Source organism: Ensifer adhaerens (assembly GCF_028993555.1).
Lineage (GTDB): Bacteria > Pseudomonadota > Alphaproteobacteria > Rhizobiales > Rhizobiaceae > Ensifer > Ensifer adhaerens_I.
Genome location: NZ_CP118611.1, coordinates 2,498,524 through 2,554,866, shown reverse-complemented (window position 1 = coordinate 2,554,866; position 56,343 = coordinate 2,498,524). Strand labels below are relative to the sequence as shown.

Here is a 56,343-nt window from a genome sequence, read left to right as displayed (position 1 = left end):
AGTTCAAGGTGCTGTCGGCGTAACCGACGAACAGCCGCCGAAGGCGTCGACATGACGCCAGCAGGTAACCTGGAAAACAAACACCTCCGGAACCCATCCGGAGGTGTTTTGCGTTTCATGGCCTTGAAAAGGACGAGCGAAGCAGATTTGCGGCCCGTCAATTACGGCTTCGCAGAATAGACGCCAATCTAACCAAGAATCCCTCATTCCTGTGCTCGTGACAGAAACCCAGCCGGACCAAGTCCTTGGGCCGAAAAAGTCCTTTGACCCGACGGACGCCGGGTCGCTGGATCCCCCGCCACAAGGGCGAGGATGGGGGCGATGGGGTCGGCTTTTCTCGGAAAATCGAAACCGTCCGGGTCGAGCGGCGGTCGTCTCCGATGATGTTGCGCCGCCAGCAACCGGCGGCCGCGGCCTCAGATCGTAATCCCGCCGTCGATATTGATCGCCTGGCCGGTGATGAAGGCTGCCTCGTCGGAGGCGAGGAAGGCGCAGATGGCTGCGACCTCCTCGACCGTACCGAAACGCCCGGCCGGTTGCCGGCTAATGAAGGAACGGTAGGCTTCGTCCCGGCTTCCGAGCTTTTCGCCGAGTTCGCCGATCCGTTCTTCCAATGAGGGTGACGCGACCGTTCCGGGGCAGACCGAATTGCAGCGAATGCCTTGGGATACATAGTCGGCGGCCACCGCCTTGGTGAGGCCTATGACGCCGCCTTTGGCCGCGCCATAGGCAGCGCGGCGCGGAAAACCCTTGATCGAGGAAGCGACCGAGCCAATGGTGATGATGCTGCCGCCAGCCGCCTTCATCTTAGGGATCGCGCCGGCAATGACGTTATATGCACTGTCGAGCGTGATGTTGACCGAACGCCGCCAGTCCTCGGGTGAGCACTCCTCGATCGTGCCCTGGTGCACGTAGCCGACCGCATGGACGAGAATGTCGACCCGCGCGAAGCCGGCAAAATAGTCCGCTACCGCTGCATGATCCGTCGCATCCAGCCGCGTCGTCGCAGCGCCGTCCAGCGTGCCAAGCAAGCCTTCATTGATATCGCTCGCGTGAACCGCAGCACCCTCCGCCATCAGCCGTTCGGCAACGGCGCGGCCGATGCCCTGGCCGGCGGCAGTGACCACGGCCACGCGTCCGGCCAGTCGTCCCGTCTTTCCACTCATGATCCGTTCCTTCCTTCCGATCGGATTAAATGGCCTGAACGACCTGGCGCTGGCGGCCGAGGCCGTCGATGCCGAGTTCCACCACGTCGCCGGGCTTCAGGTAGCGCGGCGGCTTCTTGCCCATGCCGACTCCAGGCGGCGTGCCGGTGCAGATGAGATCGCCCGGCTCGAGCACGCAGAACTCGCTCATGTAGGAGACGATGGTCGCGACATCGAAGATCATGCGCGCGGTCGTGCCCGCCTGCATGCGCTCGCCGTTGACGTCGAGCCACATCGACAGCCCCTGCGGATCCGGCACTTCGTCCTTCGTCACGAGCCAGGGGCCGGTCGGGCAGAAGTTGGGAAAACTCTTGCCCTTCACCCACTGCCCGCCGCGCTCCATCTGCCAGGCGCGCTCGGAGACATCGTTGACGACGGTGTAGCCGAACACATGCTCCATCGCGTCAGTGCGCGACACATTCAGGGCGCGCTTGCCGATGACGATGCCGAGTTCGACCTCCCAGTCGAGCTTCGACATTTTTTCGGAATGGAGAAGTGGGGCGTTTGGCCCGCAATAGGTGCCGGCCGCCTTGTTGAAGAGGATCGGTTCTGATGGCACCGGCAGTCCCGCCTCTTCGGCGTGATCCGAGTAGTTGAGCCCGACGCACCAGATTGTGCCCGGCCTTGCGACCGGCGGCAGGATGTCCGTATCGATGACGGACAACACGGGCAGGGCCGACAGATCCACACCCGACAGTGCAGCCGCGACGCCGGGCAAGGTTTCCGCGGTGAAGTCGGAAACGAGTGAAGACACGTCCCGCGCCTTCCCCTCGCCATCGAGGATGCAGGGCACGGCAGAGCCGTCGACGATGAGGCGCAGCATTTTCATTCTCTTGGCCTTTCAATTGGAAATGGCTGGGCGAGCGTCGCGCCTCAACCGATCGGAGCGGCTTCGACGGATAGCCGATAGTGGGTGACAAAGGTCTGGCCTGGCTCGAATGCGATTGCCGTCGCTATGCCCGATGCCGCAATGGGATTGCCGTCCGTGCAGACCGCCGGTCCCAAATCGAACGCGGAAGCGATCGGCTCGACGCCGAGCGCCACATGCCGTCCGTTCCAGGGATAGGCCTTGCGGCCGCGGTTGCTGTACCAGATGAGCAGACCGGGAAAATGCTCCTTTTGCCAGCTAAGCCGTGCGCGAAACCCCTCGTCGCGATAGTGAAGCGCGACGCTGCCATCGATGCCCGAAAGCTGCAGCAGATCCTCAGTATCGGCAGCGAGCGGCACCTGGGTCGCATCAACTGTGAAGCCGTCGCGCGTCTCGATTTCGTCAAGAGAAGACCATGGCCGATCGGGCGCAAACAGCGCAGCACCCGGCTCGACATCCCCCGGAAAACTCCAGACCCGATCATACCGACCGGGCTCGATGACGACTGAACCCGGCCGCAGCGACAGGCGAAAGGTCGGGTGCAGACCGATCGGCAGCCGGCACGGGCGGCGCGCCTCGACTTCCAACGTTAGGTCGATGGCCGCCGCGCCTTGGTCCGGCACGATCCGTCGACGAAGCCGCCGGATCGGATGGTGATCCGGATAATGGCATTCCATCGTGATCTGGCCGTCGTCGCAGGCGCGCCAGTCCCAATGGGTATTGGACCCGTGACCATGTGGCGCGCCGGCGCCCACGAAACTCTCGCCCGTTGCAGTCCAACCGTCGGGCAGGTTGCGCCCCGCATCGCTGCCGAAGGGGACGCAGGGCCACTCGCCGCGAAGCTCTTGAAGGATTTCCGGCAGCGCCACTCGCTCGGGATCATTGCCCCAGGGCGCGACTTGCAAGGGGCTGACCTGTCGCCCATCCGGCAGCAGGAACAACACCGGACCGAGCATGCCGCCAAGCGATTGCACCGAGAGGCACCCGTGCGCCCAGGCAAGCGCGCGCCGTGTCGTCTGCGCGCTCACCTTGTGGTCACCCCGAACCGATTTTCCGGCATGCCGGAAACGTCGACACGCGTGGCATAGAGACTGCCGGCGAGGCGCTCCGCCGGCCCGGAGCCGGCCGTGGTGATGTAGAGGGTCTTGAGGTCGGAACCGCCGAAAGTGCAGGTGGTGATGTTGGTGACCGGCATTTCCATCGCCTCGGCATGACTGCCGTCCGGTGCAATGCGAGCGATACAGCTGCCGCCATAGCGGCAGTTCCAGAGGAACCCTTCGCTGTCGATCGCTGAACCGTCGGGCGAGCCGCGTTCGAAGCCAGTGAAGAAGCTCCGTTCACCGGAGATCGCCCCCGCCTTCGCATCATAGTCGAAGGCGTAGATCTCGTTGGCCAGCGTATCGCCGAAATAGAACGTGCTTCGATCCGGGCTCCAGCAGAGCGTATTGGATATCCCGAGGCCGTGACGCCATTCGGAGACCGCGCCGTCGGGCGCGATGCGGTAGAGAATGCCCTCGCCCGGGGCAACGTCGCCGAGCTGGCCGTCGGGAAGGACGTTGTTCTTCATCGAGCCGACCCAGAAGTTTCCGGCCGGATCGGCGCGACCGTCGTTCAGTCGGACGCGCGGAGCGCCTGGCAGGAAGAAACCGTGATCCGCGCGACGGTCGGTCCCAGGCCACCACCAGATCAGCTTCGAGCCGAGCGCGACGAGCAGGCGCCCGTCGTCGCTTGTCAGCGAGATCGCCACCACCGGCTCGTCGAACAGCCAGGTCCTGACGGCCCGCGTCGCCTCGTCATAGCGATGCACGAGAAAACGGTTGATGTCGGTCCAGTAGAGCGCTGTTTCCGCAGCCGACCAGACGGCGCCTTCGCCGCAGCGGTCGCCGACCGGGGCGACGCAGACGATCTCGTGAGCCATCCCCACCTCCTATTCCGCTGCCATGCTCGTCGGGATCGACCGCGCGGGGCCGAGAGCCTCGGCATTCTGCACCAGCGCCTTCATGTAGCCGAGTGCAAAGGCCTTACCGGCGTGCCAGGAGGCACCGCAGGTCATCGCCGGCGTATGGTCGGGGATCAGCACGCCCTGATAATTCTCGTCGCGCAGGATGCGGATGATCTCGGCCATGTCGATATCACCCTCGTCGACGAAGGTCTCGACATAGCGCGGCATCTTTCCACGTACGTTGCGGAAGTGGATGTAGCCGATGCGGCCCGAACGGGCGAAGCGGCGAACATGCTCGTAGATGTCGCCACCCGGCATTTCCTGGAGCGAGCCGAGGCAAAGTTCCAGCCCGTTCGAGGGCGAGTCGATGATCGCCATCAGCCGGTCGTATTTCTCCGGCCGGTTGACCAGTCGTGCGGTGCCGCGCAGCTCTTCGGCCGGCGGATCGTCCGGGTGGGCACCGAGGACAACGCCCGCCTCTTCGGCGACCGGTACGACCTCCTTCAGGAAGCGGCCGAGACGATCCCAGAGTTCCGCCGAACTGACCGAGACGGAAGCAGCACCGGCGATACCGCGGCGGTATCGCATGTTCCAGACCATGCCATCGGGGATCGGGGCATCGGGGCTGGGTGCAATGCTGTTCTCGACACCGAAGCCGACGGATTCAGCGCCACCGCGGGCATAGGGTCCGCGCGTCCAGCCGTAGACGCCGGCGAGCGAGAAGTTGTAGCCGATGCAGGGGATGCCGGCGCGACCGGCATCGCGGATGAGCTGCTTCAGCCCCTCGATCTGCTGAGCCCGCTCCGCCCCGTCCAGGAGCACATCGTGCCAGAAACGGGGCGAGAAGTTCTCGATCGCCGCCACTTCAAGTCCGCCAGCGCGCACGTCCTTCACCAACGCCGACAGCTCCTCGTAGGACCAGAGCCGGTCGCCGGAGCAATCGCCCCAGCCGCCCTGATCGCCGCTGTCGATCTTCGGATCCTTGCCGGCGAAATAGTTGGTGAGATGCGCGACGACATGCGTCGCACCCGCCTGCAAGGCAAATTGATAGTTGTCCGGGGTGAGTTGCTCCCGGTAGAGTCCAAGGCCGATTTTCATCTGGTCGATTCCTGTTCGATTACTTGACGCCGATGCCGGCGGTGAGGCCGCCGTCGATTCGGAAATCCGAGCCCGTGACGAAAGCGGCGCGGTCGGAGGCGAGATAGGCGACGAGTTCCGCGACTTCCTCCGGCTCGCCGATGCGGCCGATCGGGTGCGCCGCCCCGAAGCGGGCGAAGGCCTCCGCTTCGCTCACGCCCTCACCGCCATAGGTGCGGGCTGCGAGCGACAAGAGCGGCGTGCGCACCGAGCCGGGGCTCACCGAGTTCACCCGGACCTTCACTGCCGCATGGTCGAGCGCCATGGCGCGGGTCAGCGCATGGATCGCCCCCTTTGAGGCGACATAGGCCGCCACATTCTGCTGGCAGGCATGGCCCTGAACCGATGAGATGTTGACGATGGCGCCGCCGCCGCGCTTCATCATTTCCGGAATGCCGAAGCGGCCGGTCAGATAGATCGAACCGACATTGACCGAAAGGCAGCGCGCAAAGGTCTCTGCACTGGTGTCTAGCACCGTGCCATAGGGGTGGACGGCCGCGGCATTGACGATGATGTCGAGACCGCCATGGCGCAGCACCGCCTCGCGCACGGCAGCTTCAACCTCGGCCTCTACGGATACGTCCGTAAGCCGCGTCGACATTGGCAGGTCGCGTTCTCCAGCGATGCGGTCGAAGATCTCGTTGGTATTGATGTCGTTGCCGCAGGCAAGCACGGTCGCACCGGATGAAGCGAGACGGATCGCCGAAGCGAGGCCTATCCCCGACGTGCCGGTGACCAGCGCGATTTTTCCGTTGAATTCAGTCATGATTGTCTCCGCGAAACTCGTAAGTTGGCGCGGGATGCCGGGCACCCCGCTCCGGTCTCAGCGCACCCGTTCCAGGACCTGGTTGAGAAGCACGGCGCCGAGGATGATCCCGCCGCGCACGACGTATTGCCAATATTCGCTGACGTTCATCAGCGTCATGCCATTGGAGATGCAGCCGAGGAAAAGGACGCCGATCAGCGTGCCCCAGATGCGGCCCTTGCCGCCGAAGAGCGAGGTGCCGCCGATGATGACGGCCGCGATCACGTCGAGCTCCATGCCGGTCGCCGTCGTCCCGGTGCCAGCACCGATCTGCGAGGCGATCAGCGTACCGGAGACGGCGGTCAGCCCGCCGGTCAGACCGAGCGTCAGTGCCTTCACTTTCCAGATGTCGATGCCGGAAAGGCGCGCTGCTTCCATGTTGCCGCCAACAGCATAAACCTCGCGGCCGAAGCTCGTGTACTTCATCAGGAAGTGCATGCCGGCGAAGGTGAGCGCGAAGATGTAGACCGGGAAGGGAATGCCGAAGAGGTAGCCGCCGCCGAGGAAGTCGAAGCCGAGCGGAAAGGACGACATCGGGAAGCCGCCGGTGATGAGGTTGGCGACGCCGCGGAGTGCTGCAAAGAGCGCGAGCGTGGTGATGAAGGTCGGCACGTTGAACCATTGGCGGAAACGGCCAGTGAGATAGCCGAGCGTAAAGCCGAGAAGCAGCGCGGCGGCAAAACCGACGGTTACCGCACCCCAGTCGCCGAAGACGTCGGTGAAGCGATCGGCGAACCAGGCGACGATGCAGCCGGCAAGCGCCGCACCGGCGCCGACCGACAGGTCGATCTCGCCGCTGATGATCACCGCCGTCATGCCGAAGGCGATGATGCCGAGCATGGAGACCGTTCTGAGCACGTTGAGCACGTTGGCCGTCGAGGCGAAGCCCGGTGCGACGAGGATCAGGAAAATCACCAGTGCCGCAAGGATGATCTCCATCGGATAGGTTTTCAGGAACTTGAGCGGCGTGTTCTGACCGCCTTCTTCCGTTGTCTGGCTCACAAGTGTCATTGTCTGGCCCCTTCCATGCACAGGCCGTAAAGTTCGGTAAGGTCGGTTTTCGTCGGGTCCACCTCGGCAACGACTGCGCCGTGGTGCATGACGAGGATGCGGTCGGCGACCTCGAGGACTTCCTCGAGTTCCGTCGAGACGAAGAGGCTGGCAAGGCCGTCGGCGGCCTGCTGCCAGATGATGTCGAAGATCTGGCGCTTGGCCTGGACATCGACGCCACGGCTCGGCTCGTCGAAGAACATCACCGACGGCTGCCGGTTCAGCCATTTGCCGATCACCACCTTCTGCTGGTTGCCGCCCGAGAGCGACGACACCGGCAACTCCGGATCGCCGCACTTGATGTGCAGGTCGGCGATCTGGCGGCGGATGAACGGCTGCTCGCGCCGGCGCGAGATGAAGCCCCTGTTTGCAATCGGGCCAAGGCTCGCCATGCAGAGATTGTCGGCGGTCGAGAGCGATTGCACGAGGCCGACTTCCTTGCGGTTTTCCGGTGTGTAGCCGAGGCCGGCCTTGCGCATGTCGCGCGGGCTGGCACCGGTCATGTCGCGACCATTGAACGTCACTGAACCGCCGTCGATCTGGTCCGCGCCAAAGATCGCCCGCATCAGCTCCGTGCGGCCAGCACCGAGCAGGCCGGCAATGCCGAGAATCTCGCCGGGATAGAGATCGAAGGAAACATCCTGGAAATGCCCGGACCGGCTGAGATTGCGCACCTCAAGGACCGGTTTGGCGCGATCGAGCATTCGCCGCGGCGGACGCGTGGCGCGGGCCGCGTCCCCAAACATCATGCCGACGATCGCCGACGGTGTCGTCTCCTTCATCGCCACCGAACCGATATAGTGGCCGTCGCGGATCACCGTGCAGGTGTCGGCGATTTCGAAGAGTTCGCTCATGCGGTGGGTGATGTAGATCATCGTCACGCCGCGAGCGCGTAGGCGTTCGATCAGCGCGAAGAGCTGTTTGACCTCGCGCGAGGCGAGCGCCGAGGTCGGCTCGTCCAGAAGCAGGATCGACGGATTGAAGGACATCGCCTTGACGATCTCGACCACCTGCTGCTGGCCGACGCTGAGTGCGGAGACCGGCTGGCGGGAATCGATCGCAAGCCCCATGTCGGCGAGCAGCTCGCCGGCGCGCTTGTGCAGGCCTGTCCAATCGACGACGCTGAAGCCGGCGCGGCGCCGGTGTGGCAAACGGCCGAGAAAGATGTTCTCGCCGACCGAGAGTTCGGGCACCAGCGAAAGCTCCTGGTGCACGGTGACGATGCCGGCCTCGAAAGCATCATGCGGCGAGGTGAAATGGCGGTCCTCGCCATTGACGCTGATCGTGCCGGATGTCGGCTCGGTGACGCCGGCAAGCAGCTTGACGAGCGTCGACTTGCCCGAGCCGTTCTTGCCCATCAGGGCATGGACCTCACCGGGCGCGAAGCTGTGGGTGAATTCGGAGAGGGCGACTGTCGGGCCGTAACGCTTGGTCACGGCCCGAAAGTCCAGCCGTCCCTGCACCCCTTGCAACGCGGCTGACCTTGGTTGCGGATTGCTCATGCGGATTTCCTGCTGTCGGCGGCGAAGGAGCGGCGGCCGATGCCCGCCGCCCGGTTCACGTCCCGGCCCTTATTTCAGGGCCTTCAGGCCTTCCTTGTAGGCCGCGACACCTTCTGCATCGGCGCGCTTCAAGGGCAGCACCGGCACGTTGACCTTGGTTTCGATCTTCTTGCCGTCGAGCAGGTTCTGGGCCGCCTCGATCGCCTGCTTGCCGACCTCGAGCGGCTGCTGCGCCGTCGTTGCCTGCAGCACGTTGTCGGAATTCAAGAGCATGTTGGCGAGCTGCTCGGACCCGTCGGTTCCAAAGACGAAGACCTTGCCTTCAAGGCCCGCCTTCTTCACCGCCTGAACGGCGCCGATCGTTCCGCCTTCGTTGGCCGCGTAGATCACCTTGATATCCGGATTGGCCGTCAGCATGTCGCTGGCGACGGCGAGCGCCTTTTCCGCCAGCCAGGCGTCCTGCTGGGCGACGATGTCGACCTGATCCTTGACGACGCTCAGGAAGCCATCGACGCGGGCATTCGATTGCTCCGGCAGCAGCGCCTTGAAGGCGAGCGTGCCGATCTTGACCTTTTCGCCATTGCCGAGCGTCTTCAGGAAATCGGTCGCGGCATTGCCGGTACCGATGCCGATATCGCGGTCCGAGCTCGTCACCGTCGCCTGGGCGACGTCGCCATTGGCGGAGGTGCCGTAGGTGACGACCGTGATGCCGGCGTCACGTGCCTTTTTCAGTGCCGGTACCGAGGCATCGGCCGAGAGCGGCGCGACGACGATCGAGTTGACCCCCCGGGCGATATAGGTGTCGATCAGCTGGGCTTCCTTCTCCAGCTTGCTGTCGCTGTTGCCGGCGAGAAGCTCGTCGCCAGCGGCTTCCGCCGCCTTTTCCATGCCGATCTGGATGCCGCGGAAATACTGGTCCTGCTGAAAGACGATGCCGGCGATCGCCTTGCCGCCGGCGAAAGCCGCACCGGGTGCAAAGCTGACGGTGGCAAGTAGTGCTGCCAGCGCAAGACGTTTCATATTGCTCATGTTGGTTCTCCTCCCAAAAGCCCTGTTCATGCCGCCGGACCAACGGGCGAGTGGATCCGGCAAACGGCTGCCCGCACCGCGACCAGCGGGACGCGGTTCGAGCCAAAACTCCTATGTTTTCATCGCGTTGACTGACCGCCGGGCGCGGCATCGACGAAACGGATGCCGAACTCCAGGTGACGGCTCATCAGGTAGACATAGGCGATGCGGTCGCGGGCCCTGAGTGCCCGGATGATCTCGGCATGAGCCTCGAAGGTCGCCGCATGCACCGGGCGCTCCGCCTTGCCGAGCCGCATGACCTCCTCGATCACCGAGCGCAGCATGTGATAAGCGGCAAGCGTCGTTCGGTTACCCGAGAGTTCGACGATCGCCGAATGGAACTGGTAGTCGCACTGCGCCGCTTCCTCGACGCTCTCAGCTTCAAGGATTCGGGCGTTGATCGCGTCCAGCCGGTCAAAGTCGGCATCGCTCGCCGTCAGGATGATATGCTCGCCGACGCCGGTCTCGATGATGCGCCGGAAGCCCTGAAGATCATGGAACGAGTCCGGCGAGATGCCGTTGTGAAAGGCAAAAAGCCGGCGGATCGCCTCGCCATGGCCGCCGCTGATGACGGCACCGACCTTCGGCCGGGTCTCGACCATGCCATAGGCACGCAGCACCTGCAGCGCCTCGCGCACGGTGTTGCGGCCTGCCTGGAACTGCTCGCCGAGATCGCGCTCGGTCGGCAGCGCATCACCGATGCCAAGGCCGCGCTCGGAGATCATGTCGCGGATCTGCTCGACCAGCCGATCGACGGCCGAGGTCTTGCCGGGTTCGACGGCCTCCACGCCTGACAATGCATCTTCCCGTACAGAACTGCTCACCGCCATCCTCCCTGCGATGACTTATTTGTTGGTCCAGAACGCAGCGGCAGTCAAGCAGAAACTCCAAAATTTCGCGACCTTCCTTCACTATTCCCGAAAATGACGGTTTTTAGGCTTGAATTGTTGGACCAATCGGACATAATTGATGGGCGTGGTCCAACAATAGCCACCGGGAGCGGGTAGGAGTTCTGAATGAGACTGATGGAAGAGTGCTTTCGCTGGTATGGACCGAATGATCCGGTGCCGCTCGCCTACATCCGGCAGGCAGGCGCGACAGGAATCGTCTCGGCGCTGCATCACATCTACGACGGCTCACCGTGGCTGGACGAGGCGATCCTGGCGCAGAAGGCGCAGATCGAGGCGGCTGGCATGCGCTGGAGCGTGGTCGAGAGCATTCCGGTCCACAACTCGATCAAGCTCGCGACACCGGAGAGCGCCCGCTATATCGGCTGGTACAAGGACACGCTGCGAGCGCTGGCGCGCGTCGGCATCACCACCGTCTGCTACAACTTCATGCCGGTGGTCGACTGGACGCGCACCGAACTGATGCAGCCCCTGGCGAACGGCGGCTATGCGCTGCGTTTCGACGCGATCGATTTTGCCGCCTACGATCTCTTCGTCTTGAAGCGCCCGCGTGTCGAAGACAGCTACTCCGAACGGCAGATTTTCGCCGCCCGCCAGCGCTTCGATCAGATGGACCAGGCGAAGATCGACCGGATCGAGCGCAATCTCATTGCCGGCCTGCCGGCAACCGAGCGTCAATATGACCGGGCAAGCTTTCTCGCAGCCCTTGCCGAATATGACGGCGTAACCGCCGACGTCCTACACGCAAACCTGGCGCGCTTCCTCACGGAGATCGTTCCGGTGGCTGAGGAAGTCGGTATCCGGCTCTGCATTCATCCTGATGATCCGGCGTTTTCGCTCTATGGCCTGCCGCGCATCGTTTCCACGGCGGCCGATGCCCGACGTATCCTTTCAGCCGTCGACAGCCCGGCCAACGGCATCACCTTCTGCACCGGCTCTTACGGCACCCGCGCCGAAAACGACCTGCCGGCGATGGTTCGTGAATTCGGCCCGCGCATCCACTTCGCTCATCTGCGCAATGTCCAGCGCGAGGAGGACGGCTCCTTCTACGAAGCCGATCATCTCGGCGGATCGAGCGATATGCCGGCAGTGATTCTCGCGTTGATGCAGGAGCAGGAGCGGCGGGTGCGCGAGGGCCGCGCCGACTGGCAGATCCCGCTTCGCCCCGATCACGGACACCTGCTCGCCGACGATATCGGCAAGGAGCGGATCAACCCCGGCTATTCGCTGATCGGCCGGCTGAAGGGCCTCGCGGAAATCCGTGGCGCGATGCAGGGCATCGCAACGGCCTTTGCGCACAAGGCTTAGAGGAAGAGACATGACGCATTTTGAGAGCGATACCGAACTGTTTGCCGCCATGCGCAGCCGGCTGTTCACTGCCGTGGTCGGCGACATTCTCGACACCATGGGCCTGCAGCACCAGTTCCTGCCGCCACAGATCAAGGCTCTTCGCGACGACATGGTCGCCGTCGGGCGGGCGATGCCGGTACTCGAGGCCGACTACTTCGCGACCGCCGAGGCCAGCGGCCATTCAGAGTTCAGCGCCAAGCCCTTCGGTCTGATGTTCCACGCGCTCGACAGTCTGAAGCCCAACGAGATCTATGTCTGCTCGGGCTCGTCGCCGCGATACGCCGTCTGGGGCGAGTTGATGTCGACAAGGGCAATGAAGCTGAAGGCGGCGGGCGCGATCTGCGACGGCTATTGCCGCGACAGCGCCGGCATCCTCGCGCTCGATTTCCCGACCTTCTGCTACGGATCCTACGCACAGGACCAGGGCCCGCGCGGCAAGGTCGTCGACTACCATATCCCCATCGAGATCGGCGGCATCCGCATCCGGCCGGGCGATATCCTCTTCGGCGATCGCGACGGCGTGCTGGTCATCCCGCGCGAGGCTGAGCGGGAAGCAATCGCCCTTGCACTGGAAAAGGCCGAAACCGAAAACAAGGTTCGCCTCGCGATCGAGGCCGGCATGAGCACAGTCGAGGCCTTCGAGCGTTTCGGCGTCATGTGACAACAAAGTAAGGCGCCGGCGCCCGGCGCCTCACTTCAATCGGCTGAGATCCACGGGGCGATTGTTGATGATCGCCTCCATGGAAAAGAAGCCCGTGACCGTGGCGAGGTCGAAGTTTGTGATGAGCTTCTGATAGAAGGCGTCGTAGCCACCCATGCCCCGGGTCACCACCTTGATCAGATAGTCCCAGTCCCCGCCGATCCTGTAGAAGTCGATCACTTCCGGCAGCCGCTCGACATGCTGCCGGAAGCCGTCGCTCCATTCCTTGGAGTGATGACGCGTGCGGATCATCACGATCACCGTCAGATCCAGGCCGAGAGCACTGAGATCGATATCGCAATGCGAACCCCGAATCATGCCGATCGACTGCAGACGTTGAAGGCGCCGCCAGCAGGCATTTTGCGACAAGCCCACCCGCTCGGCCAACTCACGCTGCGAGAGGCTCGAATCCTTTTGCAGCAACGTCATGATCTTCAGATCAAAACTATCTATTTTTGATGCTTCTTCGATCATTTGACACAATACAGCGCGGCTATCGCAGGAAGATAGGTGAGTTTTTTGACCATGAAGGGGAATATAATCGCTGTCAATGTTCGCTTAGAGCGGGATGAGGAAAAGTGCGTGCGGTTTTCCGCCCGCGTCCCGCTCTAACTTATTGGAAGCGATCACGTTTATGGGTTTGGGTCGAACCGACCCAAACCCATCGTGATCTAAGGGAGGTCAGCGAGATGATCGCTCCAACAGTTCACCGCCACTCCTGCGATGCGCTTAGCCCGCTTGCCCAGTTCCGCCGGGCTTTGAACCGCCCCGGCGTGATTGCCGATCTTCGCGACGATCTCGTCGGTGCGAAGACACAGATCGCCGGTCCCTATGGCACGAAGGCGCTCGTCTATGCCGACTATGTCGCTTCCGGCCGGGCCTTGCGGGTGATCGAGAGCTTCGTGCTCGACGAAGTCCTGCCCTATTATGCCAACAGCCACACGGAAGCCTCCTATTGCGGGGGCTTCATGACCAGGATGCGGCGGGAAGCGCGTTCGCTGATCGGCGAGTATTGTGGTGCGACCGCCGACCATGCCGTGATCTTCACCGGTTCCGGCGCGACCTCTGGCATCAACCGCCTTGTCAAGCTGCTCGGTGTGGCCGAAGCCGTGGCTGCGGGCAAAAACGTCCGCGTCATTATCGGCCCCTACGAGCATCACTCCAACATCCTGCCCTGGCGCGAAAGCGGCGCCGAGATCGTCGAGATCGCCGAATGTCCGTCCGGCGGTCCGGACCTTACCAAGCTTGCCGAAGCGCTCTGTGCCGGTGCGCCTGATCTGACCATCTGCGCCTTGTCTGCAGGATCGAACATCACCGGGATCACCAGCGACGTCGCGACGATCACACGCATGGTCAAGGCTGCCGGTGGCAAGATGATCTGGGACTATGCCGGCGCCGGCCCCTATGTTCCGATTGCGATGTCGCCTGCCGGTTCCGAGATCGACGCTATTGTCGTCTCGCCGCACAAGTTCATCGGCGGTCCGGGCGCCTCCGGCATCCTGATTGTTCGCCGCGACGGCGTCGTGACCGACAAGCCGACCTGGCCGGGCGGCGGCACGGTGAAATTCGTTTCGCCGGATACCCACGACTACAGCGGCAATCTCGAGGCGCGCGAAGAGGCAGGCACGCCCAACGTCGTCGGCGACATCCGAGCGGCCCTCGCCTTCATCGTCAAGCACGCGATCGGCCTTGAAGAGATGGAAAGGCGCAACCGCGCACTGGCACAACAGGCGTTTGCCGCCTGGAAGACCGTGCCGCAACTGGAGCTGCTCGGCCTTCAGGAGCCGGATCGACTGCCGATCTTTTCCTTCCGCATCAAGAACGGCAAGGGCGGTTACGTCCACCAGCAGCTCGTCACCCGCATGCTCAGCGACCGCTTCGGCATCCAGGCGCGCGGCGGCTGCGCCTGCGCCGGACCTTATGTTCACCGCTTGCTGTCGATCGATGCCGAGCATTCCGAGCAAATACGCCAAGCCATTCTCGCCGGTGAAGAGATCGAAAAGCCCGGGTTCACGCGGCTGAACTTCAGCGTCCTGCTTTCGGATGAAAAGGTGAAGTTCATTCTCGATTGCGTCGCGCAGCTGGCGGCAGACGCGCCGGCTTACGAAGCCGACTACGATTTTGACCCCGCCCGCGCGATCTTCTTCCCGTGTGCCGCGGCTGAAGAGGCGATCGCCTATGCATAAGCCCGACGTCACCGGCTTCTACGATCCCCGTACCGGCAGCATCCAGTATATCGTCGCCGATCCAGCGACGGGTAAGTGCGCGATCATCGATCCGGTGCTCGATTTCGACGAGAAATCGGGCTCGACCGCCACGCGGAATGCCGACGCGATCCTCGCGCATGTCGCTGCGAAGGGCCTGACCGTCGAATGCATTCTCGATACCCACCCCCATGCGGACCACTTCTCGGCGGCGCGCTATCTCAAGGCAAAGACCGGTGCGCCGACGGCAATCGGCGAGCACGTGAAAGGCGTGCAGCGGATCTGGAAAGAGATCTACAACTGGCCGGATTTCGCTTGCGACGGCGCGCAATGGGACCGGCTGTTCGTCGATGGCGAGACATTCCGGATCGGCGAGCTCAAGGCCCGTGTTATCCATTCGCCGGGACATACGCTCGCCTCGATCTCTTACGTGATCGGCGACGCCGCCTTCATTCACGATACACTGTTCATGCCCGACAGCGGCTCGGCCCGCGCCGATTTTCCTGGCGGCAGCGCTGCTGACCTCTGGCGTTCGATCCAGGCGATCCTGGCGCTGCCGGATGAAACCCGGCTGTTCACCGGCCACGACTATTGCCCCGGTGGCCGAGAAGCGCGTTGGGAAAGCACGGTCGCGGAGCAGAAGGCCACGAACCCTCATATAGCCGGCAAGTCCGAGGCCGACTTCATCAGCCTGCGCGAGGCCCGCGACCGGACCTTGCCGATGCCGAAACTCATTCTGCATGCGCTGCAGGTGAACGTTCGCGGCGGCGAACTCCCGCCTGCAGAAGGCAACAGACGGCGCTACCTGAAGATACCGCTCGACGCTCTTCCCGGCTCGGTCTGGGGGTAGCGGCATCGTGGCGGACCCCTTCCAGCAAATGTTGCTCGCGATCGGCTCCGGATCACTGACCGGCTTCACGCTCGGCCTGATCGGCGGCGGCGGCTCGATCCTCGCAACGCCGCTCCTGATCTATGTCGTCGGTATCCGCGACGTACATACGGCGCTTGGCACCGGCGCGCTCGCGGTATCTGCTAACGCCTATCTCAACCTCATCAGCCATGCGCTTCGCGGCCATCTCTGGTGGCGCTGTGCCTTGATCTTCACCGTGGCCGGCTCGCTCGGCGCCTTTGTCGGCTCCAGTCTCGGCAAGCTGGTCGACGGCCAGCGGCTGTTGTTCCTGTTCGGGCTCGTGATGATGTTCGTCAGCTTCGCCATGCGCAAGGTGAAGTGCGACACCGCAGCCACGCCGCAGTCGCTCTCCATCGGGACCCATGGCAAAACGGGCCTGACGGCGCTTCTGACCGGCACCTGCTCGGGCTTTTTCGGCATTGGCGGCGGCTTTCTGATCGTACCCGGACTGCTGTTTTCGACCGGCATGCCGCTTATCAACGCGGTTGGCACGTCGCTGCTCGCCGTCGGCACCTTCGGCCTGACGACGGCGATCAACTACGCATCGTCAGGTCTGGTGGACTGGCGGATCGCCGGCTATTTCATCGCCGGAGGTATTGGTGGTGGCATCGTCGGCACCGTCGTCTCCACCCGACTTGCGACGAAGCGCGATACCCTGACGCAGATTTTCCGCGCCATCATCTTTTCCGTCAGCCTCTATGTTCTCTGGCGCAGCTACGGTGCGCCATGACGCCGAGATCGACAGGGTGATCGCGCTCATCCCAACAGAATGACAGGCGCGAGCGGCCCCGTGAGCTGGGTTGGATTGGTCGCTTGGAGCTACCGCGATCCTTTGGCCGCTAACATACTAGACCTGTCTGATATTGTACCATCAGCACCATTTAAGACGGAGAACTTGCGTGCTTTAATCCTGCCAGTACTTTTTCAGACAGGAGCAAGCCGATGACCGCTCAATCCATCGACATATCGAACTCTACGCCTCTGGCCACCCGTTCGATCTCGCAGCTTCCAATCAACCTATTTGGCTCGGTAATGGGCATCACCGGTCTGAGCCTGGCGTGGCGTGAGGCCGCCAAGGCGACCGGCATGCCGGCCATCCCCGGCGAATATGTTGGTTTTCTCGCCAGCCTGATCTTTGTCGGCCTGACCGTAAGCTACGCCATCAAGTGGCAGCGCCATCCGACCTCGGTCGCCGCAGAGTTCGCTCATCCTGTTCAGAGCAACTTCTTTGCGACCGTCGCGATCGGGCTGCTGCTGCAGTCGGCTTTTCTGAACCGCTATAGCGCGCTCCTGTCGCAAACCGTCTGGATCACCGCATCGGCGCTGACCTTCGCGCTCGCCTACGTCGTTGCCAGAGGTTTTCTCGGGCGGCAACAGTCACGCGACACGACCCTGCCGCCGCTTCTTATTCCGGGAGTCGCCACCTTGGACATCGCCGTCACCGGCCATGCCATGCCGTTCTCCTGGGCGCATGAGGTCAACATGCTCGCCTTTTCGGTCGGCAGCGTCATCGCTGCGGTCTTTGTTGCGCTCATCTTCTCACGGCTGCGCCACGAAGATCCGCTCCCGCCGCTTGCCCGACCGTCGCTGATGGTTCTCGTCGCGCCTTTCGCCGTCGGTTTCCTCGCCTACACCAATGTCACTGGCTCGGTCGATCTCTTCGCCACGGTATTGTTCTACTTCGGACTGTTTCTGATGCTGGTTCTCTCGCCGATGGTTTTCCGTTCGCATATTCCCTTCAGCATCGCCTGGTGGGCCATAAGCTTTCCGCTGGCGGCCCTGTCGATCGCCTTCTTCCGGTATGCCACGTTCGTCGACAGCGCTATCCTTACGGGGCTGGCCGGGCTGTTCTTCCTGTTGCTCACCGGCGCCATCGCGGTGGTCTTCTATCGTACGGCCAGCATCGTCCTGACCGGCAGGTTGTTCGAGGTTCGCTAATGGCCGTTCACAAGATTGCAATATTAGCGATGCAAGGGGTGCAGCTTCTCGACGTCGTCGGCCCTTCCGACGTCTTCGCGGAGGCGAACCGGCAGAGCGGCACCGACTATTACGCGGTGGAGGTCATCAGCACTTCCGGTACTCCGGTGCGAGGATCTTCGGGGCTCGCCCTCATTCCGGACCGCTCGATTGAGCAGGGGATCTCTGATGTGGATACCTTGCTCGTCGCCGGCGATCCGCTCATTCAGGAACGGCCACTTTCGACCGCACTCCTTGAATGGGTCAAGGAGGTATCCTCCCGCGCCAGCCGCTTCGGATCAGTGTGTTCCGGCGCATTCGTACTCGGCGAGGCAGGCTTGCTGAATGGCAGGCGTGCGACGACGCATTGGTCGCAGGCGGCGGAATTCAGCAAACGCTTCCCGGATGTGAAGCTCGAGCCCAATCGCATTTTCACCAAGGACGGCAATGTCTGGACCTCGGCCGGGGTCACGGCCGGCATCGACCTGGCGCTTGCCATAGTCGAGAAGGATCTCGGCCTCGACATCGCCTTGAAAGTCGCGCGTGAACTCGTCGTCTTCCTCAAGCGCCCCGGTGGCCAGACCCAATTCAGCACTCTGCTCGCCGGACAGCTCGCGCAGAAGACACCGATCCGCGCCGCCCAGGATTTCATCGCCGACAATCTCTCCGCCGACCTCACCGTCGCGACGATGGCAAGGCGGATCGGCATGAGCGAACGGAACTTCTCGAGGCAGTTCAAGCAGGATGTCGGGATGACGCCAGCCGACTATGTGGAAAGCATGCGGCTCGAGGCTGGGCGCAGGCTCGCCGAGGACACCAGCATACCGCTCAAAAAGATTGCCACCGATATCGGCTTCCACGACGATATCGCCTTCCGTCGGTCCTTCGTTCGTCGATTCGGTACGTCGCCGGCGGCCTATCGAAAGAGCTTTGGTTGCTGACCCGCGTTAGCAAAGTCCAGAGCCGTTCCCGCCACCGGAGACGTCAGCCATGTTCGACCTGATCATCCGCAACGCCAACCTGCCGGACGGACGGCAGGGTTTCGATGTCGGCATCCGCGGCGGAACGATCACAGTGATCGAGAAGGCCCTGGCCGCAAGCGCTGGCGAAGAGATCGATGCCACCGGTCGACTGCTCAGCCCACCCTTCTGTGATCCGCATTTTCACATGGACGCGACACTGTCGCTCGGCCTGCCGCGGATGAACGTCTCCGGCACGCTGCTCGAGGGCATTGCGCTCTGGGGCGAATTGCGCCCGACCTTGACGAAGGAGGCGCTGGTCGAACGGGCGCTGCGCTATTGCGACCTCGCCGTCAGCCAGGGGCTGCTGGCCATCCGCAGCCATGTGGACACCTCGGATCCTCGACTGGTCACCGCCGAGGCGCTGCTGGAGGTCAGGGAGAAGGTCGCGCCCTACATCGACCTGCAACTCGTCGCCTTCCCGCAGGATGGCTACTACCGGGCGCCCGACGGCGTGGCATCGCTGAACCGCGCGCTCGACATGGGCGTCGATATCGTTGGTGGAATCCCGCATTTCGAGCGGACGATGGAAGATGGTGCCCGTTCCGTCGAAGCGCTCTGCCGGATCGCCGCCGAGCGCGGCCTGCCCGTCGACATGCATTGCGACGAAACCGATGATCCGATGTCTCGCCACATCGAGACGCTGGCGGCCGAGACCGTGCGTTTCGGGCTTCAGGGGCGCGTCTCAGGCTCGCATCTGACCTCGATGCACTCGATGGACAACTACTATGTCTCCAAGCTCATTCCGCTGATGGCGGAAGCGGAGATCAACGTCATTCCCAATCCGCTGATCAACATCATGTTGCAGGGACGCCATGACACCTACCCGAAACGGCGCGGCATGACGCGGGTGAAGGAGCTGATGGCGGCAGGCCTCAACGTCTCCTTCGGGCACGACTGCGTCATGGACCCCTGGTACTCGATGGGATCGGGCGACATGCTGGAAGTTGCCCACATGGCCATCCACGTGACGCAGATGGGCGGCATCGAGGACAAGCGGAAGATCTTCGACGCCATCACCGTGAATTCGGCAAAGACCATGGGGCTCGAAGGCTATGGGCTCGACGTCGGCTGCAAGGCCGATCTCGTCCTATTACAGGCGGTCGACGTCAACGAGGCCCTGCGGCTGAAGCCGAACCGGTTGTTCGTCATCAAGGCCGGCAAGATCATCGCCCGCACGGCGCCGCGCATCGGCAAGCTCTTCCTCGAGGGACGACCGACCGCGATCGACATGGCGCGGGACTACATTCCGCAGGCGGCCCCGGGCTGAACGGGGCGCCTCAGTCCTCGAAATCGCCGAAGACATTCTGCAGCCGGGTGAGCTGAGCAACCCGCTCGCCGACGTCATCGCCAAGCACGACGATGATGTTGCTCAACAGCAGGTCCATGACTGCGACCGTCGTCGCGGCCCCGTCCCAGAGCGGACCGTGCGAGCCCGGAACGACGAGGCAGATGTCGGAGACCTCCGGCGCCCATGGGCAGAACTCGTCGGTATAGAGGATGACCTTGACGCCGGCGCGTCGGGCTTCTTCGGCAAGCGGCCGCGCCTTGGCGGCAAAGCGGCGAACATCGTGCAGGAACAGCACGCGACCCTCGACCGAGCCATCGAGCAGCTCGGCATAGGTGCCGTTGAGGCCATCGACGAACTGGACCCGCGGCCGGGTGTAGGACAGTTGGCTTGCGAAATACTGCGCGATGCCGCGGACGTTCTGGTAGGCGGCGACATAGACTTCGCTCGCCGAAATCAGCGCATCGATCGTCTGCTGCCATTCCGGCGCGGTCGTCAGCTCGTAGATCATGCCGAGATTGTCGACCTGCTGCTGGATCAGGCCGGCCAGCAGCTTGCCCTCGCGGTTATCCTCCCGCAGCCGGCCGACCGAGCCCTTGACCTGCCAGGCAGGATTGTTGGAGCCGTCACGCCTGAGCGCGTGCTTCAGTTCGTCGAGGCCATCGAAGCCCATGCGCCGGAGGTAGCGCCCGACGGTCATCGGCGAGACCTCAAGCCGGGTCGCGATCGAGCGTGCGGTCTCGAACGGGATATCGGCGAGGTTGCGCTCGATATAGTTGGCGATGAGCTTGTCCGACTTCGAGCGCCTCATCTCGTCGCTGCGCAGCAGCTTCAGTATGCGCTGTGCCACGTCCCCTCCCATTCTTGAGCGCCAACCGTCTTGCCAGACGGACAAAGGCCACTGGACCCTTCGAATTGTTGCATGTCTATCCCCAGCCGGGAGCTAAGGAAACACGCAGCGTTGTGAAAGCGGATGCCGGATACAAATCGCGGCATCCGCTCCCGTGATTGCATCGCCTGCTTATTGCGCGGTCTTGACCTTCGTCCAGACCCGGTCGAGCTGGCGCACACCGGGGCCGAGATCTTCGAAGATCTGCAGCTTCTGCATGGTTTCCGGCGGTGGGTTGATTTCCTTGCTGTTCTTGATCTGCTCGGGGGTCAACTGTCGGGCCGGCACGTTTGCCGTGCCATTCGTCTGCTGCTCGATGTTGAGCGCCGCCACTTCCGGGCGGGTATAGAACTGCAGGAACTTGATGGCGTTCTCCTTGTTCGGAGCCGACTTCAGCACGCAGATATCCTCCTGGTACATCGTCGCCCCTTCCTCGGGGATCACGTAACCAAGGTCTTTTGGATTGCCGAAGACGTCGACCATCGAACCAACGAAGAAATGCCCAGCCGCAACGTCGCCGGCGGCGACCATCGGGCGGGTGTCATAGGTAAAGGCGGCGACCTCGGGCTTCATCGCGATGATCGTATCGGCCGCCTGCTGCAGTTCGGCCGGATCGGTCGAATTGACCTTGTGACCGTTGAGAATGAGGCCGACCGAGAGCACCTCGCGCATATCGTCGAGCAGCGTGAATTTCAGCCCCTTGGCCTTCACCGTCTCGATCAGGTCGCGCCAGCCGGTCACGTCCTTGCCGAGCAGCTTGCGGTTATAGAGGATGCCGACCGAGCCGAAGGCGTAAGGCAGGCAATATTCGCCCTTCGAGTCGCTCTTGGCGCGCAGGAAGGTCGGATCGATGTTCTTGAAACCCTCATAAGTGTTGATGTCGGTCCTCTCGAGCAGATCGAGCTTGGCCATGATGTCCTGCATGTGCACGGACGGGAAAACGATATCGTAGCCCGTGGCGCCGCCCTGGATTTTCGCCAGCATCTCCTCGTTCGAAGAGTAGGTCGAAAGGTTGACCTTGATCTGGGTCTCCTCCTCGAACTTCTTCAGCACGGCCGGATTGATGTATTCGCCCCAGTTGTAGATGTTGAGTTCGGCCGCTTCGGCCGTGCCGAACAGGGCTGCCAGCGTCGTCAGCGAAACGGCCAAACTGCGTGCGCGGGCGGCAAACGGCTTCTTGCCTTGACGGGCCATCCCATGTGTCATTGTCATCGATAGTCTCCTCTGATGGTCATGGCCGTTCGGCCCTCTACGGCCCTTGTCGGCCGCTTCCGGATCACGGCTTCTGGTGGCCGTTGACTCCGATAGGCAAATGGTATCCATATATCGAAAACGCACAAGCGTTATTTGCATAACATTTTGGGGAACAGAAGTATGCAGAATTCCATCGTCCGGCTGGTGGAGGCGAGCAAGGCCTTCACCACTCCGGAAGGCGGCACCGTGGCCGCTCTCGACCGCATCGATCTCGACGTCCGCCGCAACGAATTCCTGACCTTGCTCGGGCCGTCCGGTTGCGGCAAGACCACGCTGCTGCAAGCGATCAGCGGCTTCGTCGAGCTCGACGGCGGCTCGATCCTGATCGACGGCGAAGACATGACGGAGCGGCCACCCTACCGCCGCCCGGTCAACACCGTCTTCCAGAACTACGCGTTGTTTCCGCACATGACAGTCGGCGAGAACGTCGCCTATTCGCTGGAGGTCGCGGGGATCGCCAAGCCGGCGCGCCGGGAAAAGGTCGCGAGCGCCCTGAAGATGGTCGGGCTCGAAGGCATGGAGGCGCGCCGCCCACGCCAGCTCTCCGGCGGCCAGCAGCAGCGCGTGGCACTGGCCCGCGCCATCATCGCCCGGCCGAAGCTTCTCCTGCTCGACGAACCGCTGTCGGCGCTCGACAAGAACCTGCGCCAGGCGATGCAGATCGAACTGAAGACTCTGCAGAACGATCTCGGCATCTCCTTCATCTTCGTCACCCACGACCAGCAGGAGGCACTGACGATGTCGGATCGCGTCGCGGTGCTTTCTGGTGGCCGCATCCAGCAGCTCGATACGCCGCGTGCCATTTACGACCATCCGGTCAACACCTTCGTCGCCACCTTCATCGGCGCCAGCAACCTGTTCGAGGGCACGCTCGACGGCGACCGGCTGATGACTTCAGACGGCATGGCAATCCGCCACCAGCCCTGCGAGCGGAAAATCTCGACGAAGGCGACGGCGCTGATCCGCCCGGAACAATTCTTCCTTGCCGAGGACAACGCCCCCTTCCCGACGATCGACGTCGATCTCGACCAGATCGTTTTCGTCGGCTCCACCTTCGAGCTGTTCGGCCGCACCGTCGAGGGCCGCAAGGTCGTGGCCGAGGTTCCGGCCAACCGCCGCAATCTCGTGGGCGCGATCGAGCACACCCGCAAGGCGCGGCTCGCCTATGATCCGACCGCCGTGCACCTGATCGGCGAAAGTGCAGGTGCCTGAGATGTCGATCGCCAGCCGCCGCCGCTTTCAACTTGGCCTTCTGCTCGGGCCGGTCTCGGCCTTTCTCGCCGTATTCTTCCTCGGTCCGCTCGCCATCATGGTCGTGACCAGCTTCCTCGCGCCCGGCCTTTATGGCGGGGTGGAGTGGACCTTCTATCCGCACAATTTCGGGCGGATCCTCGGTTTTGCCGATCCGATGTTCGAGGAATTCGATCCGATCTACATCTCGATCTTCCTGCGCTCGGTCGAGATCGCCACGCTGACGGTGCTGGCGACCCTTCTCGTCTGCTATCCCGCGGCCTTCTGCATCGCCCGGCTTTCCGAGCGATGGAAGAATTTCTGCCTGTTCCTGATCACGCTGCCCTTCTTCACCAGCCTGATCGTGCGGCTCTTCGTCTGGGTATTGATCCTGCGCCAGACCGGCCTCGTCAACGAGGTGCTCATCTCCACCGGACTGATCGAACGACCGCTCGACCTGATCTACACCAAGGGCGCGATCATCCTTGGGATGACGTACGTGTTCATTCCCTTCATGTTCATGCCGGTCTATGCGAGCGTCGAGAAACTCGACTGGACGCTGGTGCGCGCCTCGCTCGATCTCGGCGCGGGACCGGTGCGCACCTTCTGGCGCGTCATCCTGCCCTTGACCGCCCCCGGCATTGCCGGTGGTGCTGTCATCGTCTTCATCCCGGCGCTCGGCAATTTCGTCGTGCCGGCGGTGCTTGGCGGCGCCAAGGTGATGATGTTCGGCAACCTGATCGAGCAACAGTTCCTCGCCGCCCGCAACTGGCCCTTCGGCGCAGCACTGGCGATGATGGTGATGAGCGTCATGCTGATCATGATGATCGCCCATGTGGTGATTTCCGGCCGGCGCAGCGCCGCCGCAGCTCTTGCACGGTGAGGGTGACCGATGAAGCTTGCTCGATCCCTCTTTGCCGGCGGCCTGCTTGCCTACACAGGCCTCTTCTTCGCCTTCATCTACATTCCGCTTGTCGTCATCGCCGTCTATTCGTTCAACGCCAATCCGGTGAACATGATGACCTGGACGGGCTTCACCACCGAATGGTACGCCCAGGTGCTCGGCTTCAAGACCAAGGTCTCCGAAAGCGCGCTCTACATCGAATCGACCGGGCAACTGCTGCAAGCGGTGTGGAACAGCCTGGTCATTGCCGCCTCGACGACGGCCATTGCGACCGTCTTCGGCACGGCGATGGCCATCGGCCTCTACCGCTTCGAATTCGTCGGCCAGCGTTTTTACCGGGTGGTGATGTTCATGCCGATGCTGATGCCGGATATCGTGCTCGGCATCGCGCTGCTGATCTTCTTCGTCAATTCCGGCATCAGGCTCGGTTTGACGACGACCATCATCGGCCAGTGCACCTTCCTGATTTCGTATGTCTTCATCGTCGTGTCGGCGCGGCTTGCCGGCATGGACCGGACGCTGGAACATGCGTCCGCCGATCTCGGCGCCAACGAATGGATGACCTTTCGCCGGGTGGTGCTGCCGCAGCTCTTTCCAGCGATCGTCGGCGGTGCGCTGCTCGCATTCATCATCTCGATGGACGACCTGGTCATCACTTATTTCATCTCCGGCGTCGACGTCACCACGCTGCCGATGTTCATCTTCTCCATGCTTCGACGCGGCATCAAACCGGAGATCAACGCCATTGCGGTGATGATGCTCTCCTTCTCCTTCGTCGTCGCCTCGCTCGGCCTCTACCTTCGCTCCCGGCAGAAATGATCATGAACGACAAGACCTCTACGCCCTCCTCAGCTCGCGCCCGCGATATCGGCCTGCCCTTTTCCGGCCGCACTGGCCGCTTCAACGCCATCACCGATGTCGAAGGCATCGCCGTCGGCTTCCGCACCATCGAGGAAGAGACCCCTCGCCCCGGCCGCAAGCGTCCGGTGCGCACCGGCGTCACCGCCATCCTGCCGCATGTCGGCTCGACCACCCCGGTCCCCGTCTATGCCGGCGTGCACCGCTTCAACGGCAATGGCGAGATGACCGGCACCCACTGGATCGAGGACGGCGGTTTCTTCCTGGGGCCAGTGATGATCACCAACACCCACGCCGTCGGCATGACCCACCACGCCACCATTCAATGGATGCTGGAGCGCTATAAGACGACTTACGACACCGACGATTTCCTCTGGCTGATGCCCGTGGTGGCCGAGACCTATGACGGTGTCTTGAACGACATCAACGGCCAGCCGATCACCGAAGCCGATGTGCGCGCAGCACTCGACAGCGCCACGTCAGGCCCGGTCGAGGAGGGCAATTGCGGCGGCGGCACCGGCATGATCGCCTATGGCTTCAAGGGTGGCACCGGAACCGCATCGCGCGTCGTCGAATTCGGCGGCCGCGACTATACGATCGGCACGCTGGTGCAGGCCAATCACGGCCAGCGAGACTGGCTGACGATCCGCGGCGTTCCGGTCGGCGAGCACATGCGCGACGGTACGCCGCAAAGCCAGATGCAGGAGCGCGGCTCGATCATCGTGGTGATCGCCACCGACCTGCCGATGGCGCCGCATCAGCTGAAGCGACTGGCGCGGCGGGCAGCGATCGGCATCGGCCGCAACGGCACGCCCGGCGGCAACAATTCCGGCGACATCTTCCTCGCCTTCTCCACCGCCAACACCCAGCCGATGGCGCACAAGGCGCCGCCGCGCCTGTCGCTGGAGATCGTCAATGACGAGCTGCTCGATCCGGTCTACCTCGCGACCGTCGACAGCGTCGAGGAGGCGGTGGTCAACGCAATGATCGCGGCCGAGGATTCCGGCGGTACGCCCCATGACCGCTTCAAGATCCAGGCGATCCGGCACGAACCGCTGATGGAAGTGATGCGCGCCTACGGCCGATAGCCGCACAGTCACGGCGATCAAGCCACCCGCTCCCGGGGTTGGCGGTTAGCCGGCTCCGGGCGCGTTGACGCGCGCCCGGCGCCAGTCGCTCGGCGCCTCGCCCACGCGCAACCGAAAGAAGCGTGAGAAATAGGCGGCATCGGCAAAGCCGATCTCATAGGCGATGTCTTCGAGCGGCCGCACGGTGAAGAGCAGCAAGCGCTTGGCCTCCAGCAGGCGGCGCTCGTTGATCAGTTCCTTGACCTGCATGCCGAAGGCCTCCCTGCTCGCCTTGGCGAGCAGATGCGGCGTCGTCGCCAGCGCCTCGGTATAGTGCCCGACGCTCCAGTTCTCGCGGAAATGTAGATCGACGAGCCGGCGCAATTCCGTGGCCAGGACAGCTTGCGTCGGCTGACCGGCCGGCGTGGCGGATGCCAGCCGGGCGATCTGGGTCAGGATGGCGGCGACGAGCGAAGCGAGCATTTTCTGACTGCCAACCGCACCGCCGGCATATTCGTCGGCAACGATATCGAGCAACTCGGCAAGACGACGCCAGCCCCGGTCTTCGCCTTCGCCACGGATCATCGTCGGCCTATCGAGCGCCAGTGTCGTGTTCTCCCGAATGGAGAGCAACGCCCCGTCGGCGATCGAGACGACGACAGCATCACTGTTCTCCGGATCGACCGAAAAACCGTGCACGATGCCGCTCGGCACGAAACTCACCGCTGGCGCTGAAAAGTCCAATGGCTTGTCGTCGATGAAATAGGTGCCGCGGCCGCTCAGCCAGAAGGTGATCTGTCCCATCTGGTCGTGTTTATGCGCCCTCACCTGTCCCTGGTGCAGGTTCCGACGTGCCATCACGGTCTCGACATGGAAGAACCCCGGTTCGAGCTGTTGCTCCGGCTCGCCGTAGACGAAGAAACTGGGAATAGTGTCGGTCATCGTTCACCGGAAAAAGTCCAAGTCATTTTGCCATTCTGTCCATGGCGGCCGACGAATTCAACGCCTAGCCTTGACGAAACTCAAGGAGGAGAAAATGAGAGCAGAGGATTTCCGCGCCGACAGGACGCGGCCCTTCACCGGCGCCGAATATCTGGAAAGCCTGCGCGACGGACGCGAGGTCTATATCAACGGCGAGCGCATTAAGGACGTCACCAGTCATCCGGCCATGCGCAACTCCGCCCGGTCGCTCGCACGGCTCTACGACGCTCTGCACGACCCCGCGAAGAAAGAGATCCTGACGTCGCCGACCGACACGGGCTCCGGCGGATATACCCACAAGTACTTCCGCGTCGCCCGCTCGTCGGCCGAGCTTGCCGCCCAGCAGGGCGCGATCGCCGAATGGGCGCGCATGTCCTATGGCTGGATGGGCCGCACCGCCGATTACAAGGCGGCGCTGATGAACACGCTCGGCGCCAATGCCAACTGGTATGGCCCCTTCAAGGACAATGCGCTCGCCTGGCACAAACGCGCCCAGGAAGCGGCGCTGTTCATGAACCACGCGATCGTCAATCCGCCGATCGACCGCCACAAGCCGGCCGATGCGGTCAAGGACGTCTTCGTCCACATCACCAAGGAAACCGATGCCGGCATCTACGTCTCCGGTGCCAAGGTGGTCGCGACCTCCTCGGCGCTGACGCACTATAATTTCCTGGCGCAAAGCTCGGCGACGGTGACGGAGGATCCTTCGCTCTCGGTGATGTTCATCGTCCCGATGAACGCGCCGGGCATCAAGATGTTCTGCCGGGTCTCCTACGAGCAGACCGCCAATACGGTCGGCCATCCCTTCGACTATCCGCTGTCGTCGCGCTTCGACGAGAACGACGCGATCCTGGTGCTCGACAATGTCTTCGTGCCCTGGGAGGACGTGTTGGTCTTGCGCGATGCCGCCAAGATCCTCTCCTTCCACCCGGCCTCCGGGTTCATGCATGGCTATTGCTTCCAGGGCTGCACTCGCTTTGCGGTGAAGCTCGACTTCCTCGCAGGCCTGCTCGCCAAGGCGCTCCGCGCTACTGGCGGCGATGCGTTCCGCGGCAACCAGGCAGCGCTCGGCGAGGTCATCGCGCTTCGCCACATGTTCTGGAGCTTTTCCAATGCCATGGCGCACAACCCCATCCCCTGGGCCGACGGCGCGGTGCTTCCCAATCTGGAAGCCGCACTTTCCTACCGTACCTTCATGTCGGAGGCCTATCCGCGTGTCGTCGAGACGATCCGAAAGGTCGTAGCCTCCGGTCTCATCTACCTGCCATCTTCGGCGCGCGACTTCGGCAACCCGGAGATCGATCGTTACCTGGCGCAATATGTGCGCGGCTCGAACGACATGGGCCACATCGAGCGCATCAAGATCATGAAGCTGCTGTGGGATGCGACGGGAACGGAGTTCGGCGGACGGCATGCGCTCTACGAACTCAACTATGCCGGCGCGCCGGAGGAAGTACGGCTGCAAGTGCTGAAAGGGGCCGAGCGCGGCGGTCGGCTGAAGGAGATGGAAGCGCTCGTCGACCAGTGCATGGCCGACTACGACGAGAACGGCTGGACCGGCAACACCTGGCTGCCGCCGCTCGACGATGCGGCCACCCTGCGCAACGCCGCCGAATGAGGCCCGCCATGGAACCGCTCGTCTCGAAGACCGAGTTTCGCAACGCCATGGCGCGGGTCTGCGCGCCGGTCAACGTCATCACGACAAACGGACCCGCCGGGCGCGGCGGGTTCACCGCCACCGCCATGTGTTCTGTGACCGACGAACCGCCGACGCTGCTCGTCTGCATGAACCGCAACTCCGCGCAATGCGGCCTGTTCATCGAGAACCGGCGCTTCTGCGTCAACGTGCTCAGCCATGACCACAGGGATCTGGCCGGCCATTTCGCCGGCGCGACGCAGGACATGGCGGCGCGTTATGCCGCGGCCGACTGGGTCGAGATGACGTCCGGCAGCTTCGCGGTCAAGGACGCGATCGTCTCGCTCGACTGTGAGCTGGCGGAGGCACGGTTGCTCGGAACGCACCATATCCTGATCGGCCGCGTCGTCGGCATCCGCTCGCGCAGTGACGGCAACGCGCTGCTCTACTTCGACCGCAACTACGTGCACGTACCGACGCAGCTCGGGAGTTTCGGCGGGTAAGGCATCGGCGGGGTCTCGCCCCGCGACACGAACACGGCCCATTGACGTAAGTTTCGCCAAAGAGCCGATGCAATCCACACCCATGTGCTGATCAGTGCCTTTTGTTTTTTCCGCAAAGCGCTCTATTTGCTTGGCGCGCAACGAGAAAGGAAAACGGAATGGTGGTTGCTCAGCCAGCCGGACGGCCAACGACGGAGGCGAAAGGCAGGGAATTCGATCGCCTGACCGCTCTTGGGCACCTCGATATTCTCGACACGCCGAGAGACGAAGGCCTTGAACGGGTCGTGCGGCTGATAAAACAGGTCTTCGCCATCGACATCGGCATCGTCTCTTTGGTCGACGCACATCGCCAATGGTACAAGGCCTGCTCGGGGCTCGCGGCCGACGAGGTGCCGCGGGAAGACACGTTCTGCCGATATGTTGTCGCCTCCGAGGAACCGCTTGTCGTGCACGATGCCACGACGGATCCGCGGTTTTCCGGACATCCGGCGGTCACTGGCCCGGAACATATTCGGTTCTACGCCGGCGTTCCGTTCAAAACGAAGGATGGACATACGGTCGGCACCGTGTGCGCGATCGATCGTGCGCCGAGACACTTCACCAACAAGGACCTGGCGATCCTGACCGAACTGGCGGGCGTGGCGATGGACCGGATCGATTTGCTCCGGTCGGCCGCGACGGACGGGCTCACCGGCACGCTGACGCGCCGCGCCTTCCGCGAAGAGGCGGACAAGCTGGTTTCACTCGCCATAAGGCATCAGCACGACGTGTCGTGCATCGTCCTTGATGTCGATCACTTCAAGCGGGTCAACGATACCTATGGGCACGCGGCTGGGGACGAAGTCTTGAAGGCCGTGAGTTCCGTCTGCCAGTCCAATCTACGGGCGAGCGACCTGTTCGGGCGGCTTGGCGGCGAGGAGTTTGCCATCATGCTGCCACATGTCGACGCGAAGGGCGCGCTGGCTGTTGCGGAGAAGCTAAGGGCAGCGATTGCCGCTCAAACGATCCACGGCGACTTCGGTCAGCTTGCTGTCACCGCCAGCTTCGGCACATCGGCGCTATCGCTCAAGAGCAGAGAGATCGGTGCATTTCTCGCGCAGGCGGATGCCGCCATGTACCTTGCCAAAGCCGCCGGACGGAACCGTTGTGTCGATTGGAGCAGTCTCGACACCCGTTATCAGGCAGGCCCACGGCAACGTGTCCTGAAGGCCGGTACCATTCTCTACAACGACCGTCATTCAAGGATAGACTGCACGATCAGGTCTCTTGGCGCCGATGGTGCCGCCGTGACGGTTTCAAACTCCGCAGGCCTTCCACCGGAACTCGTGCTGGTCGTCGCCGGCGACGGCTTCGAGACCAGATGCCAGGTCGTCGCGCGCGACCGGCAAAACCTTGAGCTTGCTTTCGGATAGAACCGCTTGCCAACTGGCGCCGACCGCATAGCCGACAATTCAGCCGGCTACTGAAAAGGAGGGCTGCCAACTCGGCCGCCCTCTTCGATCACGACGCGAAGTGCTACTTCGCGGTCGCTTCCAGCCCCTTCGGCGACGCCGCCTTGCCGCCCTGTACCTTCCTGAAGAGGAAGAAATAGAGCTTGATGTATTGCCCGACGAGAATGGCATTGAGGATCGTGCCCTCGCGGATGAACTTGACCTCGGCGAGGAACGCCAGACCGATGCAGGCCGAAAGGACCAGCAGGGTGCAATCGAAACCGGTCTTGATGTTGCCCCACTTCCAGCCGGTGCGCTTGAAGATGGTGTTGACGAACATGTCGATCGGCATCAGCACGAGATTGGCGCGGATCATCAGGAACAGACCGAAAGCGAGCGCCGCGTCGGCAAAGACCAGCAGTGCCACCCGGAACGGATAGGCGTCGAGCTTGATGAACTCGGTGATACCAAGGTTGAAATCGAGGAACACTGCCAGCACGAAGGCCGGGATCAGCGACGCGAAGTTCTTCAGCTTGAAATCCTTCGGCAGGACCAGATAGGTCAAGAACAGCATGATCAGTTCGAGCATGAAGTTGTAGGTGCCCTGGCTGAACGGCGGATAGACCAGCGTCATGGTCCTGGTCAGGCTGCTCTGGGGCGATATGCCGATCCCTGCCCGGATCGCCAGGCTGACGCCGAAAGTCAGCACATAGATGCCGACAACATACATCATCCAGCGCCGCGTCAGGCTGCCGGTATCGACGATCTCGGCTTCCGCCGCATTGTGGTCCATAGTTTCCTCCCTCGAATTTTATGCGGGCTTCTTTCGCCCGCCTGCTCATCCCCCCTCAGCGATGAGCTTTTGAATGTTTGGCTTGTCCGCCCATTGCGGCGGCCAAGCCATTCCCCTGGGCCGACGGATACCGAAGCACCCGCCGGTCCTTTCTGCAGTGGCTCCTAGGCCATGAAGCGGAACCGATGCAACGAGATGAACAGGCTGAGCAGCTTGTTGACCACCGGCTCGCCTTCGTTGCGGTTGCCCAGTGCCTCAAGTGCGGCATCGATCGCGCCGGCGCTCGCCGTGAGTTCCTTCACGGTCATGTTGGCCATGACGCCGTAGATTTCGAGCGGCAGGACCGCCATGTCCTCTTTTCCGTCGGTGACGATGCAGGCGCCGGCGTAGCTATCGACCCGCTTGAGGCAGTGGCACATTTCGCCGCTGTCCTCACCGACGACGACGAAGTAAGGCTTCGGTGCCGGCCAGAAGGTGGCGACCGCGCCACGATCCACATGGACGCCCTTGAACAGGCCGTTGACGATGTGGCGCTCGCCGTCGGCATAACGCTGCACGACCGACAGCCGGCTCAGCTTCACGCCATCATGTTCCGCGACGACCTTGCCGTCCGTGAGCGGCACCCAGATCTCCTGGTAGAATTTGGCGTGGCCGCGACCATAGACATCGAAGAGATAGACCTTCGCACGGGTCCCGTCCTCCGACACCTCAAGCGGCACGATATCGAGCTGTTCCGGCCTCAGGTCGGCAAGACCTTTCACGCCGTCCTTGCACATGCCGGAATAGTCGATCTCGGCGTTTTTCAGCAGCTTGCGGTCTTTGGCGACCAGTTCGCCATCCTTGAACACGTAGAGCGGATTGATGCGCGACAGGCTGTCGGTGAGGACGATGTCGGCGAAACGCCCAGGCGTCAGCGAGCCGATCTTGTCCTCCATGTGGAAAGAACGCGCCGTGTTGTAGGTCGCCATCTTGATCGCCTGGATCGGGTTGATGCCCATCTCGGCTGAGAGCGAGATGATCCAGTCCATGTGGCCCATAGTCAGCAGCCGCTCGATCGAGATGTTGTCGGTGCAGAGCATGAAGTTGTCGGTCGGCCACTTGCGGTCGACGATGGCGCGCAAGAGCACCTTGATCACCTCGCTGCTGCCGACCCCGAACTTGATGTGCGTCGGGAGGCCGTAGCGGATGCTCTTCTCGATGTCCTTCTCGTTCCAGACGTCGTGATTGTTGGACACGCCGATCGCCGGCAAATAGTTGAGGATCATGTCGGAAAGAGCGGTGACGCCCCAGTGGCCGTTCATGAAGCCGCCTTTGGCCCGCACCCAGGCGGCCTTGCGGAAATCATCCTCATTGCCGGAGCTGTAGGTGAAGTGCTCGAACTCGCCAAGACCGATCACCGGCTCCATCTTGAGCACGGCCTCGGTCACCGAGGCCGCAGTCTTCTTGCCAGGTGCGAAGGCGTAGAGGCGGTAGGGCAATTGGTCGTAATCCCTAAACAGCGCCTCGGCGGCTTCCACGCCTTCCTTGCCGGCGGCGCTGAGAAGATCCAGGCATTCGGCATAAATCGTCGTCGTGCCGCAGGGCACCATCGCTTCGGCGAGTGCAGTCGGATGGGCAAGCTGCGACTCGAAATGGATATGGGCGTCGATCAGGCCGGGGATCGCATAGAGCCCCCTGCCGTCGAACACGTCCTTGACCTTCAGGATCGCCTCGTCCGGGTTGAGCGCGATAATGCGCTTGTCATAGACGAGGATCGAGCCCTGATGGACGGTCTCTCCGTGAACATCGAGGACGTTCAGGTTCTTCAACAGAAGGTCGGCTTCCTTCTCGCCGTTCAGGATATCGAAGATGGCGCGCACCTTGTCGTAGTGCGCGGCTTCAGCGTTGTTCACTAATAGTCCTCCACATTCCTTGTCGCCGGGCGCCCGCGAACACGCACGGATCGGCGACAGATTGAGCTCCCGCGGGCGCTGGCAGTGCGCCCCTCGCCGACCATAAGAGGCCATTGCACCGCTTCCGAAAAGCAGTATTAAATGCGCGCACTGTTCTCTTTTCGAGAACACATGAAATGGGAAGATCCTCATGCTGCATTCGCGCGTGCTGCGCTACCTTGACGAAGTGGCGCGCTGCGGCTCGATCCGTGGCGCCAGTGAAAGGCTCAACGTCGCTGCCTCCGCGATCAACAAGCACGTGCTGCAGCTGGAAGAAACAATCGGCGAACCGCTGTTCGAGCGCTTGCCGCGTGGCTTGCGCTTGACGCCTGCCGGAGAAATCCTGGTCGCGCATGTGCGGCGCACGATGAAGGAGTACAACCAGGTCGAGGCCGAGATCCGCGACATCAAGGCGTTGCAGAGCGGCGAGGTGATCATCGCCACGATGAACGGCCTTGCAGGCGGCATCGTGCCCAAGGCCGTCGCCACATTCGGTGCGCGCCATCCACGCCTGAAGATCACGATCCGGGTGATGTTTGCCCGCGACATCGTTCAGGCGGTTGCCGATGGCGAGGCCGATCTCGGCTTTGCCTTCAACCTGCCGGCTTCGCCGCAGCTTGAAACCCTCTGGAAGATGGACACCCGCCTCGGCGCGGTGGTGGCGCCTGAACATCCGCTCGTCGGCATGGAAACACTGCCGCTCGCCTCTTGCCAGCCGTATCCGCTGATCTTCGCCGACAGGTCTATGCAGATCCACGGCATCGTCGCCGACGCCTTCGCGCAGGCCGGCGTCGAGGTCGAGCCGACCTATCTCACAAACTCGATCGAGGCGATGAAGTGCCTTGCGGCCGCGGGCGACGGCATTGCCTTCCTCAGCAAGTTCGACATAACCGAAGAACAGCGCAACGGCATGCTGACCTACCTGCAGATCCGTGACCGGACATTCGGCAAGAACGTGCTTTCGCTCGTCCAGCGCGAGAAGCGCAGCCATGGCCTTGCGGCATCGATGTTCGCCGAGGAAATCATGCGGGCATTGCGCACCGCAATGGAGTAGGCCTGCGCCGAGATCGCATCCTGGCGAACTTCGGCGTCCGTCGAAGGCCGAGGGTCATTTGACCTTAAAGCTGGATCCAGGCCGTCTTCAGATCGGTATATTTGTCGAGCGCATGCAGCGACTTGTCGTGGCCGTTGCCGGATTGCCTGACGCCGCCGAGCGGCACCGTGTTGTCGGCGCCGCCATAGGTGTTGACGTGCACGACGCCGGCACGGATGCCGCGCACCATCCGGTGCGCCCGCGAGAGGTTTGCAGTCCAGACGGCCGAGGCCAGGCCGTAGTCGGTCGCATTGGCAATTCTCAGCGCCTCGGCCTCGTCGTCGAAGGGAATGATCGCCAGCACAGGACCGAAGACCTCTTCCTTCGCCAGTTTCATCTCCGGCTCAACATCGAAAACAGTCGGCTGCATGTAGGAGCCGCCAGTCTCTTCAAGAATGCGTTTGCCACCGAAGCGTAACCGCGCGCCTTCCGCCTCGGCACTGCGAGCGAATTCGAGGTTTTTCTGGAGCTGGACTTCGCTCGAAATCGCGCCAGCCTCGGTCGTCAACAGCAGGGGGTCGCCGACCTTCATCGACGCTGCGATCGCGGCCACATTCTCGGCGAAGGCTTCGTGGATTGAGCGCTCGACCAGCAGCCTTGAGCCGGCAACGCAAACCTGGCCGGAGTTGCGGAAGATGCCATAGGCGGAAATGCGCGCGGCCTGGTCGAGGTCGGGCGCATCGGCAAAGACGATGTTCGGCGACTTGCCGCCGAGTTCGAGGTAGACGCGCTTGAGGTTCGAGCGCGCGGAGTATTCAAGCAGCCGCCGGCCGACGCCGCCGGAGCCGGTGAAGGCAAGCACGTCGATATCGCCGTGCAGCCCGATCGCCTCGCCGGTGGTGGCGCCTCGGCCGGTCACGACATTCAGGACGCCTTCCGGCAGACCGGCCTCGGCGCAGATTTCGGCGAGCCTGAGCAGGCTGAGCGACGCGCCTTCGGCGGGTTTCAACACGACGGAGTTGCCGGCCGCAAGCGCCGGCGCGATCTTCCAGGCGCCGATCATCAGCGGGAAATTCCAGGGAACGATCGCCGCGACCACGCCGATCGGCTCGCGGTGCACCAGGCCAAGAATGTTTTCGGCCGTCGGAGCGATCTCGCCATAGACCTTGTCGAGCGCCTCGGCATAGTAGCGGAAGGTACCCGCGGCACTGCCGGGCTCCGCCTTCAGTGCCATCGAAATTTCAGTGCCATTATCGCGCACGCCGAGCACGGCAAGCTCCAGCGCCTGCGCTTCGATGATCTCGGCAATGCGCGTCAGCACCTTCTTGCGCACTGCGGGTGCCGCCTTCGACCAGCTTCCTTTATCGAAGGCGGTGCGGGCCGCCCGGACGGCTGCATCAACGTCGGCAGCACCCGCGTCGGCAATCGTCGTCAGATGGCTGCCGTCGATCGGCGACACGACATCGAGCGTTTCGCGGGAGAGGCTCTCCTGCCAGCGGCCACCGATGAACAGCTTCTGCCCGGCGACGGGAAGGCTTCGCAACTGGTCGATCTTGTCCTGCATGATGTACGGTCCCGTTTGGCTTGCGGGGACGGCGGAAATCCCGCCATCCCTCCTTCCTGGCGATTCCGCAGTTCCCGGAATTCCGCTTCCGGGACCTGCAAGCCTGCGATCAGATCTCCTGTCCGGCGCCAAGGCGGGCGAATTCGAGCGGGTTGCCCGATTTCAACGATGCCGCAAGCGCCAGACCGATCACGCCGAAGATCACGACCAGCCCCGGCAGCAACACGGCGAGCATGCCGGAGGCGCCGGCGAGATCGCCAAAGTTGACCGCAATCGCGATGATGACGGCAACAAGGATCAGCCCGGTGACAACAGGAATAATCTTGGTAACCAGCGGGTTGCGTTCGAGGCCGGGATTGCGGCCGAAGAAGGCGACGATCGCAAAGGCGGTGAAGGCCATCAGCGTCATGACCGCAAGCGTACCGACGTTGGTCAGCCACGAAAACAGCGCCAGCACCGGGTCCTGTCCCGTTGCCGCAAACAGCGCGACGACGAGGACGGCAATGACGGTCTGGATCAGCGAGCCGACATGCGGGCTGTGATAGACCGGATGGGTGACGCCGATCGAGGCAGGCAGCAACCGCTCGCGGCCGGCGACATAGAGATAGCGGGCGACACCATTGTGGAACGCCAGGACGCCGGCAAAGAGGCTGGTGACGAAGAGCACGTTCATCAGCGGTGGCAGCCAGCCACCGGCATAGCGCTCGGCAAGGCCAAAGAGGAAGGTGGTCGGATCGGCAAGGCCCTGCAATTCCGGCACCAGCTTGTCGGCACCGGCGGCGTTGACCATCAGCCAGGAGGTGAACATGTAGAAGATGCCGATGATGAGGACCGAGATATAGGTCGCGCGCGGCACGGTCTTGTGAGGCTCGCGCGCCTCTTCGCTGTAGATCGTCGTCGCCTCGAAACCAATGAAGGCGGCAAAGCAGAAGAGAATGCCGATCGACGGAGAGCCGGAAAGGACGGCCGACGGCGTGAACGACACCGCGGTCAGCCCGCTGTCGCCGCCCTTGGCGAGGATCGCCACGTCGATGACGAGCACGACGAGATATTCAAGGATGACGAGAACCGTCAGCACCTTGGCGGAGAGATCGACGCGACGGTAGCCGAGCACACCGACGATGGCGATGCCGACAAAGGTCCAGACCCACCAGGGCAGATCGATCCCGAAGCCGGCGAAAAGCCCTGCCGTTGCGGCGCCGAAGAGGCCGAAAACGCCGATCTGCATGGCGTTATAGGCAAGGATGGCGATCATCGCCGCTGCACCACCCATCAGCCCGCCGAGGCCCTGGGCCGTGTAGGCGTAAAAGGCGCCGGCATTGCGGATGTGCCGGGCCATCGCGACATAGCCGACCGAAAACAACAGCAGGATCAGCGTCACGAGCAGGAAGGTGCCGGGAATGCCGGCGCCATTGCCAAGCATCATCGACAGCGGCACGCCGCCGGCGACCGCGGTCAGCGGTGCGGCAGCGGATACGACGAGAAAGGTGACCGCGCCGACGCCAAGGGCGTTCTTGCGCAACTGGTTCGCGCCGGTCACGGGCGCAGATGAATTGTCCATAGTCCTTTAGCTCCCCTTGTTGGCGATGACGCCTTTTGTTGCCGCTGGTCCTTCTCTCCAGCGGCAAGCTCCCTGAAGCGGGACTAGGGCACGGGGTTTTGCTTTTTATCTTGGCCGCGCAAGTCTTTCGGTTCAATATGTGAACCTTAGCTTCAAATATAGACTTGCAAATTGCGCTCGGCCCTGTCAAGTTATTTCGCATGTTAAGTATCTCGACCTGAGACAATGAGGGCGGACGCACCGCCCCATAACGGGAACAGGCGGAGATGACTTGCGACGGCGCTCAACGAGGAGGAATGGATGAGCACCATCGGTAAGGCCCTGACCTTGCTCGACACGATCTCGCGCCTGGAGAAGGAAGCGGGTTTGAGCGACATCGCCAGGCATTGCGCGCTGGACAAGGCGACCACGCGGCGCTTTCTGGTCGAACTGGAAAAACACGGTTTCGTCGAACAGGATCCGGAAACGCGGCGCTATCGCCTCGGCGGTGCACCGGTGCGCCTTGCCCGCATCCGCGAGACGCGTTTTCCCTATCTGAGCGTTGCGACGCCCTTCGCCCGGGAACTGGCAAACCTCACCGGCGAGACGGTCCATCTTTCTGAACACGCAGCGGGACGGCTCTCGACCATCCATGTGGAAGACTCGCAGCGGGCGCACCGGGTCATCGTCGATGTCGGCAGCATCCTGCCCTTCCATGCGACTGCATCCGGCCTCGGCTTTCTTGCCTTCTGCCCGCAGAAGGACATCGACGCAGCCCTGTCGGCGCCACTGAAGGCGTTCACCGATCACACGCTGACCGACCCGGCAGCCCTGCGCCAGACGCTCGGCGAAACCCTGCGGCGCGGTTACTCGATCTGTCATCACGGGCTTGAAACCGGTGTCGTCAGCGTCGCCGCGCCGATCCGCGCGCCGGGCAGCCTACCGGTTGGGGCCATCGCCGTCGCAGCGCCTGCGACGCGCGCGGAAAAGGAGACGGTGGAGCAGATGGGTCGTGCCGTCATGGCCACGGCGCGGCGCATTTCCGAAAGACTTTTCGGGTTGGAGCAGGTTGCTGCCGATCCGCTGGCAAGGAGGGCCGGCTGATGAATGCAATGAACCGTCTCCCCAACATCCTCGTCGTGGGTACGGGAGACACCAAATGCGACGAACTCCAGTTCATGGCGTCCGTCATCCGCGAAGCCGGCGGACTGCCCGTGATGATGGATGTCAGCATTCTCGGCGATCCACCCTATCAGCCGGAATATTCCCGTCATGACATTGCCGACGCCGCCGGTGTCACCATCGAAGCGATTGCGGCAAGCGGCGACGAGCATAGCGCCATGGCGCTGATGGCGGCCGGTGCCGCTACCCTCACCCGCTCGCTTTACGAGGCCGGCCAGGCCGATGGCGTCATCATCCTTGGCGGCTCGATGGGCACCGATCTGGCGCTCGACGTCGCCGCAGCACTGCCGCTCGGCGTGCCGAAATTCATCGTCTCGACCATCGCCTACTCGCACCTGCTGCCGCCGGAACGCATTGCGCCGGACCTGATGATGATCCTTTGGGCCGGTGGTCTCTACGGCCTCAACGGCATCTGCCGTTCGGTGCTCTCGCAGGCCTGCGGCGCGGTCGTGGGTGCTGCCCGCTTCGGCACGAAGCCGGACGGATCGCGACCGCTGATCGGCATGACCTCGCTCGGCTCGAGCTGCCTCAGATACATGAAGTACCTGAAGCCGGAACTGGAACGCCGGGGTTATGACGTCGCCGTCTTCCACGCGACCGGCATGGGCGGACGCGCCTTCGAGGCGATCGCCGCGCAGAAGGGTTTTACCGCCGTCTTCGACTTCTGCATCCAGGAGGTCAGCAACCATCATCATGGTACCGTTGTGACGTCAGGGCCCGACCGTCTGGAGAATGCCGGGCGATCCGGTATTCCGCAGATCGTGGCGCCCGGTGCGGTCGATATGGTCGACCTGCCGGCCTGGCAGCCTGTCCCGGAAGCCTTTGCCGACCGCCCCTACCACGCCCACAATCGGCTGCTCGGCTCGGTGACCACATCGTCCGAAGGGCGGCGCGAGATCGCGCGCGTGATCGGCAGCAAGCTCAGGGATAGCAGCGCCGAGGTCGCCTTCATCCTGCCGCTTCGGGGCATCCAGGAATGGGACCAGCCGGGCGAGCCCTTGCATGAGCCCGAAGCGCTCGACGCTTTCGTTGGCGAGATGCGCCGGCAGATCCCGGAACGCGTCGCCCTGCACGAAGTCGACAACCACATCAACGCCCCGGAATTCTCGAAGGCAGCCCTCGCGATCTTCGACGACTGGGTGGCGCGCGGCATCGTGCCCGAGGGCCGGCCATGACGACCACCATGACCGACAAGGCGCTGATCCTCGATTTCGGCGGCGTCGTCACCCGCACGCTGTTTGAGACCCACGACGTCACCGAGCGCGCGCTCGGGCTTCAGCCCGGCACGCTCACATGGCGCGGCCCTTTCGACCCAGCGACCGATCCGCTCTGGGCTGCCATGCAGCGGCGCGAGATCACCGAGCGGGACTACTGGACGACGCGCACACGCGAGGTCGGGCACCTGCTCGGCGAGGACTGGACCGACATGAAGACCTTCGTGCAACGCGCCCGCGGAGCCGAACCGGAACTGGTGCTCCGCCCGGAAGCACGCGCAGCGATCCTCACCGCCCACAGGGCCGGTATCCGCCTTGCGATCCTCTCCAACGAACTCGACCTCTTCTATGGCGTCGCGTTCCGCGAGCGTTTCCCGCTGATCGAGCTTTTCGAGACGATCGTCGACGCCACCTACACCCAAATCCTGAAGCCCGATCCGCGCGCCTACGAGCTGGTGCTGAGCCAGCTCAATTTGCCGAGCGAGGCCTGCGTCTTCGTGGATGACCAATTGAAGAACATCGAGGGTGCGCGGGCCGTCGGCCTGCCTCACGTCCATTTCGACGTCACCCGACCCGCTGAAAGCTATGCCCGGGCGCTTCAGATGCTCGGCCTCGAACTGACAGGAGCATGACCATGCGCGAAACCAACTTCCTCATCGAGAACAATGCCCGCCACCTCTGGCATCCGATGGCGCATCCGGCCGAGATGCAGGCGACGCCGCCGCGCATCATCAATGCCGGCGAAGGCGTCGAGATCGTCGACATCCACGGCAAGAAGGTGCTCGATGCGGTTGGCGGGCTCTGGAACGTCAATCTCGGCTATTCCTGCGAACCGGTGAAGGAGGCGATCCGCCGTCAGCTCGACGACCTGCCCTATTATTCGACCTTTCGCGGCACCACAAATTCGCCGCTGATCGAGCTTTCCTACGAGCTCGCCGAATGGTTCCGCGAGGATGGGCTGACGCGCTCGTTCTTTACCTCGGGCGGCTCGGACTCCGTCGAGACCTGCCTGCGCCTTGCCCGCCAGTACCACAAGCTCAATGGCCAGCCGGAGCGCACCAAGTTCGTCGCGCTGAAGAAGGGCTATCACGGCACCCATTTCGGCGGAGCCTCCGTCAACGGCAACGCCAATTTCCGCCGCAACTACGAGCCGCTTTTGCCCGGCGTCTACCATCTGCCGGCGCCCTACACCTATCGTAACCCCTTCGACACGACCGATGGCGCCGTTATCGCCAAGGCGATCGCCCGGCTCTTCGAAGACGAGATCGCCTTCCAGGGGGCCGATACGATTGCTGCCCTGATCATGGAGCCGGTGCTTGGTGCCGGCGGCGTGATCGTGCCGCACGAAAACTTCATGCCGCTGATGCGCGACATCTGCGACCGTCACGGCATTCTGCTGATCGCCGACGAGGTGATCACCGCCTTCGGTCGCACCGGCGCCTGGACCGGCTCGCGCCTCTGGGGCGTGAAGCCCGATTTCATGTCGACCGCCAAGGCGATCACCAACGGCTACTATCCCTTCGGCGCCGTCATGATCGCCGACAAGGTTGCGCAAGTCTTCGAGAGCAACAAGACCGCCGCCGGCTCGATCGGCCACGGCTACACCTATTCCGGCCATCCGGTCGGTGCTGCGGCAGCACTCGCGACGCTGAAGGAAACGCGCAAGCAGAACGTGGCGGCCAACGCCAAGGCGCGCGGCGAGGAACTGATCGCCGGTCTCGAAGCGCTGAAGGACCGGCACGAATTGATTGGCGACCTGCGCGGCAAGGGGCTGATGTGTGCGATCGAGCTTGTCTCCGACCGCGAGAAGAAATCCGGCGCGGCGAAGGACGTCGTGCAGAAGGTTCAGGACGTGACCTATGATGCCGGGGTCATGGTGCGCACCTCCGGTGCCAACGTCATCCTGTCGCCACCGCTGATCATCACCGCAAACGATGTCGCCCGCATTCTGACGGCGCTCGACACCGGCCTCTCCGCGGCACGAGGATAAGGGTATGGCCGACAACGCGGATCTGATTGCACGCCGCGAGCGGCTGCTCGGGCGCAACATGTCGCTCTTCTACGAGGAGCCGGTGCATCTCGTGCGCGGCGAGGGTGTCTGGCTTTTCGACGCCGACGGTCGCCGCTATCTCGACTGCTATAACAATGTGCCGCATGTCGGCCATTGCCATCCGCGGGTGACCGAGGCGATTGCCAGGCAGGCCTCGACGCTCAACACTCACACCCGCTATCTGCACGAAGGCATTCTCGACTATGTCGGGCGGCTGACCGCCACCTTCGATGAAAGCCTCGATACGGCGATCCTGACCTGCACCGGCAGCGAGGCGAACGACGTAGCGCTGCGCATGGCCCAGGCCGTGACCGGCAAGACAGGCGTAATCGCCACCGACCACACCTATCACGGCAACACCGCGGCCGTGTCGCAGCTTTCGACCCGCATGCCGCCGGTCGGCGGCTTCGGTGGCCATGTGCGGCACGTGCCGGCACCCGACAGCTACCGGCCGCTTGGCGGCGAGCCAGGTGCCGCCTTTGCCGCGGCCTTCACCGCCAAGGTGGAAGATGCGATCGCCGCACTTGAGCAAGGCCCGCACGGTTTCTCTGCGCTGATCATCGATCCCTTCTTCGCCAACGAAGGTTTTGCTGAACTGCCCTCGGGCTTCCTCGACGGCGCTATCGCCGCCGTCAGAAAAGCCGGCGGCCTCGTGATCGCCGACGAAGTCCAGCCGGGCTTCGGCCGCACCGGCGGACATATGTGGGGACACCAGAAGGCCGGGTTCGTGCCCGACATCGTCACGCTTGGAAAGCCGATGGGCAACGGCCACCCGATCGGCGGTGTCGTTGCAGGCGCCGAGACACTCAACGTCTTCAGGAAGGCGTTCCGCTACTTCAACACCTTCGGCGGCAATCCGGTCTCCTGTGCCGCAGCCATGGCGGTGCTCGACGTGATCAAAGACGAGAAGTTGATCGAGAATGCCGCCAATGTCGGAGCCTATGCCAAGGAGGGTCTCGCTCGACTTGCCGACAAACATGGCTTGATCGGTAACATCAGGGGGAGCGGCCTGTTCTTCGGCGCCGAACTCGTCACCGATCGCGCCGAAAAGACGCCGGCAAGCGCGCTCGCGACCAAAGTGATCAATGACATGCGCGAACGCGGCGTGCTGATGGGCAAGCTCGGCATTCATCAATGCACGACAAAAATCCGTCCGCCGATGCCGTTTGCTCGAGACAATGCGGATTTGATGCTGTCGACGCTCGACGACGTGCTTTCGGGCCTGTGAGCGACTGATGTCGGCCGATTTGCCCAAACCTTATCGCGATGCGCTCGACGACCGGGCGCGTCAGGCACTCGCCCATTGGGGGGTGGCCGACCAACGGCCGGAGCTGCTGAAATACCGGGAGAATGCGGTGTTTCGCGTTAGCCTCGCCGATGGTCGCCCGGCAGCGCTGCGGCTGCACCGTGCCGGATATCATGGCGAAGCTGCGCTCCGCTCGGAACTGCAATGGATGGCGGCCCTCCGCGATGGCGGGCTGGCGGTGCCACAGCCGATCGCCACCCGGGACGGACAGCTGCTCGTCGCCTTGCCGGGAGAAGGCACGTTTGGCGCGCAGCATGCCGATATCATCGACTGGATGGATGGGGATCCACTGGGCGAAAGTGGAAAGCCATTGTCCCTTTCGCCCGAAAGGCTGGTCGCGATTTTCTCGGCGCTCGGCGCCTCGATGGCGAGAATGCACAATCTTGCCGACCACTGGACACCGCCCACGGGCTTCTGGCGCGCGGCCTGGGACGAAGAAGGCCTGCTTGGAGACCGTCCGCTCTGGGACCGGTTCTGGGATTGCGCGGGACTTTCTGGGGCACAAGTGGCAGGACTTTCGGCGTTGCGCCGTGACCTTCGACAACGCCTCGCGACGCTGCCGACGCCGGCTAAGGATTTTGGGTTGATCCACGCGGATCTCGTGCGTGAGAACGTACTGGTCGACGCAGCGGGGGTAAAATTTATCGATTTCGACGATGCGGGTTTCGGCTACCGCCTGTTCGATCTCGCGACCGCGCTTTTGAAGAACCGGCGCGAACCCACGTATGAAATGATCGCGGCGGCCCTGATATCAGGTTACCGCAGTGTCCGTGACCTTTCGGACGTAGCGCTCTCCGCGCTGCCGCTGTTCCTCGTGCTTCGCAGCCTCACCTATATCGGCTGGTTTGCCGAACGGCCGGAGCTGCCGGGCGCACGCGAACGCGTCGTTCGCTACGCCGGCGAAACGCTGGCGCTTGCAAGCGAGCTCGGGTTTGCATGATGACCTCGGCGTTGAAACGCTCAGTCGTTAAGGGTCGCAAGCTCATCGAGCATGTCGAGCAGAACTTCGACGCGTTCGCGGCCGTAACGGGTCTCGAGTTCCTCGTAGATCGCGCGGCTCTCTGGGCTGACGTCGGCGATCACCCGCATGCCCTCGGGTGCAATCTCCAGAAGCACGCGCCTGCCGTCGTCGGCGTCCTTGTGCTTGGTGATCAGGCCACGCTCTTCAAGCGAGCGGATGATGCGTGTGAGGCTCGGCGCCAGTATGAAGGCCTTGTCGGCCATTTCGGACGCATCGACCCGGCCGGCCTCGGCAAGGATGCGGATCACGCGCCATTGCTGCTCTGTAATGTCGTGACGCGCCAGCATCGGGCGGAAATGCGCCATGACCGCTTCACGTGCGCGCAACAGCGCTATCGGCAGCGACCGGCGCGTGTTGTGCGGCAAAAGGGCGTCGTGACCGAGGTCATCAGGAGTTTTCTCGCGGCTCATGGGCGTTCTATCCGACATTTTCTTTCGTTCTGCAATCGGCAGGCGCACGCGCTGAAAGCGAGCTGCTTGACACCGCCGGTAATTTTGTTAACGTGTTAAATATATGAGAGCGCATCGGGAGGAAAGATGCCGCATCTGACAATCGAATATTCGGGCAATCTCGACGGCCGCGTCGACTTTGCAAAGCTGTGCCGCACGATCCACGCGACCATCCTCGGCACCGGCCTGTTCGAGCTCGGCGCCGTCAGGGTGCGCACGATCCGCAGCGCCGACTATGCGATCGCCGACCTCTTGCCGGAAAACGGCTTCATCGACCTGTCCTTTCGTATCGGCCGCGGCCGCACCGAAGCCGAGAAGAAGGCCACGGGCGACGCCATCTTCAAGGCCGTGAGCGACGAGCTTTCAGCGCTCTTCGCCACGCCGCATTTTGCCCTCAGCCTTGAGATCCGCGAGATCGACCCGGAACTGAGCTGGAAGAAAAACGCCATTCACCCCCGGCTGCGCGGCTCCAAAGGCTGAGCGCGGCGCCAATCCCAACGACAGCAGTGCGCGGCAAAAGTCTGCGCCAGCATCGGAGACCAGCATGTCCAAGCTCGACGAAAACCTCGCCAAGGCGGAACGTTATCTCGCCCGCTTCAAGAGCGAGGGCGTGCTCAACCACATCAACGGCGAAGCGGTGCCGGCACTTGACGGTGAGACCTTCGAGACGATTTCGCCTGTTGATCTGAAACCGCTTGCGAAGATCGCCCGCGGCAAGGCTTCGGACATCGACCGCGCTGCAAAAGCCGCGAAGGCTGCCTTTGCCGATTGGGCCGCTATGCCCGGCGAAGCGCGCAAGAAGCTCCTGCACAAAATAGCCGATGCGATCGTCGCCCGCGCCGAGGAGATCGCCTTCGTCGAGTGCATGGATACCGGACAGTCGCTGAAGTTCATGGCCAAGGCGGCGCTGCGCGGTGCGGAAAACTTCCGCTTCTTCGCCGACCGGGCACCGGAAGCGCGCGACGGCAAGGTGCTGCGCGGCGGCAACCAGATCAACATGACCACGCGCGTGCCGATCGGCCCGGTCGGCATCATCACGCCGTGGAACACCCCCTTCATGCTGTCGACCTGGAAGATCGCGCCGGCACTTGCCGCCGGCTGCACGATCGTCCACAAGCCGGCGGAGTTCTCGCCGCTGACCGCACGGCTTCTGGTCGAGATCGCCGAGGAAGCCGGGCTGCCGAAGGGCGTGTGGAACCTTGTCAACGGTTTCGGCGAGGATGCCGGCCGGGCGCTGACCGAACACCCCGCCATCAAGGCGATCGGCTTCGTCGGCGAAAGCCGCACCGGCTCGATGATCATGAAGCAGGGCGCCGACACGCTGAAGCGCGTTCACTTCGAGCTTGGCGGCAAGAACCCGGTCATCGTCTTTGCCGACGCCGATCTCGAACGAGCCGCCGATGCCGCCGTCTTCATGATCTATTCGCTGAACGGCGAACGCTGCACCTCGTCGTCTCGGCTTCTCGTCGAAGAGAGCATCTATGATCGCTTCACGGCGCTCGTCGCCGAGAAGGCCAAGCGCATCAAGGTCGGCCACCCGCTTGATCCGGAAACCGTCGTCGGCCCGCTCATCCATCCGGTGCACGAGAAGAAGGTGCTCGACTATATCCGCATCGGCCGCGAGGAAGGTGCGACGGTTGCGGCCGGCGGCGAGAAATTCGCGGGGCCAGGCGGCGGCTGCTACGTCAGCCCGACGCTCTTCACCGGGGCCAACAACAGTATGCGCATCGCCCAGGAAGAGATCTTCGGGCCGGTACTCACCGCAATCCCGTTCAAGGACGAGGCGGATGCGCTTTCGCTTGCCAATGACACTCAATACGGTCTGACCGGCTACCTCTGGACCTCGGATGTCACCCGCGCCTTCCGCTTTACCGATCATCTCGAGGCCGGGATGATCTGGGTGAACTCGGAGAACGTGCGCCACCTGCCGACGCCCTTCGGCGGGGTCAAGAGTTCGGGCATCGGCCGCGACGGCGGCGACTGGTCGTTCGATTTCTACATGGAAACCAAGAACATCGCCTTTGCCAGCTCGGCGCATGCGATCGCCAAGCTCGGCGGCTGAGCGCGCTGGCGGAAAATCTGGAGGAGACATCAATGCCCTTGCCGAAACCGAACCTTTACCCGCCCTTCAACATCGTGCGGCTGAGCCATGTGGAACTCGCCGTCACCGACCTCGCCAAGTCCCGCGCCTTCTATGTGGACGTGCTCGGTCTGCAGGTCACCGACGAGACGGCGGACACGATCTATCTGAGGGCCATGGAGGAGCGCGGCCACCACTGCATCATCCTCAAGAAATCGGCGACTGCAGAAGCGCGTGACCTCGGCTTCAAGGTCTACGGCGACGAGGATCTGGAAAAGGCGGCGCACTTCTTCAGGGGAAAGGACCTGCCGGTCGAGTGGATTGAGCGCCCTTACCAGTCGCGCACCTTCCGCACCCGTGATCCGCAGGGCATCCCGCTCGAATTCTATTCGAAGATGGACCGCCTGCCGCCGATCCACCAGAAGTATGCGCTTTACCGCGGCGTGAAGCCGCTGCGCATCGACCACTTCAACTGCTTCTCGCCCAATGTCGACGAAGCGGTCGGCTTCTACAACGAGATCGGCTTTCGGGTTACGGAATACACTGCCGACGAGGAAACCGGCCGGCTCTGGGCGGCCTGGACCCATCGCAAGGGCGGCGTGCACGACATTGCCTTTACCAACGGCCGCGGGCCGCGCCTGCATCACACCGCCTTCTGGGTGCCAACGCCGCTCAACATCATCGACCTGCTCGACCTGATGTCGACCTCTGGCTGGCTTGCCAACATCGAGCGCGGCCCCGGTCGGCATGGCATCTCCAACGCCTTCTTCCTCTATGTCCGTGACCCGGATGGCCACCGCATCGAGATCTATTGCTCCGATTACCAGACCGTCGACCCGGACCTCGAACCGATCAAATGGGACCTGAAGGACCCGCAGCGCCAGACCCTCTGGGGCGCGCCGGCACCGAAATCCTGGTTCGAGGAAGGCAGCGCCTTTGCCGGCGCCGAAGCGAAGGACTCCATCCTCAAGGCACAACCGATCGTCGCGCCCTGAGGTTAGGCAGCAAAGTACGGGTAAGGCGAGACAGCAGACGGGAGCAAGTCAGTGGATCAAAAGAGTTTCGGCGAATGGTCGCTGAAGGCGGCACAATGGGGTGCGGACTATCGGGCATCACTGCGCGACCGGCCGGTGCGGGCGCAGACGGCACCGGGGGCGATCGCCGCACAGATCCCGTCGCGGCCGCCGCAGACAGGCGAGGACATGCAGGCGATCTTCGACGATTTCGAGAAGATCATCCTGCCGGGCATGACCCATTGGCAGCATCCGCGGTTCTTCGCCTATTTCCCGGCGAATGCCGCACCCGTCTCGGTGGTCGCCGAATATCTCGTCACCGCGATGGCGGCACAGTGCATGCTCTGGCAGACATCGCCGGCCGCGACCGAGCTTGAGACAAAAGTGATCGACTGGCTGCGCCAGGCGATCGGCTTGCCGGAGGGTTTCTCCGGTGTCATCCAGGACTCTGCGTCTTCGGCGACGCTTTCTGCCGTTCTGGTCATGCGCGAGAAGGCGCTTGGCTGGCAGGGCAACAGGAAGGGGCTCGCGAGCCAGCCGCAGCTGCGCATCTACTCCTCCGATCAGGTCCATACCTCGATCGACCGGGCGATCTGGGTATCGGGCATCGGCGAGGAAAACCTCGTGCGCATCCCGGCAAAGGGGCCGCGGCGCGCCATGGACTGCCAAGCACTTGAAGCGGCTATTATCAGGGACAAGGCGGCGGGCCTGCTGCCGGCCGGCGTGATTGCCTGCACCGGCGGCACCAGCACCGGCGCCTGCGACGACATCGCCGAGGTGGTGCGGGTGGCGCATGCGCATGGCCTTTACGTCCATGTCGATGCCGCCTGGGCCGGTGCCGCGATGATCTGCGAAGAGTTCCGCGAACTCTGGACCGGCGTCGAGAATGCCGATTCCGTCGTCTTCAATCCGCACAAGTGGCTGGGCGCGCAATTCGACTGCTCGGCGCATTTCATCCGCAGCCCGGATGATCTGGTCAAGACATTGGCGATCCAGCCGGAATACCTGAAGACCCACGGCCGCGACGGCATCATCAACTATTCCGAATGGACGATCCCGCTCGGCCGTCGCTTCCGCGCGCTGAAGCTCTGGTTCCTGTTGCGCTTCCATGGCCTCGATGGCCTGCAGACGATGATTCGAAACCATGTGCGCTGGTCAAAGCAAGTGGCCGAGCGGCTCGCCGACCACGTGGATTTCGAGATCGTAACCGAGCCGATGCTGTCGCTGTTTTCGTTCCGCCATCGCACATCGGGTGAGCCGGACGCCCACAACATCGCTCTGGTCAACGCGATCAACGATGATGGCCGCATCTACCTGACCCAGACCCGCGTCGATGGTCGCGTCGCGATCCGCTTCCAGGCAGGTCAGTTCGACATGACGCAGGAGGATGCGGAAACCGCCTTCGAGGTCATCACCGAAGTCGCCGGTGCACTGGGTGAACACGAGAAAAGCACGGAATCCGCCCTATGAACCATCCCCGTTTTGTGAGCTTTTCGGCCGGTGGAAAGAGCGGCTACGGCCTCGTTTCCGGCAACGGTATCGTCGACTTGTCGAGGCGGCACGGATCGACCTTTCCGACGTTGCGCGAAGTGATCGAGGCAAATGCCCTTGCGCGGCTTGCGGACGAGGTGGCGGGAACGGCGCCCGACATATCGCTTGATGACATCCGCTATGAGATCCCGGTGCCGGCGCCGGAAAAAATCATCTGCGTCGGCGTCAATTTCCCCGACAGAAACGAAGAGTACAAGGACGGTCAGGCAGCCCCTTCCAACCCGTCGCTGTTCATCCGTTTTCCGCGCTCGTTTACCGGCCACGGACAGCCGCTGATCCGCCCGCCTGAAAGCCCGCAGCTTGATTACGAAGGCGAGATCGTCATCGTCATCGGCAAGGGCGGCCGCCGCATTCCCGAGGCGAGCGCTCTCGACCATATTGCCGCGCTTTCACTCTGCAACGAAGGCACGATCCGCGACTGGGTGCGCCACGCCAAGTTCAACGTCACCCAGGGCAAGAACTTCGACCGCACCGGTTCGATCGGCCCTTGGCTCGTACCCTTCACTGACGAGGCCCAACTCGCCGATATCAGGCTCGAAACACGTGTGAACGGAGAAGTGCGGCAGCAGGACCGAACCAGCCGGATGATTTTCTCCTTCCGCAAGATCATCAACTACGTCTCGACATTCACCACATTGGTTCCCGGCGACGTCATCGTCACCGGTACGCCGACCGGCGCGGGCGCCCGTTTCGATCCGCCGATCTGGCTGAAGCCCGGCGACATGGTCGAGGTCCAGGCCGAAGGCATCGGCACGCTCATCAACCCGATTGCGGACGAGGCCTGACCCATGCTCGATAAATCCCAGATCGAAGCGGCAGCGGCCGCCCTCGATACCGCCGAACGCGAGCGTGTCCAGACCGGCCTGCTCTCGCTCAAGCACCCCGAGATGACCATGGACGACGCCTATGCGGTGCAAGCCGCCTGGGTGAAACAGAAGATTACCCGGGGGCGTCGGGTAATCGGCTGGAAGATCGGCCTCACCTCCAAGGCGATGCAATATGCGCTCAACATCGACATTCCCGATTCCGGCGTGCTGTTCGATGACATGTTGTTCGAAGACGGCGCCCGCATCCCCGGCAACCGCTTCATTCAGCCGCGCATCGAGGCCGAGATCGCCTTCGTGATGAAGGCGCCGCTCGTCGGTCCCAACGTCACCGTTTTCGACGTGCTGAACGCCACTGACTACGTGACCCCGGCGCTCGAAATTCTTGACACCCGCATCCTCCGGGTCGATCCGGAAACGAAGAAGGCGCGCACCATCGTCGACACCATCTCCGACAATGCCGCCAATGCCGGCATCGTTCTCGGCGGCCGCCAGATGCGGCCCGATGCAATCGACATGCGCTGGATGGGTGCGATCGTCTCACGCAACGCCGAGGTGGAGGAGACGGGGCTCGGCGCCGGCGTGCTTAACCACCCGGCCCGCGGCATCGCCTGGCTCGCCAATCGGCTTGCGCTCTATGGAGACCGCATCGAAGCCGGCCAAATCGTGCTTGCCGGTTCCTTCATCCGCCCGGTCGAGGCCCGCCACGGCGACACCATCGTCGCCGATTTCGGCCCGTCCGGCACCATCAGTTGCTTCTTCGAATAGGAACGACCATGCCCGCTCCCCGCAACCTGTTCAAACAGGCTCTCGCCGAAAAGCGTCCGCAGATCGGGTTCTGGCTGGCGCTTGCCAATCCCTACACCGCCGAGGTCTGCGGCGGTGCCGGCTTCGACTGGCTGCTGCTTGATGCCGAGCACGCACCGAACGACGTGCCGCTTCTGGCAGCACAGCTTCAGGCACTTTCGGCTTCGCCCAGCCACGCGATCGTTCGCCCGCCGATCGGCGAAACCTGGATGATCAAGCAGATCCTCGATATCGGCGCCCAGACACTGCTGGTGCCGATGGTCGAAAGCGCGGAACAGGCTCGCGCCTTGGTGCGCGCGGTGCGCTACCCGCCCCACGGCGTGCGCGGCGTCGGCGCCGCCCTTGCCAGGGCGTCGGCCTTCAATCGTATCCCCGACTATCTGCAGACGGCCAATGACGAGATCTGCCTGCTCGTGCAGATCGAAAGTCGTGCCGGCCTTGCCGCCCTCGACGAGATCACTACCACCGATGGTGTGGATGGCGTCTTCATCGGCCCGGCTGACCTTGCCGCCGACATGGGTTTTCTCGGCAAGCCCGGGGCACCAGAGGTGCAGGAAGCGGTCGAAGCGGCGCTGATCGCCATCCAGTCGCATGGAAAAGCCGCCGGCATTCTCACCTCGGACCAGACCCTTGCACGACGCTACCTCGAACTTGGCGCCACCTTCGTCGCCGTCGGCAACGATGTCAGTCTGCTGGTGGGCGCAACGACGAAGCTGGCCGCGGAGTTCAAGGGGGCCCAAGACCATCTTGGAGCGGCGGGGCGATCGGGCGGGTCTTACTGAGGCGCTCTCAGGTGTTGACGCAGGCTGCCTCATCGACCACCAGACAAGTACAGGCCTGCCAATAGCCTCGACATTCCGCCACCGAATCCGGTTTGAGGAATCGTGACGCAGGAGTATAGCGGTTGCACGCCCACCAGCATTGGATCCCGCCCATGACCGATACCGTTCTCGACCGCTTCCTTCGTTACGTCGTTATCGACACCCAGTCCGATCCGAAGTCGAAGACGCAGCCTTCCACGGAGAAGCAGAAGAACCTCGGTCGCGTGCTGGTCGAGGAATTGCTTGCAATCGGTCTTTCCGACGCGCATCTCGACGAGAACGGTTATGTCTACGCCACCATTCCTTCGAATGTGGATAAGCCTGTGCCGGTCATCTGCTGGTGCTCGCATATGGACACCGCACCCGATTTCACCGGCACCAACGTCAAGCCGCAAATCCTCAGCGACTACCAGGGCGGCGACATCCGGCTTGTGGGCGACGCGCAGCAGGTCATCCGCGTCGCCGACCATCCGGTCCTGAACGACCAGATCGGCAACGACATCGTCACGACCGATGGCACGACGCTGCTCGGTGCCGACGACAAGGCCGGCCTTGCTGAGATCGTCACGGCGGCGCAGATCCTCGTCGACAACCCCGATATCAAACACGGCACGATCAAGTTGCTGTTCACCACCGACGAGGAGATCGGCCGCGGTGTCGACAAGGTCGACCTTAAAAAGCTCGGTGCCGAATTTGCCTATACCGTCGACGGCGAGACAGCCGGACACATCGAGGATGAGACCTTTTCCGCCGATGGCGTCGAGATCGTCATCCACGGCGTGGCGATCCATCCAGGTTTTGCCAAGGACAAGATGGAGAACGCGATCAAGATCGCCGGCGACATCATTAGCCGGCTTCCAAGAGACGTGTCCCCCGAAGGCACCGAGGGCCGCGATGGCTTCGTGCATCCGACCGGCGTGGCAGGTTCGATGGACAAGGCACAGCTCGGCTTCATCGTGCGCGATTTCGACGAGGCGGGTCTCACCAAGAAGGAGGCCATGCTCGAGGCGATCGTCAAGGATGTGATGACGGCCTATCCAGGCTCGACCTACAGCTTCGAGGTCAACGAGCAGTACCGCAACATGAAGGTCGTGCTCGACCGCCACCCGGAAATCGTAGAGAATGCCATCGAGGCAATCCGGCGGGCCGGCATGCAGCCGGTGCGCGGCAGCATCCGCGGCGGCACCGACGGTTCGCGGCTCTCCTTCATGGGCCTGCCTTCGGCCAACCTCTTTGCCGGCGGTCATGCCTTCCACTCGCCGCTCGAATGGGTAAGCCGCCAGGACATGGAGCGCAGCGTCAAGACGCTCGTCGAATTGGCGAAAATCTGGGCGGAGCGCGCCTAACACCTGTTCAAGGGGAGACGAACGATCGGTACTGTTCCAAGAGGGACCGGGCAATGAACACGGCGCGAAACTCCAGGCGCGCGCCGGCCAATCCCGCTTCGCTTGCGACCAACCCGCCGACCTTCGAGCACATCGTCACCGGCGTCGACGAGACATTCCTCTGGCGTCTTGACGATTATCCCTGGGAACGGAACGTCTGGAACTTCCACCCGGAGATCGAGATCCACCTGATCCGGAAAGCCTCGGGCCTTGCCTTCGTCGGTGACCATATCGGCCAGTTCGGCCCGGGCTACCTCACGGTCATCGGCAGCAATCTGCCGCATGACTGGGTGACGGTCACCGCGCCCGACGAAATCATCGAAGGCCGCGACATCGTCATGCAGTTCCATCCGGACCGCATGCGCGAGATCACCGACGCCTTGCCGGAATTTGCCGAGCTCGAAGCCTTCTTCGCCCGCGCCGAGCGTGGCCTGGTGTTTCATGGCGATGCCCGCGCCAAGGGCGCCGATCTGATCGAACGCATGGGCAGCCTGAAAGGGCTCTCGCGCTTCTCGCTATTCATCCAGTTGCTCGATCTTCTGGTCAACACCGAGGAATACGAGTTGCTCTCCTCGCCGGAATTCGCGCCAGAACTCGACCAGCAATCGCTTGACGTGCTGCGCGGCGCTCTGGCCTTCATCTACGAAAACATCGCCACCGACATTCATCTTGCCGATCTTGCCAGGCAGGCCGACATGAGCGAGACGGCCTTTTCCCGTTTCTTCAAGAAGAACACCGGCAATACCTTTACCGACCACGTCAACAAGCTGCGCATCTGGCAGGCCTGCAAACTTCTGGCCGAAACCGACATGCCGATCACCGACATCTGCTTCGAGGTGGGCTACCTCAACATCTCCAACTTCAACCGCACCTTCCTGCGCCAGCACAAGATGACGCCGTCGGCCTATCGTCGGCTGACAGGCCAGCGCCGCACGTCCCGTTCCTAAACGCATCTCCCCCACCCAGACGATGAATCCTTGCGTTTGCTGCGCTGCAAACGGCTGGCATTCGCCTATTTTTCGCAAGAAAGTACAGAATCGCCGCATCGCGCACGCTAGTTCGGCGGAGCGTAAGGCCTATCATCGAACCCAGCGAAACGGTTCGCTATGAGGAAAGCGCACCGGATCTGAGGAGTATCCGGCGCGCATCGCAGACCTGGGGAGGTCTTTTCACAATGACAAAAGCCAAGACGCTCGTCTCGAGCATTGCCTTCGCATGCCTTCTTTCCACCGGCCTGACGACTGTCGCTGTCGCGGCCGAATGCTCCGGCACGATCAAGGTGCTCGCCCAGCCGCGTGACGGCCTGACGCTGCTCGAGGACTACAAGTCCGAATTCGAAAAGCTCTCGGGCGGCGCATCCTTCGAAATCGACTATCTCAACGAAAACGATCGACGCGCCAAGACGAAGGCCGACGCCTCGACCATCGGCAAGTACAACGTCTACTACATCGACGAGGCCAATGTGGCGCTCTTTGCGTCCGCCGGCTGGGTCGCACCGCTGATGGACTACTATCCTGCGGACTACGACTATGCCGACTTCGATCCCGGCCGGCAAAAGGTGGCGACCTATGACGGCAAGGTCTGGTTTGCTCCGATCACCGGCGGCGGCGACCTGATGGTCTACCGCAAGGACCTGCTGGAAGCGGCCGGCATCGCCCCGCCGAAGACGCTCGATGAATACATCGCCGCGGTGAAGAAACTCAACCAGCCGGACCAGGGCATCTATGGCACGGCGCTTCGCGGCCAACGCGGATCGGGTGCCAATGTCTGGCGCTGGATGCCCTTCTTCAAGGGGTTTGGCGGTAACTGGTTCGACGGCAAGACGCCGGTCTTCGACGGCGAACAGGCGGTCAAGGCAACCGAAACCTATCTCGAGCTGTTCAAGTATTCGGCACCGGGCAGCCAGACTGGCGGCTGGGACGAGGCGGTTGGCGCCTTCACGTCCGGCCAAGTGGCGATGCTGATCGAATCGACCCCGCTCGTCGGCATGGCGATCGACCCGAAATCATCCAAGGTCGCCGGTAAGGTCGGCTACCTGCCGCCACCAGCGCCACTGACGGGCGGCGGCTACGGCCATGGCCTGGCGATCGGCACCAAGGCCAACAAGGACGAGGCTTCGAAGGCCTGCGCCGGTCTGTTCATCGCCTGGGCGACCTCGAAGGACAACGAGGCACGGCGGCTTGAAGCCGGACAGTTCAGCGAACTGAACCGCACCAGCATCATGACCAGCCCGAAATTCGCCGAGCTTTACGGTCCCGATCTCGGCCAGGCACTTGCCGACACCGGCAAAGTCACTGCCGTCAATTTCTGGCAGAGCCCGCAATGGCCTGATCTCGGCGATCGCTGGGGCATCATCCTGGAAGAGCTGATCACCGGAACGCGCAGCGACATCAAGGAAGGCCTCGACGAACTCGACGGCTTTGCCAAGGACCTGGTTGCCCGCAGCCAGTAACAGCGTTCCTCCCGGGGTCCATCGGCAAGGCAGACAGCCACGCCGGTGGACCGCTGCACCATCGGCGCTTGAAGCCGCAGGACGTCATGACATGAAGCAGAAAAACAGCCTGCCGGCGGTGTTCCTCACCCCGGCCATGGGCATCCTCGCCGTTCTCGCCCTCGTGCCGACGGCCTATGCGATCTACATCTCCTTCCAGAACCGGGAGCTCAGCCGTCCCGACGGCAGCTTCATCGGCTTCGCCAATTACATCGATCTGTTCTCGGATCGCCGTTTCGTCAACGCCATCGGCGTCTCCCTGACATGGGAAGCCGTTACCGTCGGCATGACGCTTCTGATCGCCGTCGGCCTCGGCATTCTGCTGTTCGAATGCGTGTCGCCGCGCACGCGCAATCTGCTGGCGCTTCTGTTTCTGGTGCCGGTCATCCTGCCGCGCGTTTCGGCTGCATTCGTCTGGAAGTTCGCCTTTCATCCGCTCTACGGTATTGCCACCTATCCCTATAAGGCGATCACCGGCCAGCCACTGGACCTCCTCTCCAATCCGGCAACCGCACTTGCGACCGTGGCCCTGGTGGACGTGTGGCAGTGGGGGCTGTTCTTCGCCGTCATCGTGCTGAAACTTCTGGAAACGTTGCCGCCGCAGCCGTTCGAGGCAGCAAAGCT

At 62.9% G+C, this 56,343-nt stretch carries 53 protein-coding genes (2 of these 53 cut by a window edge); 34 read left to right on the top strand and 19 right to left on the bottom strand.

From position 1 onward, the window contains the following. Positions 1-23, top strand: partial view of a 3-isopropylmalate dehydrogenase gene (leuB, locus tag PWG15_RS31680; protein WP_275025563.1) — the end only. It extends 1,087 nt beyond the left edge of the window; the window shows 23 of its 1,110 coding nt (coding positions 1,088-1,110); the start codon falls outside the window, past its left edge; it ends in the stop codon at positions 21-23. Positions 24-416: 393 nt separating this feature from the next. Here the strand turns inward: leuB and PWG15_RS31675 are convergent, their stop codons facing one another. The 10 genes from PWG15_RS31675 to PWG15_RS31630 form a co-directional block, all read right to left on the bottom strand. After that, positions 417-1,166 (bottom strand): SDR family oxidoreductase, encoded by a 750-nt coding sequence (locus PWG15_RS31675; RefSeq protein WP_275025562.1) that lies wholly within the window; start codon positions 1,164-1,166, stop codon positions 417-419. 25 nt (positions 1,167-1,191) lie between these two features. Then, entirely contained in the window at positions 1,192-2,034 is an 843-nt protein-coding gene (locus PWG15_RS31670; RefSeq protein WP_275025560.1) for a fumarylacetoacetate hydrolase family protein, read from the bottom strand. 44 nt (positions 2,035-2,078) lie between these two features. Continuing rightward, positions 2,079-3,101, bottom strand: a complete 1,023-nt coding sequence (locus tag PWG15_RS31665; RefSeq protein ID WP_275025559.1) for a hypothetical protein — start codon at positions 3,099-3,101, stop codon at positions 2,079-2,081. Next, positions 3,098-3,991, bottom strand: a complete 894-nt coding sequence (locus tag PWG15_RS31660; RefSeq protein ID WP_275025558.1) for an SMP-30/gluconolactonase/LRE family protein — start codon at positions 3,989-3,991, stop codon at positions 3,098-3,100. The genes PWG15_RS31665 and PWG15_RS31660 overlap by 4 nt, the downstream gene beginning before the upstream one ends. A gap of 9 nt (positions 3,992-4,000) precedes the next feature. Beyond that, positions 4,001-5,113 carry a mannonate dehydratase gene (locus PWG15_RS31655; protein ID WP_275025557.1) on the bottom strand — a complete coding sequence of 371 codons (1,113 nt, stop codon included), beginning with the start codon at positions 5,111-5,113 and terminating at the stop codon, positions 4,001-4,003. A 19-nt stretch (positions 5,114-5,132) separates the two neighbouring features. Then, positions 5,133-5,918, bottom strand: coding sequence for an SDR family NAD(P)-dependent oxidoreductase (locus PWG15_RS31650; protein WP_275025555.1), 786 nt, complete (start codon positions 5,916-5,918; stop codon positions 5,133-5,135). Positions 5,919-5,975: 57 nt separating this feature from the next. After that, a complete protein-coding gene (locus PWG15_RS31645) occupies positions 5,976-6,968 on the bottom strand; it encodes an ABC transporter permease (protein ID WP_275025554.1) in 993 nt (330 codons plus the stop codon). Next, the gene (locus tag PWG15_RS31640) at positions 6,965-8,509 is read right to left on the bottom strand and encodes a sugar ABC transporter ATP-binding protein (RefSeq protein ID WP_275025553.1); all 1,545 of its coding nucleotides are present in this window, start codon (positions 8,507-8,509) and stop codon (positions 6,965-6,967) included. The genes PWG15_RS31645 and PWG15_RS31640 overlap by 4 nt, the downstream gene beginning before the upstream one ends. 69 nt (positions 8,510-8,578) lie before the next feature. Beyond that, positions 8,579-9,538, bottom strand: coding sequence for a substrate-binding domain-containing protein (locus PWG15_RS31635; protein ID WP_275025552.1), 960 nt, complete (start codon positions 9,536-9,538; stop codon positions 8,579-8,581). Between the two features lie 119 nt (positions 9,539-9,657). Beyond that, positions 9,658-10,401 (bottom strand): FadR/GntR family transcriptional regulator, encoded by a 744-nt coding sequence (locus tag PWG15_RS31630; RefSeq protein ID WP_275025551.1) that lies wholly within the window; start codon positions 10,399-10,401, stop codon positions 9,658-9,660. Between the two features lie 201 nt (positions 10,402-10,602). On the opposite strand from PWG15_RS31630, the gene uxuA reads away from it, so the two are divergent. Together uxuA and PWG15_RS31620 are read left to right on the top strand one after the other, a co-directional pair. Next, on the top strand, positions 10,603-11,793 hold the full coding sequence (gene uxuA / locus PWG15_RS31625; protein ID WP_275027284.1) for a mannonate dehydratase: 1,191 nt from the start codon (positions 10,603-10,605) through the stop codon (positions 11,791-11,793). Positions 11,794-11,803: 10 nt separating this feature from the next. Continuing rightward, positions 11,804-12,496 carry an RraA family protein gene (locus tag PWG15_RS31620; RefSeq protein WP_275025550.1) on the top strand — a complete coding sequence of 231 codons (693 nt, stop codon included), beginning with the start codon at positions 11,804-11,806 and terminating at the stop codon, positions 12,494-12,496. Between the two features lie 30 nt (positions 12,497-12,526). Here the strand turns inward: PWG15_RS31620 and PWG15_RS31615 are convergent, their stop codons facing one another. Further along, a complete protein-coding gene (locus tag PWG15_RS31615; RefSeq protein ID WP_275025549.1) occupies positions 12,527-13,009 on the bottom strand; it encodes an Lrp/AsnC family transcriptional regulator in 483 nt (160 codons plus the stop codon). A 215-nt stretch (positions 13,010-13,224) separates the two neighbouring features. Here PWG15_RS31615 and PWG15_RS31610 point away from each other — a divergent pair, with 215 nt between their 5' ends. The 6 genes from PWG15_RS31610 (at position 13,225) to PWG15_RS31585 (ending at position 19,894) form a co-directional block, all read left to right on the top strand. Next, the gene (locus PWG15_RS31610; RefSeq protein ID WP_275025548.1) at positions 13,225-14,721 is read left to right on the top strand and encodes an aminotransferase class V-fold PLP-dependent enzyme; all 1,497 of its coding nucleotides are present in this window, start codon (positions 13,225-13,227) and stop codon (positions 14,719-14,721) included. Beyond that, positions 14,714-15,589: an MBL fold metallo-hydrolase gene (locus PWG15_RS31605; RefSeq protein WP_275025547.1), complete on the top strand. Its 876-nt coding sequence runs from the start codon at positions 14,714-14,716 to the stop codon at positions 15,587-15,589. Before PWG15_RS31610 ends, PWG15_RS31605 begins: the two co-directional genes overlap by 8 nt. 28 nt (positions 15,590-15,617) lie before the next feature. Then, positions 15,618-16,379 carry a sulfite exporter TauE/SafE family protein gene (locus PWG15_RS31600; protein ID WP_275027282.1) on the top strand — a complete coding sequence of 254 codons (762 nt, stop codon included), beginning with the start codon at positions 15,618-15,620 and terminating at the stop codon, positions 16,377-16,379. Between the two features lie 212 nt (positions 16,380-16,591). Then, the gene (locus PWG15_RS31595) at positions 16,592-17,587 is read left to right on the top strand and encodes an SLAC1 anion channel family protein (protein WP_275025546.1); all 996 of its coding nucleotides are present in this window, start codon (positions 16,592-16,594) and stop codon (positions 17,585-17,587) included. Further along, positions 17,587-18,546 carry a GlxA family transcriptional regulator gene (locus PWG15_RS31590; protein WP_275025545.1) on the top strand — a complete coding sequence of 320 codons (960 nt, stop codon included), beginning with the start codon at positions 17,587-17,589 and terminating at the stop codon, positions 18,544-18,546. The genes PWG15_RS31595 and PWG15_RS31590 overlap by 1 nt, the downstream gene beginning before the upstream one ends. A 49-nt stretch (positions 18,547-18,595) precedes the next feature. Next, the gene (locus PWG15_RS31585; RefSeq protein ID WP_275025543.1) at positions 18,596-19,894 is read left to right on the top strand and encodes an amidohydrolase family protein; all 1,299 of its coding nucleotides are present in this window, start codon (positions 18,596-18,598) and stop codon (positions 19,892-19,894) included. 10 nt (positions 19,895-19,904) lie between these two features. On the opposite strand, the gene PWG15_RS31580 is transcribed toward PWG15_RS31585, so the two are convergent. Beyond that, entirely contained in the window at positions 19,905-20,762 is an 858-nt protein-coding gene (locus PWG15_RS31580) for a MurR/RpiR family transcriptional regulator (RefSeq protein WP_275025542.1), read from the bottom strand. A 171-nt stretch (positions 20,763-20,933) separates the two neighbouring features. Continuing rightward, positions 20,934-22,007 (bottom strand): polyamine ABC transporter substrate-binding protein, encoded by a 1,074-nt coding sequence (locus tag PWG15_RS31575; RefSeq protein ID WP_425536837.1) that lies wholly within the window; start codon positions 22,005-22,007, stop codon positions 20,934-20,936. 168 nt (positions 22,008-22,175) lie between these two features. On the opposite strand from PWG15_RS31575, the gene PWG15_RS31570 reads away from it, so the two are divergent. Genes PWG15_RS31570 through PWG15_RS31555 form a run of 4 tightly spaced genes read left to right on the top strand, consistent with a single transcriptional unit; the run spans position 22,176 to position 26,135 of the window. Further along, positions 22,176-23,267: an ABC transporter ATP-binding protein gene (locus PWG15_RS31570; RefSeq protein WP_275025539.1), complete on the top strand. Its 1,092-nt coding sequence runs from the start codon at positions 22,176-22,178 to the stop codon at positions 23,265-23,267. A 1-nt stretch (position 23,268) separates the two neighbouring features. Beyond that, complete coding sequence (locus PWG15_RS31565) at positions 23,269-24,168, top strand: ABC transporter permease (RefSeq protein ID WP_275025538.1); 900 nt, start codon at positions 23,269-23,271, stop codon at positions 24,166-24,168. A 9-nt stretch (positions 24,169-24,177) separates the two neighbouring features. After that, entirely contained in the window at positions 24,178-25,008 is an 831-nt protein-coding gene (locus PWG15_RS31560; protein WP_275025537.1) for an ABC transporter permease, read from the top strand. Between the two features lie 2 nt (positions 25,009-25,010). After that, positions 25,011-26,135, top strand: coding sequence for a DmpA family aminopeptidase (locus PWG15_RS31555; protein WP_275025536.1), 1,125 nt, complete (start codon positions 25,011-25,013; stop codon positions 26,133-26,135). A 45-nt stretch (positions 26,136-26,180) separates the two neighbouring features. On the opposite strand, the gene PWG15_RS31550 is transcribed toward PWG15_RS31555, so the two are convergent. Then, on the bottom strand, positions 26,181-27,056 hold the full coding sequence (locus tag PWG15_RS31550) for a helix-turn-helix domain-containing protein (RefSeq protein WP_275025535.1): 876 nt from the start codon (positions 27,054-27,056) through the stop codon (positions 26,181-26,183). Between the two features lie 94 nt (positions 27,057-27,150). Between PWG15_RS31550 and PWG15_RS31545 the strand changes: the two genes are divergently transcribed. From PWG15_RS31545 to PWG15_RS31535, 3 genes are all read left to right on the top strand, one after another. Beyond that, positions 27,151-28,713, top strand: a complete 1,563-nt coding sequence (locus tag PWG15_RS31545) for a 4-hydroxyphenylacetate 3-hydroxylase N-terminal domain-containing protein (protein ID WP_275025533.1) — start codon at positions 27,151-27,153, stop codon at positions 28,711-28,713. Positions 28,714-28,721: 8 nt separating this feature from the next. Continuing rightward, a complete protein-coding gene (locus PWG15_RS31540; protein WP_275025532.1) occupies positions 28,722-29,234 on the top strand; it encodes a flavin reductase in 513 nt (170 codons plus the stop codon). A 158-nt stretch (positions 29,235-29,392) separates the two neighbouring features. Next, positions 29,393-30,646 carry a sensor domain-containing diguanylate cyclase gene (locus PWG15_RS31535; protein ID WP_275025531.1) on the top strand — a complete coding sequence of 418 codons (1,254 nt, stop codon included), beginning with the start codon at positions 29,393-29,395 and terminating at the stop codon, positions 30,644-30,646. 103 nt (positions 30,647-30,749) lie between these two features. Here PWG15_RS31535 and PWG15_RS31530 read toward each other — a convergent pair whose 3' ends face one another. Then, on the bottom strand, positions 30,750-31,457 hold the full coding sequence (locus PWG15_RS31530; RefSeq protein ID WP_275025530.1) for a YczE/YyaS/YitT family protein: 708 nt from the start codon (positions 31,455-31,457) through the stop codon (positions 30,750-30,752). 164 nt (positions 31,458-31,621) lie between these two features. After that, the gene (locus tag PWG15_RS31525; RefSeq protein WP_275025528.1) at positions 31,622-33,349 is read right to left on the bottom strand and encodes an amidohydrolase family protein; all 1,728 of its coding nucleotides are present in this window, start codon (positions 33,347-33,349) and stop codon (positions 31,622-31,624) included. A 190-nt stretch (positions 33,350-33,539) separates the two neighbouring features. Between PWG15_RS31525 and PWG15_RS31520 the strand changes: the two genes are divergently transcribed. Continuing rightward, on the top strand, positions 33,540-34,442 hold the full coding sequence (locus PWG15_RS31520; RefSeq protein WP_275025527.1) for a LysR family transcriptional regulator: 903 nt from the start codon (positions 33,540-33,542) through the stop codon (positions 34,440-34,442). Positions 34,443-34,506: 64 nt separating this feature from the next. On the opposite strand, the gene PWG15_RS31515 is transcribed toward PWG15_RS31520, so the two are convergent. Further along, entirely contained in the window at positions 34,507-35,985 is a 1,479-nt protein-coding gene (locus PWG15_RS31515) for an aldehyde dehydrogenase (RefSeq protein WP_275025526.1), read from the bottom strand. 109 nt (positions 35,986-36,094) lie between these two features. Further along, entirely contained in the window at positions 36,095-37,546 is a 1,452-nt protein-coding gene (locus PWG15_RS31510; protein ID WP_275025525.1) for an APC family permease, read from the bottom strand. A 300-nt stretch (positions 37,547-37,846) separates the two neighbouring features. On the opposite strand from PWG15_RS31510, the gene PWG15_RS31505 reads away from it, so the two are divergent. The 6 genes from PWG15_RS31505 to PWG15_RS31480 are packed head-to-tail and all read left to right on the top strand — an operon-like array spanning position 37,847 to position 44,217. Beyond that, on the top strand, positions 37,847-38,629 hold the full coding sequence (locus tag PWG15_RS31505) for an IclR family transcriptional regulator (protein WP_275025523.1): 783 nt from the start codon (positions 37,847-37,849) through the stop codon (positions 38,627-38,629). Further along, complete coding sequence (locus PWG15_RS31500; RefSeq protein WP_275025522.1) at positions 38,629-39,882, top strand: Tm-1-like ATP-binding domain-containing protein; 1,254 nt, start codon at positions 38,629-38,631, stop codon at positions 39,880-39,882. The genes PWG15_RS31505 and PWG15_RS31500 overlap by 1 nt, the downstream gene beginning before the upstream one ends. A gap of 8 nt (positions 39,883-39,890) precedes the next feature. Further along, positions 39,891-40,553, top strand: coding sequence for an HAD family hydrolase (locus PWG15_RS31495; protein WP_275027281.1), 663 nt, complete (start codon positions 39,891-39,893; stop codon positions 40,551-40,553). Between the two features lie 2 nt (positions 40,554-40,555). Then, the gene (locus tag PWG15_RS31490; RefSeq protein WP_275025521.1) at positions 40,556-41,911 is read left to right on the top strand and encodes an aspartate aminotransferase family protein; all 1,356 of its coding nucleotides are present in this window, start codon (positions 40,556-40,558) and stop codon (positions 41,909-41,911) included. Positions 41,912-41,915: 4 nt separating this feature from the next. Further along, entirely contained in the window at positions 41,916-43,199 is a 1,284-nt protein-coding gene (locus tag PWG15_RS31485; protein WP_275025520.1) for an aspartate aminotransferase family protein, read from the top strand. 7 nt (positions 43,200-43,206) lie between these two features. After that, positions 43,207-44,217 carry a phosphotransferase enzyme family protein gene (locus tag PWG15_RS31480; RefSeq protein ID WP_275025519.1) on the top strand — a complete coding sequence of 337 codons (1,011 nt, stop codon included), beginning with the start codon at positions 43,207-43,209 and terminating at the stop codon, positions 44,215-44,217. Between the two features lie 20 nt (positions 44,218-44,237). On the opposite strand, the gene hpaR is transcribed toward PWG15_RS31480, so the two are convergent. Further along, positions 44,238-44,726, bottom strand: coding sequence for a homoprotocatechuate degradation operon regulator HpaR (gene hpaR, locus PWG15_RS31475; protein WP_425536793.1), 489 nt, complete (start codon positions 44,724-44,726; stop codon positions 44,238-44,240). 108 nt (positions 44,727-44,834) lie between these two features. Here hpaR and PWG15_RS31470 point away from each other — a divergent pair, with 108 nt between their 5' ends. The 11 genes from PWG15_RS31470 to PWG15_RS31420 all read left to right on the top strand — a co-directional run. After that, on the top strand, positions 44,835-45,227 hold the full coding sequence (locus PWG15_RS31470; RefSeq protein WP_275025517.1) for a 5-carboxymethyl-2-hydroxymuconate Delta-isomerase: 393 nt from the start codon (positions 44,835-44,837) through the stop codon (positions 45,225-45,227). A 64-nt stretch (positions 45,228-45,291) separates the two neighbouring features. Beyond that, entirely contained in the window at positions 45,292-46,809 is a 1,518-nt protein-coding gene (hpaE, locus tag PWG15_RS31465) for a 5-carboxymethyl-2-hydroxymuconate semialdehyde dehydrogenase (RefSeq protein ID WP_275025516.1), read from the top strand. Between the two features lie 32 nt (positions 46,810-46,841). Further along, entirely contained in the window at positions 46,842-47,822 is a 981-nt protein-coding gene (gene hpaD / locus PWG15_RS31460; protein ID WP_275025515.1) for a 3,4-dihydroxyphenylacetate 2,3-dioxygenase, read from the top strand. A gap of 51 nt (positions 47,823-47,873) precedes the next feature. Continuing rightward, positions 47,874-49,310 carry a pyridoxal phosphate-dependent decarboxylase family protein gene (locus tag PWG15_RS31455; protein ID WP_275025514.1) on the top strand — a complete coding sequence of 479 codons (1,437 nt, stop codon included), beginning with the start codon at positions 47,874-47,876 and terminating at the stop codon, positions 49,308-49,310. Further along, complete coding sequence (locus PWG15_RS31450; RefSeq protein WP_275025512.1) at positions 49,307-50,176, top strand: fumarylacetoacetate hydrolase family protein; 870 nt, start codon at positions 49,307-49,309, stop codon at positions 50,174-50,176. Before PWG15_RS31455 ends, PWG15_RS31450 begins: the two co-directional genes overlap by 4 nt. 3 nt (positions 50,177-50,179) lie before the next feature. After that, the gene (gene hpaH / locus PWG15_RS31445) at positions 50,180-50,983 is read left to right on the top strand and encodes a 2-oxo-hept-4-ene-1,7-dioate hydratase (RefSeq protein ID WP_275025511.1); all 804 of its coding nucleotides are present in this window, start codon (positions 50,180-50,182) and stop codon (positions 50,981-50,983) included. 8 nt (positions 50,984-50,991) lie between these two features. Then, complete coding sequence (hpaI, locus tag PWG15_RS31440) at positions 50,992-51,804, top strand: 4-hydroxy-2-oxoheptanedioate aldolase (RefSeq protein ID WP_275025510.1); 813 nt, start codon at positions 50,992-50,994, stop codon at positions 51,802-51,804. A 152-nt stretch (positions 51,805-51,956) separates the two neighbouring features. After that, a complete protein-coding gene (gene pepT, locus PWG15_RS31435) occupies positions 51,957-53,189 on the top strand; it encodes a peptidase T (RefSeq protein ID WP_275025509.1) in 1,233 nt (410 codons plus the stop codon). 53 nt (positions 53,190-53,242) lie between these two features. Further along, the gene (locus PWG15_RS31430) at positions 53,243-54,175 is read left to right on the top strand and encodes a helix-turn-helix domain-containing protein (RefSeq protein WP_275025508.1); all 933 of its coding nucleotides are present in this window, start codon (positions 53,243-53,245) and stop codon (positions 54,173-54,175) included. 227 nt (positions 54,176-54,402) lie between these two features. Continuing rightward, entirely contained in the window at positions 54,403-55,680 is a 1,278-nt protein-coding gene (locus tag PWG15_RS31425; protein WP_275025507.1) for an ABC transporter substrate-binding protein, read from the top strand. A 91-nt stretch (positions 55,681-55,771) separates the two neighbouring features. Then, on the top strand, positions 55,772-56,343 hold the 5' portion of the coding sequence (locus PWG15_RS31420; RefSeq protein WP_275025506.1) for a carbohydrate ABC transporter permease. Its footprint extends 289 nt past the window's final position; the window shows 572 of its 861 coding nt (coding positions 1-572); its start codon is at positions 55,772-55,774; the stop codon falls past the right edge of the window.

What these genes read in the sequence shown, in the direction of transcription:
- PWG15_RS31675 (WP_275025562.1), bottom strand. Translation starts at nt 1,166, where the DNA reads ATGAGTGGAAAGACGGGACGACTGGCCGGACGCGTGGCCGTGGTCACT.
- PWG15_RS31670 (WP_275025560.1), bottom strand. Translation starts at nt 2,034, where the DNA reads ATGAAAATGCTGCGCCTCATCGTCGACGGCTCTGCCGTGCCCTGCATC.
- PWG15_RS31660 (WP_275025558.1), bottom strand. Translation starts at nt 3,991, where the DNA reads ATGGCTCACGAGATCGTCTGCGTCGCCCCGGTCGGCGACCGCTGCGGC.
- PWG15_RS31655 (WP_275025557.1), bottom strand. Translation starts at nt 5,113, where the DNA reads ATGAAAATCGGCCTTGGACTCTACCGGGAGCAACTCACCCCGGACAAC.
- PWG15_RS31650 (WP_275025555.1), bottom strand. Translation starts at nt 5,918, where the DNA reads ATGACTGAATTCAACGGAAAAATCGCGCTGGTCACCGGCACGTCGGGG.
- PWG15_RS31645 (WP_275025554.1), bottom strand. Translation starts at nt 6,968, where the DNA reads ATGACACTTGTGAGCCAGACAACGGAAGAAGGCGGTCAGAACACGCCG.
- PWG15_RS31640 (WP_275025553.1), bottom strand. Translation starts at nt 8,509, where the DNA reads ATGAGCAATCCGCAACCAAGGTCAGCCGCGTTGCAAGGGGTGCAGGGA.
- PWG15_RS31635 (WP_275025552.1), bottom strand. Translation starts at nt 9,538, where the DNA reads ATGAGCAATATGAAACGTCTTGCGCTGGCAGCACTACTTGCCACCGTC.
- uxuA (WP_275027284.1), top strand. Translation starts at nt 10,603, where the DNA reads ATGGAAGAGTGCTTTCGCTGGTATGGACCGAATGATCCGGTGCCGCTC.
- PWG15_RS31620 (WP_275025550.1), top strand. Translation starts at nt 11,804, where the DNA reads ATGACGCATTTTGAGAGCGATACCGAACTGTTTGCCGCCATGCGCAGC.
- PWG15_RS31615 (WP_275025549.1), bottom strand. Translation starts at nt 13,009, where the DNA reads ATGATCGAAGAAGCATCAAAAATAGATAGTTTTGATCTGAAGATCATG.
- PWG15_RS31610 (WP_275025548.1), top strand. Translation starts at nt 13,225, where the DNA reads ATGATCGCTCCAACAGTTCACCGCCACTCCTGCGATGCGCTTAGCCCG.
- PWG15_RS31605 (WP_275025547.1), top strand. Translation starts at nt 14,714, where the DNA reads ATGCATAAGCCCGACGTCACCGGCTTCTACGATCCCCGTACCGGCAGC.
- PWG15_RS31600 (WP_275027282.1), top strand. Translation starts at nt 15,618, where the DNA reads ATGTTGCTCGCGATCGGCTCCGGATCACTGACCGGCTTCACGCTCGGC.
- PWG15_RS31595 (WP_275025546.1), top strand. Translation starts at nt 16,592, where the DNA reads ATGACCGCTCAATCCATCGACATATCGAACTCTACGCCTCTGGCCACC.
- PWG15_RS31590 (WP_275025545.1), top strand. Translation starts at nt 17,587, where the DNA reads ATGGCCGTTCACAAGATTGCAATATTAGCGATGCAAGGGGTGCAGCTT.
- PWG15_RS31585 (WP_275025543.1), top strand. Translation starts at nt 18,596, where the DNA reads ATGTTCGACCTGATCATCCGCAACGCCAACCTGCCGGACGGACGGCAG.
- PWG15_RS31575 (WP_425536837.1), bottom strand. Translation starts at nt 22,007, where the DNA reads ATGACACATGGGATGGCCCGTCAAGGCAAGAAGCCGTTTGCCGCCCGC.
- PWG15_RS31570 (WP_275025539.1), top strand. Translation starts at nt 22,176, where the DNA reads ATGCAGAATTCCATCGTCCGGCTGGTGGAGGCGAGCAAGGCCTTCACC.
- PWG15_RS31565 (WP_275025538.1), top strand. Translation starts at nt 23,269, where the DNA reads ATGTCGATCGCCAGCCGCCGCCGCTTTCAACTTGGCCTTCTGCTCGGG.
- PWG15_RS31560 (WP_275025537.1), top strand. Translation starts at nt 24,178, where the DNA reads ATGAAGCTTGCTCGATCCCTCTTTGCCGGCGGCCTGCTTGCCTACACA.
- PWG15_RS31555 (WP_275025536.1), top strand. Translation starts at nt 25,011, where the DNA reads ATGAACGACAAGACCTCTACGCCCTCCTCAGCTCGCGCCCGCGATATC.
- PWG15_RS31550 (WP_275025535.1), bottom strand. Translation starts at nt 27,056, where the DNA reads ATGACCGACACTATTCCCAGTTTCTTCGTCTACGGCGAGCCGGAGCAA.
- PWG15_RS31545 (WP_275025533.1), top strand. Translation starts at nt 27,151, where the DNA reads ATGAGAGCAGAGGATTTCCGCGCCGACAGGACGCGGCCCTTCACCGGC.
- PWG15_RS31540 (WP_275025532.1), top strand. Translation starts at nt 28,722, where the DNA reads ATGGAACCGCTCGTCTCGAAGACCGAGTTTCGCAACGCCATGGCGCGG.
- PWG15_RS31535 (WP_275025531.1), top strand. Translation starts at nt 29,393, where the DNA reads ATGGTGGTTGCTCAGCCAGCCGGACGGCCAACGACGGAGGCGAAAGGC.
- PWG15_RS31530 (WP_275025530.1), bottom strand. Translation starts at nt 31,457, where the DNA reads ATGGACCACAATGCGGCGGAAGCCGAGATCGTCGATACCGGCAGCCTG.
- PWG15_RS31520 (WP_275025527.1), top strand. Translation starts at nt 33,540, where the DNA reads ATGCTGCATTCGCGCGTGCTGCGCTACCTTGACGAAGTGGCGCGCTGC.
- PWG15_RS31515 (WP_275025526.1), bottom strand. Translation starts at nt 35,985, where the DNA reads ATGCAGGACAAGATCGACCAGTTGCGAAGCCTTCCCGTCGCCGGGCAG.
- PWG15_RS31510 (WP_275025525.1), bottom strand. Translation starts at nt 37,546, where the DNA reads ATGGACAATTCATCTGCGCCCGTGACCGGCGCGAACCAGTTGCGCAAG.
- PWG15_RS31505 (WP_275025523.1), top strand. Translation starts at nt 37,847, where the DNA reads ATGAGCACCATCGGTAAGGCCCTGACCTTGCTCGACACGATCTCGCGC.
- PWG15_RS31500 (WP_275025522.1), top strand. Translation starts at nt 38,629, where the DNA reads ATGAATGCAATGAACCGTCTCCCCAACATCCTCGTCGTGGGTACGGGA.
- PWG15_RS31495 (WP_275027281.1), top strand. Translation starts at nt 39,891, where the DNA reads ATGACCGACAAGGCGCTGATCCTCGATTTCGGCGGCGTCGTCACCCGC.
- PWG15_RS31490 (WP_275025521.1), top strand. Translation starts at nt 40,556, where the DNA reads ATGCGCGAAACCAACTTCCTCATCGAGAACAATGCCCGCCACCTCTGG.
- PWG15_RS31485 (WP_275025520.1), top strand. Translation starts at nt 41,916, where the DNA reads ATGGCCGACAACGCGGATCTGATTGCACGCCGCGAGCGGCTGCTCGGG.
- PWG15_RS31480 (WP_275025519.1), top strand. Translation starts at nt 43,207, where the DNA reads ATGTCGGCCGATTTGCCCAAACCTTATCGCGATGCGCTCGACGACCGG.
- hpaR (WP_425536793.1), bottom strand. Translation starts at nt 44,726, where the DNA reads ATGTCGGATAGAACGCCCATGAGCCGCGAGAAAACTCCTGATGACCTC.
- PWG15_RS31470 (WP_275025517.1), top strand. Translation starts at nt 44,835, where the DNA reads ATGCCGCATCTGACAATCGAATATTCGGGCAATCTCGACGGCCGCGTC.
- hpaE (WP_275025516.1), top strand. Translation starts at nt 45,292, where the DNA reads ATGTCCAAGCTCGACGAAAACCTCGCCAAGGCGGAACGTTATCTCGCC.
- hpaD (WP_275025515.1), top strand. Translation starts at nt 46,842, where the DNA reads ATGCCCTTGCCGAAACCGAACCTTTACCCGCCCTTCAACATCGTGCGG.
- PWG15_RS31450 (WP_275025512.1), top strand. Translation starts at nt 49,307, where the DNA reads ATGAACCATCCCCGTTTTGTGAGCTTTTCGGCCGGTGGAAAGAGCGGC.
- hpaH (WP_275025511.1), top strand. Translation starts at nt 50,180, where the DNA reads ATGCTCGATAAATCCCAGATCGAAGCGGCAGCGGCCGCCCTCGATACC.
- hpaI (WP_275025510.1), top strand. Translation starts at nt 50,992, where the DNA reads ATGCCCGCTCCCCGCAACCTGTTCAAACAGGCTCTCGCCGAAAAGCGT.
- pepT (WP_275025509.1), top strand. Translation starts at nt 51,957, where the DNA reads ATGACCGATACCGTTCTCGACCGCTTCCTTCGTTACGTCGTTATCGAC.
- PWG15_RS31430 (WP_275025508.1), top strand. Translation starts at nt 53,243, where the DNA reads ATGAACACGGCGCGAAACTCCAGGCGCGCGCCGGCCAATCCCGCTTCG.
- PWG15_RS31425 (WP_275025507.1), top strand. Translation starts at nt 54,403, where the DNA reads ATGACAAAAGCCAAGACGCTCGTCTCGAGCATTGCCTTCGCATGCCTT.